We start from the raw sequence: 56,093 nt of genomic DNA, 5'->3' as shown, positions 1-56,093 counted from the left end.
TTGGCCTACGACGCCGATCGACAGGGGTTGTCCCATCGGCTGACCACTCGGGCCGTCCGGACGGCGCGGCTCGCCGGTGATCGCTCCGCCGAACACTTCGCGCTGTCCCAGCTCGCCATGCAGGCCATCCATCTGCACCGCCCGGACCGGGCGTTGCGCATCTGCGACACCGTCCTCGAAGACGACCTGCCGCCCGGCGTCCGGACCCTGTTCGTGCTGCGGCGGGCCCGCGCGCTCGATCAGTACGGCGAGCACGCGCGGGCCCGCAGGCTCATCGGCGAGACGTACGCGCGGCACCTCGACGGTGTCGGCCCCCGGGATCCCGCCTGGACCTGGTGGCTCGACACCGCCGAGATCACCTGGCACCACGCGATGCTGCACGCCGACAACGGGCGCTGGACCCGGGCGATCCCCCTGTTCGAACAGGCCGCCGCAGGGCGCATTCCCGGCAGCCGTACCGCGTACAACGACCATGCCCACCTGCTGCACGCCCTCGCCCGGACCCGCAGTTGGCGCGCCGCCGGCGACCTCCTGGAGTCGCATATCGTCCCGGCCCGGGCCACGATCGCCTCCGGGCGCATCACCCGGCTCCTGGCCGACACGGCCCACCCGCCGACCGGCCGGCCCGCCGCGAGCCGCGACCTGGCCCACGACCTGGGCACGGTCCTGCGCGGCGCCGGCTTCCCCGGCGGGCCCGCGAACCGCGATCGGCATCGGTAACCCGGAGGTTAACCACGCTTCCGGGATCGGCCGTTGTTCGAGGCGCGCGCAGACGAGAGTCTTGAGACATCGAGGAACGGGACGGCGAAATCGCGAAAAGCGCCCGCCGGTCCCGACCGACAACCTTCATTCTCAAGGGAGTTCATCATGGCTGCCATCGACCACACGCTCGCCGCCGGCACCGACGCGATCGGCACCACCCGCAGGACCGTCGGCCGCTGGCTCACCGCCGGCGCCGTGGCCAACACGCTGATGGCCGGCACCTACGTCGCCTTCTCCGCGGTCGTCATGCCGTGGCTGGGCACCAAGGGCGACGCCGACTTCGTGCACTCGATGCAGCAGATCAACACCGGCATCGAGAACCCGCTGTTCTTCACCGTCTTCACCGCCGCCATGGCCGCCCCCGCGATCGCCGCCTGGAAGCTGCGTGGGCACGCCGCCACCGCCACCGTCATGCGCTGGACCCTGGCCGCCCTCGCCCTCTACACCACCACCGTGCTGACCACCTCCGGCATCAACGTCCCCCTCAACCAGGCCCTCGCCCACGCCGGCGACGTCGACCCGGGCAAGTCCCGCGCCGACTTCGAGACCACCTGGAACATCTGGAACGGCATCCGCGCCGCCCTCTCCACCGCCGCCGCCGTCGCCATGCTCAAGGCCCTCCGCCTGCACCGCCGCAACCGCGCCTGACCGCCCGCGTGCCGTCCTCAGACGAAGCGGATCTCGTGGTCGTGGGTGGTCACGAAGGCCAGCAGCCGGGCGCCTTCGGCGGTCAGCTCCGCCCCGGCCGCCCGGTCGATCGGGCGGAAGGGTTGCAGTTCCAGGACCAGCGGTGGGCCGGACGTGCCGGCGGCGGCGGGCGAGCCCGCCGAGACCGGTTTCCCGGCTCGGGTGAGCCGCCACATGCCCGCGACCATGCCGTCCACCAGGAAGCTTGCCCGGATGATGCCGTTGACGGTGAACATGCGTTTGCGGTCCTCCTCGGAGATGATCCGGGCCCGGTCGGCGTGCGAGAGCAGGATGTTGTCGAATTCCGGAAGGAAGCGGACCGGAGCGGGCGCGTCCTCGGGCGGCAGCGGGGCATCGGGCACGTCGTAGAGTTCGCGGCCGGCCTCGTCCCGGTAGACGACCAGGCTCGAACGCAGCCGATCGACCGCCGCCCGCAGCCGGTTCAGGCCGGACCAGGCTTGCATGTCGGCGATCGTGGCCGGACCGAAGGCCGCCAGATAGCGCAACAACATCTCGTCCGGGGCGGTTTCGGCGGCCAGGGGCCGGCCGAGCCAGTGTTCGGCGGTGGTACACGCGGACTGACCGCTGCGACCCCACAGGGCCCGCGGCGGGACCTGGACCAGCGATGCCTGGCTGCGCAGCGCGTGGGCCAGGGCCTTCGGGTCCTCGTCCGGAAAACGCTCGGCCAGCGCCAGCCCGAGCGCCTTGGCGGTCAGTGCCTGCTTGGCCATCAACTCCCGGCCCACGGCCACCAGTTCGGTGACGTCGACGTTCGAGTCGCCGAGACCGTGTAGCTGGTTGCGATACAGGTCCGCGTCGTAGATCGGCTGCACGACGGGCCGGAGCGCGAGGCAGTCGGCGTCGGTCACCAGGTGCACCGTGCCGCGCATCAGGCCCAGGCGCACGGCCCGGCGGTCGGTCAGGAGATCGGCCAGCTCGCTCGGCGCGAAGTCGGCGAGGCGGGTCCACAGACCGACGTACGGCGGGTGGGGGGCCTGCGCCTGCATACCGACCAGGTGCGTGAGCGCGGCCTGGGCCGAGACGGCGTGCCGCCGGGTCAACAACTGGCGTTCGAGCAGCGCACGATTGAGTCGGCGGTTGCCGAGGGTGGTGATCTCCATGCACCGAAGACTAGGAGCGAATGCGGACGGAAACCTGCCGCATTCGACGCAACGCTGATCACATGGACACGCTGGAGAGTACGACCCGCCTGCTTCGTCTGTTGTCCCTCCTCCAATCCCCGCCCGAGCGCCGGCCCGGGCGCCGCGACCGCGCCGAGCGGTCCGGTTCCCTCGACCCGGCGGGCTGGACCGGCCCCCGCCTCGCCGCGCGCCTGGGGGTCAGCCCCCGTACCGTGCGGCGCGACGTGCAGCGACTGCGCGCGGCGGGCTACCCGGTGCGCACCGCGTCCGGCGCCGCCGGCGGCTATCGGCTCGACCCGACCGGCCCACTGCCGCCGCTGCTCCTGGACGACGACGAGGCGGTCGCGATCGTGACGGGGCTGCGCACGGCGGTCGGCGGTACGGTCACCGGGATCGAGCCGACCTCGGCCCGGGCGCTGGCCAAGCTCGAACGCATGTTGCCCGCCCGGTTGCGCGGCCGGGTCGACGCGCTCGACGCGGTCACCGTGTCGCTGCCCGGATGCGGCGAGACGGTGGCTCCCGCCGACCTGACCACGATCGCGGCGGCCTGCCGCTCGGCCGAGACGCTGCGCTTCGACTACCGCACCCACGACGGCCGCGAGGCCGTTCGCACGGTCGAGCCGCACCGGCTCGCCTGCACGGGACGCCGCTGGTACCTGCTGGCCTGGGACCTCGACCGCGCCGACTGGCGCACGTATCGCGTGGACCGGATCCGGCTGCGCCCGTCGACCGGCCCGCGTTTCACGCCGCGAACGCTGCCGGACCACGACGTCGCCGCATACCTCACCGCGGGCATCTCCGTCCGCGCCTACGCACACCACGCGACCGTGCTCCTGCACGTCTCGCCGGAACTCGCCTCGGCCCGGATCGGCGCGAGCGGCGGGGTCCTGGAGGCGATCGACGCGGACACCTGCCGGTTGACCACGGGGGCCTCCTCGATCGACGCGCTGGCGATCCATCTCGCCTTCCTCGACCTCGACTTCACCGTCGAGGGCCCACCCGAACTCGTGGACCGGGTGGCTCGGTTGGCCGGTCGCTGGACTCGGGCGGCGGGCTGACACCGGTCCGGCTCCGCGCACCCGGTCCGGTTCCGCAGGGCGGTCGATCTTTATTGACCGTACGTTCTCGAATGCCTTAGGGTCGTGTCCGTGGCCAGGACCAAGGAATTCGATCCCGACGCCGCCTTGCAGTCCGCGCTCGAACTCTTCTGGGAGCGCGGCTACGAGGCGACCTCGATGGCGGACCTCGTGGCTCGCCTCGGCATCGCCCGAGCGAGCATCTACGCGACGTTCGGCAACAAACACGACCTCTACCTGGCGGCGCTGGACCGCTACCGGGAGAGCCGCAACCCGGAGTTGTTCGAGGAGTTGTCCCAGCCGGGGCCGGTGTTGCCGGCCGTTCGGGCCCTGGTCGAGCGGTTCGCCCGGCAGGCGTCCGAGGAGCCGACCCGGCTGCGCGGCTGCTTCCTGACCAACACCGCCGCCGAGTTGGCCGCACACGACGCGGGCGCCGCCCGGATCGTCGAGTACGGCTGGAGTCAGATGGAGACCAATCTGACCGTCGCGCTCACCCGGGCCCGGGCGCAGGGCGAACTGGGCCCGGATCGGGACCCCCAGGCGCTGGCCCGCTTCCTGCTGGTCCTGCTCCAGGGCATGCGCGTGGTCGGCAAGGCCGGCCCGGACTCCGTCCGCCTGCGCGACGCGACCCGACAGGCACTCGTACTGCTCGACTGAAGGCACTCGCCGACAACCCGCGCGCGACCCGGCGACCCGCCGGGCACACGCCTGCCCTTATTCCAGAACGATCGATCTGTAAAAGCTATCGGCAACGGGGGTATCGCAATGACCGGCACGGTCACGGGCGGCACGGTCACGGGCGGCACGGTCACGGTCGGCACGGTCACGGTCGGCACGGTCACGACCACGCCGCATGCCGGCCTCGCCTTCGCCGTACTCGGCACCGTGCAGGCCACGTTGATCTTCACGATCACCGCGATCGGCGTGCCGCTGCCCGACATCGGCCGGGAGTTCGGCCTGGGTTCGGCCGATCTGGTGTTGCTCAGTGCCGCCTACGGACTGCCGTTCAGCGGTCTGCTGTTGTTCGGCGGTCGACTCGCCGATCGCTACGGCGGACGCCCGATGTTCACGGTGGGCCTGGTCGTCTTCGGGCTTGCCTCGGCGATCGCGGCGTTCGCGCCCGGCTTCGCGGTGCTGGTCGCGGTGCGGTTCGGGCAGGGGTTGGGGGCCGCGTTGACCGCGCCGGCCGCGATGGCGGTGTTGCGCGCGGTGTACCCCGAACCGGGCGCGTATCGGCGGGCGATGGCGACCTGGGGTGGGCTGTCCGTACTGGGCGCCGCGATCGGCAACCTCGCGTCGGGCGTGCTCACCACCTGGGTGTCCTGGCGCTGGATGTTCGCCATACCGGTCGCCGTTGCCGGTGCGGCGCTGCTCCTGACCCCACGTCGGCTGCCGGCGGGGCAGCCGGCCGACGGCGGGCCGGGCGGCCGTCCGGGTCTCGATCCGCTCGGCGCGGTCCTGGCCGCGGTCGGCATCACGCTCGCGGGATACGGCCTGACCGTCACCGGCGACCATGCCTGGACGTCGGCTGCCGTGTTCGTCCCGCTCGGTGTCGGCGTGCTCCTGCTCGCCACCTTCCTGGTCGTCGAACGACGGGTGGCCGATCCGCTCCTCCCGCCCGGCTTCGTCCGCGCTCCGCGCCGCGTCCTGGGCCTGGTCGGGGTGTTGCTCGCGGCCACCGGGACCGGCCTGATCAGCTTCCTGATCTCGCTCCACCTGCAACAGAACCGCGATTGGTCACCGCTCGCGACCGCCGGCGCGTTCGTCCCGTTCGCCCTCGCGCTGATCGTGGCCGGTCGAGCGGCCGGCCCGCTGATCGGTCGCTACGGTCCGGGCCGCATCACCGTGTCGGGCCTGCTGATCGGCGGCACGGGCCTGCTCCTGCTCGCCCGCCTGGACGAGGGCACCCGCTATGCCCGTGACCTGCTCCCGGGCCTGGTCCTGCTGCCCGTCGGCGCCGCCCTGATCTTCGCCGGCACCGCCGTCCTGACCACCGGGGACGTACCCGCCCACCAGGCGGGCCTGGCCGGCGGCGTGCTGAACACCGCGATGGAACTCGGGCCCACCGTCGGCCTGGCCGCGCTGATGTCGGTGGCCGCGACCCGCGCCGACGTGATCGTCGGCTACGCCTGGGCCTTCGGCACCGCCGGGGCGGTCTTCCTCCTGGCCGCCCTGTCCGCGACCGCCCTGCTCCGGGACCGGCACGGCGACCGGGTGCCCGAACCGAGCCGCGAGGCGGGACCACCGCGCACCGGCTGACCGGCCGGCACCGCATCCACCGACCGACCACACCCATCGATCCGCCACCACCTCCACACCGCAAGACTCGGGAGAACACCATGTCCGCACGTTTCACCGCCAAGACCGTCCTCGTCACCGGAGCCGGCTCGGGCGCCGGCCGGGAGATCGCGCTCGCCTTCGCTCGCGAGGGAGCCGCCGTCGTGGCCGCGGGCCGCACCGCCGCACCGCTGGCGGAGACCGTCCGGCTGATCGAGGCCGAGGGCGGACGAGGCGCGGCCGTCACCGCCGACGTCACCGATTCGGCGAGCCTGGCCGCGCTCGTCGCCCGCACGGTCGAGTTGTTCGGGGGTCTCGACGTCGCCGTCAACAACGCCGGTGTGATCCAGGGCGTGGGTCCGCTCGCCGACCTCGACGAGGCGGACTTCCGGGCCACCCTGGACATCAACGTGACCGGCACGTGGCTCTCGATGAAGCACGAGATCGGCTACATGCGGGCCAACGGCGGCGGTGCCATCGTGAACATCTCCTCCAACCTCGGCGCCCACGCCCGGCTGGCCAACCTCGGCGCGTACGTCACGTCCAAGGCCGCGGTGAGCACGCTCACCCGCAATGCCGCGCTCGACCACATCGGTGACGGCGTCCGAATCAACGCGGTCAGCCCCGGCCCGCTGGCCACCTCGATGTCGTTGCGTCCGGGCGAGACCGAGGCCGAGCGCGCGGACCGGATGAAGGGCGAGAACCCGTCCGGTCGGGTCGGCGCACTGGCCGAACTCGCGGCCGCCGTCCTGTACTTGGCCTCCGACGAGGCCGGCTTCGCGGTCGGCACCGACCTCGTCCTGGACGGTGGCGCCAGCGCCTGACCGACACCGCGCGCCACCGGCCCGGCCGCCGTCACCCGACGCGGCCGGGCCGCTTCGCGCCTGTCGCTCGACCGGGCCTAGGCCCGGTCGAGCACCTCGGCCAGGGCCACGGCGAACTCGTCGGGGCGCAACGCGTAGCCCACGTGATCGGTCGGGAACTCGAAGACCGGGATGTCCAGACGCTCGGCGAGCAGCGCCGTGGTGCGGTAGAGCAGCGTCTCCGGGCCCTCGTTCGACACGGCCAGCACCAGCGGTGCGTCCCGCAGCGCGGTCAGGTCCGGCTCGAAGCGGGCGAACGACGACAGTTCGTAGGACAGGTTGAAGTGCACGTTGGTCTGCACCCGTTCGAGCAACTCGCGCAACGGCGCGGGCAGATCCCCGGTGGGCTCCGGCGGGCCGGACAGGCCGAACAACGCGCTGAGTTCGACCATCGCGGCCTTCAGGCCGTCGGTCCGGTACAACTCGCCTACGTTGTCGAACTTCGCGTACCACTGCTTCGGTTCGGGCAACAGCCCCACCACGAGCGGCTCGTGGGCGACGAGCAGGCCGACCTGTTCCGGGTGTCGCACGAGCAGGTCGAGGCCGATCGCGGCACCGGAACTGGTGCCGAAGACGGCCGCGGGCTCCGAGGTGAGGGCCTGGAGCAGCCGGTGCGCGTCGTCGGCATGCTCCTCGATGCGCTGCTCGCCGGGCGGACCGGTGAGCCGGCTACGGGAGTTGCCGCGTCGGTCGTACGCGACGACGGTGTAGCGGTCGGCCAGGCGATCGCCCAGCGTCGCGAACAGATCGGTGTCTCCGTTGCTGCCGTTGATCGTTAACAGCACCGGACCGGAGCCGCGTACCTCGTAGTAGAGGTCGGCTCCGGGCACCGCCAGCGTGTGGGATTCCATCGGATCTGCCTTCCGTGTGGAGAAGCTCTGCGGGGAGTCTGTACGGGGTTCCGTGCGTTCCGTGCGTTCCGTGCGGGGAGCGCCGCAGCCCAACGCTACGGACGCGAACGATGCCCCGTCCGGTGAACCCGGTTTCCCGCTTCGGCGCCGCGGATGCCCGACCGGTCCGCACCTGCGGGCCGGGGCCGCCGAGCTGCTCCCGACATCAACGACTCTTGTACGCACCGCCGTTGACGTTGAGAACCTGCCCCGTGACGTGCCGGGCTGCGGGCGAGGCGAGGAACGCGACAGCGCCGACGACGTCCTCGGGCGAGCCGGCCCGGCGTAGCGACGTCGAGGCGACCAGGTGTCGGCGGCGGTCCTCGGTGAGGTTGTCCCGGAAGAACTCGGTGTCCGCGATGTAGCCCGGCGAGACCACGTTGGCGGTGATGTCGCGCGGGCCCAGGGCGTCCGCGAGGGCGACGTTCCAGGCGGCGAGTCCGGCCTTGGCCGCGCCGTACGATCCGGCTCCCTTGTCGGCGGCGAGCGAACCGATGCCGATCACCGCGCCGCCGGCGGCGAGCCGGTCCTCGACGGCCCGGGTGGTCAGCGCGGCGCCGACCAGGTTGGCGTCCAGATTGGCCCGGAACGCACGGGCGTAGCCCGCGAGGTCGATGGCGGGGCCGTGGTCGAAGTCGGTGTTGCCGCCGGCGTTGTTGACCAGTACGTCGATCCGCTCGGGCAGTTCGGCCAGCAGTCGGGTCAGCGCCTCGGGGTCGGTGTGGTCGCAGACCAGCGCTCGGGCTCCGGTCCGTTCGGCGGCGACGGCGAGCGGCTCGGCCCGCCGACCGGTGATCGTCACGGCGGCACCGAGCCCGGCGAAGTGCCGGGCGATCGCGAGTCCGATACCGGTGCCGCCGCCGGTGACCAGGATGTTGCGTGCCATAGGATGACCTCCACAACGGTCGTTTAGCTCTAAATTTAGATCTGAACATAACATCGGGAAGAGGTTCCATGGCAACCGACGAGCGCCGGCCCCGTGCCGCGGCCGAGACATCGCCGGGAAAGCCGACGACGGCCGGCGCGGACCGGCCCGGCGCCGGGGTCGGGACAGGAACGACCCCGGAGGCCGACGCGCGGGCCGACGTACGGACCGCCGAGCAGCCGCTCGACCCGGTCGGCGGCGGTGCCTCGGGACGCGTCGGTCACGCCGTCGAGGAGATCGCCGCCGCGTGGGAGCGGGAGCGGCCCGGGACGCCGGTGTCCTCGATCGGGATCGTCACGCCGATCTGGCGGCTGGCCAAGTTGCTCGGGGACGACCGGCGCCGCGTGCTGGCCGGGGCGGGCGTCGACGCGGCGACCTTGGACCTGCTGAGTGTGCTGCGGCGCAGTGGAGCGCCGTACGTCCTGGGTACGCGCGAACTGGGCCGGCGTTCGCTGGTCACGGCGGGCGCCGTCTCGCAGCGGGTCGCCCGGGCCGAGCGCGAGGGCCTGGTCGTCCGGCGGGCCGGATCCGGTCGGACCCGCTCGGTCGAGGTCGAACTGACCGAGGCGGGGCATGCCTTGGTGGAGGCGACGGTCGATCGGGTACTGGGTCGCGAAGCGCAGTTGATCGACGGCCTGACCCCCGAGCAGCAGACGCAGCTAGCGGGTCTGCTCGCGATCCTGTTCCGGGACGTGCAGGCCAGGCTGGGCGACGATCGACTCACCCACGTGGGGGACCCCGACACCTGACCCCCGGCCGCTCCCCGTCGCCTGCTCCCCCGCCGTCCGGTCCAGCACGTGGGCGGCCGTCGCCGCATCCGCGGGCGTCCACACCAGCACCGTGGTCTCGGGGCCCTCCGCCGGCAGCAGCAGGGACACCGCGAAGCGCAGCGGCACGGCCCACGTCGCGCCTTCCTCGGCCGCCCGATCCGCCTCGGCCTCCCGCACCGCAGCCCCGCACAGTCGCACCGTCCGGGCCGCGAACACGCCCACCGCGCGGCATTGCCACCACGCCGCCAGGTCCGGCCGCTCGACCAGCAGTCGTGCCGCGACCGTGCGCTGCCGCGCGTCGTCGGGACGGGTGCGCAGATGGCGGACCAGATCGAGGGCGAGCGGCTCGCGCTCGGGGAATGCCGGCTCGTGGGCCGGGTCGGTCAGCAGCATCAGCAGCAGGTTGCGGCGCTCGATCGGCACGCCCGCCGGGTCGGGCCGAATCGCCCGCCAGGCGTCGTTCCAGGCCAGTACGTCCAGGGCCCGATCGAGCACGAGCGCCGGGCTGGTCGGCCAACTCCCGACCATCGCCCGCAGACCGTCGGCCGACGCCGGCCCCGCCTCGGGCGGTACGTGGAAGCCGGCCAGTTCGAGCACGTGCCGGCGGGCGTCGACGTCCAGGCGCAGCGCCCGCGCCACCGATTCGAGCACCTGGCGCGACGTGTCCACCCGGCCCTGCTCCAACCACGTGTACCAGGCCACCCCGACCCCCGACAGCGCGGCGACCTCCTCGCGGCGCAGGCCGGGCGTGCGGCGACGCGGCGATCGGGGCAGCCCGACGTCCTCGGGCGTGAGCAGTTCGCGATGTGCGCGCAGGAACCCGCCCAGCCCGCGCCGACGATCCTGCCCGTCCTGGGTGGCCATCGGCCCAGCCTATGACCGGTACTCACGGTATGAACCGGAGCCTGCCCCGATCCGGGCGACGTCGCGAGGGTGGTGGACGTACCGATCACCCCGGCCGATCGCCCGGCCGGCACACCGACAGGGGACCCGACAACCATGACCGACCAGCCCACGCCCACCGCCGCCACCGAGTCCACCGCGTCCGCCATCGCGTCCGCCATCGCCGCCGCCGGCGCCGGCTCCGACGTGGTGTGGCGCCGCAGCAACGACTCGTCCACGCTCACCACACCGCGCGCGTTCCTTCGGGTCTTCGTCGAGCCCGGTGAGTTGGAAGCCGCGACCGCGTTCTACGAGGGTCTCCAGGGCGTCGAGCGCGATATGTGGTTCACCTTCCGCGAATTCGGCATCGCCCTGTCCGCCGTCGGCGGCTTCCTGCTGATCGAAGGTGCCGCCGCCACGGTGGAGCGCTTCCGGTCCACCACCGGCACCCTGCTGGTCCCGGAGTTGGCGCCCTGCCTCGAACGGCTGGCGGCGGCAGGCGCCGAGATCCTCGAACCGCCGCGCCGGGTGCCCACCGGTTCCGGAGTCACCGCCCGGCACGCCGACGGCACCGTCGTCGAATACGTCGAGCACCGCCCGACGCCGGACGGCCGCTGACGATCGCCCGGGCGCCGAGCTTCGCGCGGGCCGCGAAGCAGAAACAGAACCGGAAACAGCACCGGAAGCAGGACCCGAAGCGGGCCCGAAGTCAGCGGGTGCCCGCCCTGGCGTCGCCGAGCACCCGTTCGCACTCGGCCCACGCGCCGGCGCTGAGCAACGGACGGAACCCGGCCAGCATGTCCCGGAGCTCGGCGCCCCACCGGGCCGGAACCTCCGGCATGACGCGGACGATGTCGAGTTCGTTGGCCGCCGTGAGTTCGGCGAAGTCGCGCCGTTCGGCTTCGGTCGGCGTGTACGTGCGGCCGGTGAACCGGTCCCGGAACGGGCCGTCGACCAGCGTGGGGTGGCTCGCGGCCCGGTCGCAACTCCCGTAGAAGTACACGATGCGCTCGGCGTCCACGCCGATCCGGCCGGCGAGTTCGGCGCGGCGGTCCAGCGGGAGCAGTGTGGTCGCGAAGCCGTCCGTGCCGTAGAAGGCGTGGCACAGGCCGGCGGTGCGCAGTTCGGGGCGGGCGCCCCAGTCGCCGAGCAGTGCCTCGACTCGGCCCAGGTGGGCCAGCAGGGTCCCGCCGGGATGCTCGATGCGGTCCCCGCCGAGCATTCGGATGTAGTCGACGATCATGTGCCACCCCTTGCCACGTAATGGGTCGGCGCCGACTGTCCGGTGGCCGCCCGATGACTTCGGGTTCACGATAGCGCTGACGGACCGTCAGATCCCAGGGCCTCGGGCATACACATTGCCCGGAATCGACCCGCGTCGACGACTTCCGGGAATGACGACGACGCCGTCCGCTTTGTGGATAGCGTCGAGGTCGGCTGCGAACGAGTACGGAGATCAGCGTGGGACCGGATCAGTTCTGTCTGGTGTTGTTGCGACGCATGGGCGATTACCAACCCGATCTGGTCGCCGACGCCGTCCGCGAGTTGGAATTCACCCGCACCCGGATGCGCGAGGTCAACGCGCAGTGGCAACGCATGGTGCGCAGCCGCTCGGTCGGTGGCCCCGGCCGGGCCTACCGGGCCGCGCTGGGTGAGCCGTCCGGCCGGGCCGAGCGCCGGATCGGGGATCTCACCGCCGATGCGCAGTGGTGGGTGTTGCCGCTGTGGCCGCAGTTGCGCTTCGAGGTCTTGACCGGTCCCGACGGGCGGGTCTGGCAGGAATGGCTGGTGCGCGCCGATCCCGCCACGACGCCGCCCGTCGAAGGCGTGGCCGCGCTGCGACCCTGGGAGTTCGTGATCGGGGATGTCGCCGGGGCGTTCCCGGACCTGCGCCACGTGGAGGGTTCCGCGCCCAGCCGCTGGGCGAGCCTGGTCACCGAGGGCACGGACACCTACCGCGCGGAGTTCGTCTGGGGCCTGCTCCAGAACGTGACCCGCCTCGACGCCGAACTCCCGGCCGAGCAGGCGCGTTAGCCGCCACATCGGGACGGGGGTCGGAACCGCACCCGCAACGACTCCGGCCCGCGCAGCGCCGTACCGAGCAACCCGCGCACGCGCGTCGGCTCGGCCGATCGCATCTCCGGCAACCGTTGCAGCAGCACCTTGAGCGCGGCCCGGATCTCGGCCAGCGCCAGCCAGGTGCCCGGACACACGTGCGGCCCGTCGCCGAAGGCGAGCGTGGGTCGGACCCGGCGGCCGATGTCGAACACGTCCGGGTCCGGATAGTGCGCCGGGTCCCGGTTGGCCGCCGTGATCGCGAAGATCAGCGGTGTCTCCGCCGGGATGTCCAGCCCCAGCCCCTGCCAGTCGCGCACCGGCGCCGGGCACATCCGAGGCAACAGGCCCACCGGCGGCTCCCAGCGCAGCGACTCCTCGACCGCCCACTCCAGTTCCACGTCGGGGTTCGCCAGCACCCGGGCCAACTGCTCGGGATGGGTGAGCAGGGCGTACAGGGCGTTGCCCAGTCCCAGATAGGTCGTGTCGGCGCCGGCCGGGAAGAGCAGCCGCAGGAACGAGAGAATCTCCTCGTCGGTGAGCCGGCGCCCCTCGGCCTCGGTGTGGGCGAGCGTCGAGAGCAGGTCGTCGCCCGGGTCGATCCGGCGGCGCGCGACGATCGGCGTGACGTATTCGGTGAACTCGCGTGACGCGCGCTCGGCCGCCTCGGGCTCCATCGGGAAGTGGAACAGGTCGACCGCCCAGCGGCGGAACCGTTCCTCGTCGTCCATCGGCAGTCCGAGCAGCCGGGTGATCACCCGGACCGGGTAGCCGTGCGTGAACTCGGCGACCAGGTCGGCTTCGCCGCGCGCCTCGAAACGGTCCACGAGTTCGTGCGCGAGCGGTTCCAGGATCGCCTCGACCTGGTCGGTGACCACCTTGCGCCGAAACGCGGGCACCACGAGCTTGCGGTTGATCCGATGTTCGGCACCACGCATGCACTGGATGGTGTGCCCGAGCACGGGTTCGGTCGTCGCGGCGTAGATCGCGGACGCCGGAAACGACTCCTCGTCCTTGAACGCCGCGGTCACCAAGTCGTGGGTGAGAAACAGCACCGCCCGCGTCCCCAGGAACGGCACGATCGCGTACGGCTTCCGCGCCCGCGCCGCGGCGATCACCTCGTGCAGATCCGGAATGTCGTCGAACGCGAAGTCGTACCCCTCGATGTCGAACGGCGCCCGCGCGTCGAACGGGTCGACCACATCCGTCGTGTCCATCGCGTCCATCCGAATCCCCCGCCGGTCGGCAAGCCCTTGACCACTGACGAATATTCGTCGTCGAGATGACGTATATTCACCGGCACCCTAGACACAACCCCGCTCCCGAACAAGAGGTGCCCATGGCAGCTTCCCCGCCCACCGACCGGGTGGTGGCCGTCGTCGAGTTGCTCGCCGCGTCGCCGCACGGTGCGAGCGTCTCGGAGGTGGCCGCCCGCCTCGACCTGAACCGCTCCACCGCGACCGCCGTACTGGCCGCCCTCGAAGCACCAGGCTGGGTACAACGCGGCCCCGATCGCCGCTACACCCTCGGCCCGGGCCTGCTCACCGTCGCCGCCGCGGTCCGCACCCGGGTGGCGCTCCCGGACGACACGGCGCAGCTCCTCGCCGCCCTCGCGACCCGGGTCGACTGCGGCGTGGCCCTGTCCCTGGTCGGCCCGGACCACGTGGTCTTCCTCGCGGTGGAGCCGGGCCCGGGTCGGCTGCCGGCCGGGATCGACGTGGGCACCCGCCTCCCCCTGCGCCCACCCGCCGGCGCCTCGGTGATGCCCTGGCGGCCCGCCGCCGAACGCGCCGCCTGGCTCGCCCACGCACCCCACCTGGCCCCGGCCCTGGACACCATCCGCACCCACGGCGTCGCCGCCTGGCGCCCGCGCGGCGACTCGACCGAGTTGCTGACCGTCCTGCGCGACGTGGTGGCCCTCCTCGACGAGCACCCGACCCGCACCGCCCTCCGCGAACGAGCCCGCGAGCAACTCGCCTCGATCGGCGCCCACCCCTACACCGAGGCCGACTTCGCCTCGCCCCGGCCCCTCCCCCTCAGCTACCTGTCCGCCCCCGTCCCGACCCCGCACGGCCCCCCGACCCACGAGTTGCAAATCGGTCCCCTGCGCCCCGCCGTCAGCCGAGCCGAGCGCCGGCACTACACGACCGAACTGAAGTCCACCGCCGCCCGCCTGCGGCCCCCACCCGCCCCGCCACACTGACCCCATGAAACTGCGCATCGGCCTGGGTCTCACCCCGCCCGCCACCGCCACGCCTTCCCCGCCGTTCGACGAGTTGCTCGACCGCATCGAAGAGCTCGGCATCGACTCGCTCTGGTTTCCCGACCTGATCGGTGCCGATCTCCCCGATCCCCTCGTCGCCATCGGCTACGCCGCCGGTCGCACCCGGCGGCTCAAGCTCGGGAGTGGGGTCACCGTGTTGCCCGGCCGCAATCCGGTGGCCGTGGCCAAGGAACTCGCCACGCTGGCCGCGCTCGCGCCGGGCCGGATCCTGCCGGTGTTCGGGGTTCGGCACGCGACCGAGCGGGATCGGCCGCTGTTCCCGATCCCGGGCCCGCGCGGCGAGGTGATGGACGAGGCACTCACCCTCGTCCGTCTTCTGCTCGAAAACGACGACGTGTCCTTCGAGGGCAAGTACCACCGGTGTGCACACGCCCGGGTCGGCCCGCGCCCCACCCGTCCGCTCGACCTGTGGCTCGGGGGCGGCGGCCCGCAGTCGCTGCGCCGGGTGGGTCGGCTCGCCGACGGGTGGCTCGGCGCCGCGCTGACCCCCGACGAGGCCGGTGCGGCCCGCCGCACGATCAAGGCCGCCGCGACCGAGGCCGGGCGTACCGTCGACGACGACCACTACGGGATGAGCCTGGTCGTCGCGTTCGACGACCTGCCCGGCCGCGACCTCGGCGCGCTGCGCCGGCAACGACCGCACGTGGACATCGCCGAGTTGCTCCCCACCGGGTGGGCCGCCGCGCGCGAGCTGATCAACCGGTATGCCGATGCCGGGGTGAGCAAGTTCGTGGTCCGACCGGCCGGCACACCCCGCTCGTGGGCCACGTTCCTGGCCGAGTTCGCCGCCGAGCTGCTGCCACTGGAGACATGAACGATCTTGCGGTAAACGGCGATTGACGCTCCGTAGGCAAAATATTGCGCACACGCGCCGCTGCCGAAATCATGCGGCCCGTGCTGCCCGACCGGCCCGCGAAACACCGGCCGCACACCGGCGGTTGCCCCGCCGACCTGCATCGGCGTGCATGTCGACACGTGAACAGTCCCCGTATGCCCGGGAGTCGGTCATGCCCTCCGATTGGCCGGATTCCATCCGGCAAGGCCGATCGAATCCGGCCAGGGGTGGGGCACCGGCCGGCACCACGGAAGGTTGCGCCTGGTCTGACAGTGAGTCAGGATCGCCCCCGTTCCCCTCCGGACGGCGCGCGCCACCGAGCGCTGCCGCCGGCAACGAAGGACGGAAAACACGTGTCGACTTCCCCCGCGACTCCGCTCTGGCTCCAGGGACGGGACGCCGTCGTCGCCGCGGCGGCCCCCGCCGACTGGCGCGAAGAGGCCCCCGACTACCACCTCTCGCACACGGTGATGCCGGGACAGCGCAGCACGCAGCACGCACCCGACTCGCTGGAGGCGATCGTCGAGAGCCTCGTGCAGGTCTTCGAGATGGAGGTCTCGCACAAGGGGGACCCGAAGACCTGGGTCTCGATGGCCACCGAGCGATTCCGCACGAACGTCAACGGCGGCCCGTGGGCAAGCGCGCAGGACATCGTCGACCAGGGCAGCTACAACATCCTGATCGGCGACAGCATCTTCTATTCGCCGGGTGGGGAGAGCTTCGAGTCCTCACACCACATCTTCCACACCGCGTTCCCCGAGGGCTTCTACTGGGAGGTCCTCGAAGTCCTGTCCCCGCCGCCCGTGATCGCCTTCAAGTGGCGACACTGGGGCAGCTACACGGGCGAATACAAGGGCTTCCGACCGAACGGCGAGACCATCGAGATGTTCGGCATGAGCGTGGCCAAGGTCAGCGAAGACCTCAAGCTCGTCGAGGTCGAGCACTACTACGACCCCAACGCCTTCCTCTCCCGGCTGACCGGCGGCTGCCCGGTCGCCCACGCCACCTGACCGAGCCCACACCGAAGCGGGCCGCCCCCGTTCCCAGCCGTACCCCCGCCCCGCAGCCACTTCCCCGAAAGGTCGGCCACAGCTTGGCGCCGGGCCGGAACCGACCGGTGGCTGCCGCAGCCGGATCCGACCCGCCGACGGCACCGGAACGAGCCGAAGCACCGACGAGCACGACCCGACCAACTTCCGGGTGCCGCCGGACAACGCCTTCCGGGCCGACTCCGTCGGACTCGACGGGGCCGGGTTTCCGTTCGCCGCCGAGGTGTTCAGCGGGGCGGGGTGTACGGAATCAATGGCGCGGCCGGCACCTCACCGAACCCGACCCGGAAGCCGGGCCCGGTCCGCACTCGCCGACGCCCTCACAACCGCGGCGTCCGCATCCGACCGAGCCGCCCGCCCTCGCCGAGCGCGTCGCCTTCCGTGCGCACCGTCAAGGAGCGGTAGACGCCCGGGACGGCGGCCACCCAGAACCGCTCGGCGAAGATCGTCGCCGGTGCCTGCAACACGAACCGGCCGCGTCGGAACTCGACCTGCGGCGGCACGCCGTCGTCCGGCAACACGCCCCACGCGAGCGCCCACGCCGGTTCGCCGCGTGCGGAGCGCAGCGCGCCGCGCAGCAGCCTCGGCCCCAGCGCGGCGCCGGCCACGGCCACGTCGATCAGCCGGTAGCCGGTGTACACCTCGAGCGCCGGTCGCCCACGCGAACCCTTGCCCACCCGCATCGTGCAGTCGCTCAATCGCAGGTAGAGCTCGTTGGGCGTCTGCTGCAGGACATCGCTCATGGCGCGCTCCCCCGTTCGAAGCGCCCGACGGGACAATCCCTCGGGCCCCACCAGGATTCGCCGTAGGGGCCGTGCAGCGCATCGGCTGTACGAACCGTTTCCGCAAGCCCACGTACTCCCCCTGTAGGACGGAGAAATCTCGCGGACCTCACCCGAGCGAGCGAGTCGACGGCCCGCGCACCGCTCGCGCGGGGGTCAATTCAGGCCCGGGACGGCCAGGCCCGTCTCGTACGCGCAGATCACCGCGTGCACCCGATCGCGCAGCCCGAGCTTCCCCAAAATGCTGCTGACGTGCGTCTTCACCGTATGTTCGCTGACCACCAGCGCCTCGGCTATCTCCGCGTTGGACATCCCCAGCGCCAGGCAGCGCATCGTCTCACGCTCGCGCGTGGTCAACACGGCCAGCCGCTCGGACGGTTCGGCCGGGGCCTCCGTACGGGGTAGTCGGCGCGTGTAGTCGGCGATCAGCCGTCGGGTCACCGACGGCGCGAGCAGCGCCTCGCCGCTCGCCACCATCCGCACCGCGTGCACCAGATCGTCCCGGCGCACGTCCTTGAGCAGAAAGCCGGCCGCGCCCGCGTACAGCGCGTCGTAGACGTACTCGTCCACATCGAACGTGGTCAGCATGACGATCCGACATCCCGGCGCCTCGGCCGACAACACCCGGGCCGCCTCGATGCCGTCCATCCTGGGCATCCGGATGTCCAGGAGCAATACGTCGGGCCGGTACGCACGAACCGCCTCGACCGCCTCCAGGCCGTCGCCCGCCTCGGCCACCACCGAGATGTCCGGCTGCGCGTCCAGGATCATCGCGAAGCCGCTGCGCACCAGCCCTTGGTCGTCGGCCACCACCACGCTGATCGGCATCACGAGGCCCATACCGAATCGAGTGGGATCCGCAACGCAACCTCGAAGCCCGGCCCGGTCACCCGCGGCCCGGTCGTCACGCTGCCACCGCACGCCGTCGCCCGCTCACGGATGCCGATCAGCCCGTGTCCGCCGCCCGGTCGCGGTCGCCCGCCTCGGCCGTCGTCGGTGATGGTGATCCTCATCGTGTCCTCGCCCCATTCGAGCCGCACCACCACCGTGGTGGCGTGCGCGTGCCGGACCGTGTTGGTCAGCGCCTCCTGGACGACACGGTACGCGGCGATCTCCGCGTCCGAGCGCAGCGGTCGGCGCATGCCGACACTCTCGTAGACCACCCGCAGGTCGGTGCGGCCGACCTCGGCGACCAGGTCGGCGATGTTGGCGACGGTGGGCTGCGGCGCCCGGGCGCCGGCCTCGTCGTCCTCCTTGAGCGTGCCCAGGATCCGCCGGAGTTGCACCATCGCGTCGCGCCCGGCGTCGGCGATCGCGTCGAACGCGGCCTCCGCGCGGGCCGGATCGCTGCGCACCACCACCGGCCCGGCCTCGGCCTGCACGGTCATCAGGCTCACCGCGTGCGCCAGGATGTCGTGCATGTCCCGGGCGATCCTGGCCCGTTCGCGCGCGGCGGCCCGGGCCACCTCGGCGTCCGCGCGGCGGATCTCCAGGTCCCGTTCGTGCTCCAGTCGGCGGGTGCGCTCCTCGATCCCGGCGATGTAGGCGGTGCGGTGCCGAGTGGCAAGTCCGAACGCGGCGGCCGCGGTCAGGGCCAGGACGTCGAAAGTGGCCTGTTGTACCGGCTGATTCTTGAAGTTTTCCACGAACAGCGTGATCGGCAGCGCCAACACCGCCACGGTGATCCGCTCCCAGCGCCGACCGAGCGCGAACACCGTGTAGATGGCGATCGTCATGCCGAACTGGAAGGGCTGACCGGGTCGATGGTGCAGCGACACCGGCACCGTGAACAGCGCCACCACACACGCGACCGCGAACGGTTGCCGACGTCGCCAGATCAGCGGGATCGCGGTGCCGCTCAGCAGCAGGAATCCGATCCGGTAGGGCGAACGCAGCGCGACCAGGAACGGCAGCGACACCATGAACTGCACCATCAGCGCGATCATCAGGTCCAGGACCTGCGGGTCGGTCCGGCGCAGGATGCCCAGCGTGTGTTTGGCCCGGTCACGAACGTGCCGGTCGGCGCCGCGCTCGGCGAGGTGGTCGGACATGCGGCTTGCTCCCGGGTGGTGTGTACCGACAGTGTCGCGGCTGATCCCCCGCCGCCGCCTCGCTCGTGCGAGGGATCTGCGCGGCCCTCGCCGAACCGACCGCGATCCGACCGCCGGCCGACCGGGGGTCGCGACCGGGACGCGACCCGGAACCCGAACAGGTAGGCCCGCCCAAGTGCACTGCGGAGCCGATGAATCGGGCGAATCGCTCCGCCGGCGGCGAACGCGCCCCCCGATGGCAATTCGGGTACCGCCGCGTCTGGTACGACTGATGCCATGGCTACCGGCAACCGCTTCGTCCCCGACCCCGACCGTTCCACACGGACAACGCGCAATGGTCGGCCGGTCGTCGCCGTCTCGGGCCGGACAGGGGCGGAGCGATGCGGCCGCTGAGGCGTGGCCAGGTGTGGACGATCCCCACCGTCGGCCGCGAACGCACCTTCATGATCGTGCAGAACGACCACGTCGCCGCGCTGCACCCCGGCGCGGCGCTGTGCGCGCTGGTGGACACCGTCGGCGACCGCCGGGAGTCGCTGGTCACGGTCCGGATCACCACGCCCGTCAACGGCGTCGTGCTGGCCCCCGACCTGTACACGTCCCGACACGGCCGCTTCGAACAGGGCACCTATCTGGGCGATGTCACGCCCGACGAGATGGAACAGGTCGACGTGGCGCTGCGGGCCGTCCTGGGCCTGTGAGGCCGCCGCCCGGGCCGCCGCCGACGGCGCGGCCCGGGCGACACCGCGCGACGCGGCCCGGCGAGCACGCGCCCGCCGGGCCCACGCGCTATCTCGGCAGCGTGATCCGGAAGGTGGTGCGGCCGGGTTCGGAGTCGACCGTGACCGTGCCGTCGTGGCGTTCGACGATGATCCGGTACGAGATGTCCAGGCCCAGTCCGGTGCCCTCGCCCAGTGCCTTGGTGGTGAAGAACGGCTCGAAGATCCGGTCCTGGATGTCGCGTGGGATGCCGGGGCCGTCGTCCTCGACCTCGATCACCACCGACGCCGCGTCCGCGCGGGCCCGCAGGGTCAGCGTGCCGTGGCCGGCCATCGCGTCGGCGGCGTTGTCGATCAGGTTGGTCCACACCTGGTTGAGCTCGGCCGGATACGCCTGGATCTTCGGCAGGTCCTCGGCGTACTCGCGCTCGACCCGGATGTCGCGCAGCGGGCCGGCCAACATGGCCACCGTGCTGTCCAGGCCCTTGCGCAGGTCGGTCTCCTGGTAGGGGGCCCGGTCCATCTGGGTGTACTGCCCGGCGGCGGAGAGCAGTTCGGTGATCCGGCCGAGTGCGTCGGCGACCTCGTCGAGCAGCGCCTCGCCCTCCAGGTTGGCGGCGAGCCAGGTCAATCCGGGGCGCGCGGCCGGACCGAGCGCGGCGCCCGCGTCCCGGGCCCAGTCCTGGTACAGACCCACGTTCACGAACGACGGGGCCGTCTCGTACGCATCCTCGACGCCCAAGTCCTCGAAGATCTCGGCCACTTCGTCGGTCCGGTCGGCGAACTCCAGCGGTCGCAGCCGCGGCGCCTCGGCGCCGCGGTGGGCCAACACCTCGGCCTGCAAGCGATCCAGCGCCGCGAGCGCCTCGGCGGTCGCCCCGGCGCGGGCCAACTCGGCTCGGGCCGAGCGCAATTCGCCCAGCCGGATCCGCAGGTTCGCGGCGGCCCGTTCGGCTGCCGCCGCCGGGTTGCCCAACTCGTGGGTGAGCCCGGCGGTGAGCGTGCCCAGGGCCACCATGCGCTCGCGCTGCCCGACCGCCGAGCCGTTGCGGCGCGCGCCCAGGAACATGCCCGCGACCAGGTGCGCGGCCATCGGGAACCACTCGGTGAAGGCCTGCGCCAGTTCGGCCGCCGGCAGCACGAAGAAGGTCGAGTCGACGTGCGTGCGCGCGGTGTTGCCGTACGCGTGCACGGCCGGCGTGGCGCCGTCGTTGCCGCTGCCGTCCAGGGCGAGCGCGGCGCCGACGTAGGCGCCGCGCATCGACGAGCGGTGCACCTCCAGCTCGCCGCCGCGCACCATGCGGTTCATCGTGACCTCGCCGGAGAGCAACACGAAGAAGCACTCGCCGGGGTCGCCCTCGTGGTAGAGCGTGGTGTTCGCCGGGAACGCCTTGACCTTGCCGTGCGCACACAGCCAGTTCAGGTGTTCGTCCGGGAGTTTCTCGAACAGGAACAGCGTGCGCAGTTCCTCGGGCGGCAACACGTCGCACACACTCATCGCGAGCCCTCCGTCGCCGGGGTGCGGGAATCCGGGGAATTCGCGGAACCTGCGGAATCCGCGGAGTCCCTCCGGGCGCCCAACGTGTCCAGGTAGCGGTGCACCAACATCACCGTCATCGCACCTTCGCCGACCGCCGACGCGACCCGCTTGACCGAGGCCGCGCGCGAGTCGCCGGCGGCGAACACGCCCGGCACGGCGGTCTCCTGGACGAACGGCGGCCGACTCCAGCCGTCGAGTTCGCCGTCGCAGTCGTCGAGGAGTTCGCTGCCGGTGAGGATGTAGCCCTCCCGGTCGCGGCGCACGCCGCTGCCGTCCAGCCACGCGGTGCGCGGGCTGGCACCGATGAAGACGAACAACCAGGACGCGGGGACCGTCTCCTCCTTGCCGGAGTCGCGGTCGCGCAGGGTGAGTTCGCGCAGCCGACCGGTGCCGTGCGCGTGGGAGACCTCGGTGCGCACGCGCACCTCGATGTTGGGGATCTGCGCCAACTGCTCGATCAGGTAGTGCGACATGGACGCCTCCAGGCCCGCACCGCGCACCAGGATGATCACCCGGCGGGCATAGCGGGCGAAGAACACCGCGGCCTGACCGGCCGAGTTGGCCGCGCCGACAATGTAGACGTCCTGGTCGCGGGTGTCCGGGCCGGTGGTCAGCGCCGCACCGTAGTAAACGCCGCGGTCGGTGAGTTCGGCCAGGCCCGGCGCCTCCAGGGTGCGATAGGACACGCCGGTGGCGAGCACCACCGCATGGCCCCGGGCGACGATGTCGCCGTCGCACGAGATGGTGCGCACCTCGCCGTCCACGTGCAGTTCGGTCACGTCGCGCGTACTGACCATCTCGGCGCCGAACTTGAGCGCCTGGCGGCGGGCCCGGCCGATGAACTGCGAGCCGGAGATGCCGTCCGGGAAGCCGAGATAGTTCTCGATCCGCGAACTCTGCCCGGCCTGGCCACCGGTGGCCTGGCGCTCCACCAGCAGTGTGCGCAGCCCCTCGCTGGCCGCGTACACCGCCGCGCCGAGGCCGGCCGGGCCGCCGCCGACGATCACCACGTCGTACAGGTCGCCGGAGGCGGTCACGGACAGGCCGACGTACTCGGCCAGTTCGCCCTTGGACGGGGCCCGCAACACGGTCGAGTCCGGCGCGATCACCACCGGCACGTCGGCCTCGGTGGTGCCGGTCTCACGCATCAGCCGGCGCGCCTCGGCCTGGGTGACGTCGTACCAGCGATACGGCACCCCGTTGTTGGCGAGGAAGTCGCGCAACTCGAAGGAGGGCGCGGAGAATCGGGCGCCGATCACGGTGGCCCAGCTCTCGTCCGGCACCGGCGCGGTCTCCCACGCGGTGATCAGCGAGTCCAGTACCGGGTACAGCCGTTCCTCCGGTGGATCCCACGGCTTGAGCAGGTAGTGGTCGATGTCCACGTCGTTGATCGCCCGGATCGCCGCGCCGGTGTCCGCGTAGGCGGTCAGCAGCACCCGTTTCGCACGCGGGTACAGATGCGCGGCCTGTTCCAGGAAGGCGACCCCGTCCATCTGTGGCATGCGTTGGTCGGCGATCAGCACCGCGACCTGTTCGCCCCGCTCGTGCAGTTCGGCCAGCGCCTCCAGCGCCTGGGCGCCGGATTCGGCGCGCACGATGCGGTGCCGGTCGCCGTACTGCCGCCGCAGGTCGCGGGCGACCGCACGGGACACGGCCGGATCGTCGTCGACGGTCAGCAGGACGGGCTTGTCCACGAATTTCCTCACGGGCTGGGCGGAGCACAAAAGGGGACCGCTGCCCGGATCCGGCCTCGGCCATGCACCGGACGGCGCGTGCGCCACGTTATCTCCTCGCGGAAACCCGCAGGTGGGGAGCCATCGACCGGACGTATGCCGACACCTGCGGCGAAAGTCGTGCGCTTTCCCTGCCGACCCGCGTCCGACATGCCTAACGTGGCGCTATGTCCGAGAAACGACGCCCCCCGCATCGCGAGACCATCCAGGCGCTCGTCGGAGTGGCCGTGATCGTGATCGGCCTGGTGGTCACGTTGATCCTGCACTTCACCCACGACTCGGACGGACCGCGGCCCACCCCGGTCCCGGTGCCGATCAGCCCCACCGCGCCCGTGGCGCCTAACCCGCCGACTCCCGCGTCCCCCACGCCCCCCGCGTCCCCCGTGTCCCCTGCGGCCTTGGCCGACACGTCCTGAGATCGGCGCAGCAATTGCAGAGACTTCTCTGCCGAGAGTCCTTTGCAGAGAAGTCTCTGCCTATTAGAGTCGAGGCATGCCCAATCCCCTCCCGAGGATGGACGCCCGCAGCCTGCGTGGCCTGGCCCATCCGCTGCGCATGCGCCTGGTCGAACTCCTCAAGCTGGACGGCCCCGCCACCGCCACCCGACTCGCCGCGCGGCTCGGCGAGAGCACCGGCACGATCAGTTGGCACCTGCGCACCCTGGCCGAGCACGGCTTCATCGAGGACGACCCCGACCGCGGCACCAAGCGCGAGCGCTGGTGGCGGGCCGTCTACAACCCGCGCCAACTGAACACCAGCGACTTCCGTGACGACCCGGCCACGAGCGGCGCGCTGGCGGTGTACGAGGACGAGGCGCTGCGCCAACAGGCCGAGCGCATGGTGGCCACCTACGCCGACGCCCAGGAGATGGGTCCGGAATGGGTCCGGGCCCGGGCCGTCTCCGACTGGAGCGGCGCCCGCCTGACGGCCGATCAGCTCGCCGAACTCAACGATCGGGTGGTCGCGCTCGTGAGCGAGTACACCCAGGCACCGGAGCTGCCCGGCGCGATCACCGTCGTGCTCCAGTACCAGGCGCTGCCACGCCGATCCGCGGAACCGACGCCCGACGAACCGACCACCCAGGACCCGACGCCCGAGGCACCCACCGAGGAGCCGACGTGAGCGGACTGCTCCGCCGACACCGCGACTTCCGCCTGTTGTGGTTCGGCGAGACCACGGGCAGGTTCGGCGCCTCGGTCACCAGCGTCTCGATGCCGCTGATCGCGGTCTCCACACTGGACGCGAGCACGTTCCAGGTCGGCCTGCTCGGTGCCGCGGCCTGGTTGCCGTGGCTGCTGATCGGTCTGCCGGTGGGCGTATGGGTGGACCGAATAGCGCGCCGCCCGATCATGCTCGCTGCCGCCGCGGCGTCGTGCGCGCTCTTTCTGTCCGTACCCCTGGCGCACTTCGCGGGGTTGCTGAACATCGGCCTGCTGTTGGCGATCACCCTCGCCACGGGGGTGTCCGCGGTCTTCTTCCAGACCGCCTACACCGCCTACCTGCCGAGCCTGCTGAAGCCCGTCGACCAGGCCGAGGGCAACAGCAAGCTGCACGGCAGCGCGTCCGCCGCGCAGATCGCCGGGGTCGGCGCGGGCGGCCTGATCGCGCAGCTCGTGGGCGCGGTCAACGGGATGTACGTCAACGCGGGCACGTTCCTGACCTCGTTCGCATGTCTCCTGAACATCCGGCACCGCGAGCAGTCGGCCCACCCGGACCCGGCGGCCGCCCCGAGCGCCGAGCCCTCGCTGATCCGCGAGATCGGGGAGGGGTTGCGGCTGGTCGCCCACGACCGATGGTTGCGCACGTTCGCGCTGTTCGGCGGCGTGTCCAACCTCGCTCTGATCGGGCTGCAATCGGTCCAGGTGGTGTTCCTGGTCCGGACGATCGGGGTCAGCCCCGGAGCGGTCGGCGGCCTGATCGCGATCGGCTCGCTGGGCGGCGTGGCGGGGGCCTTCGTCGGCCGCCGGGTCGCGGCGCGGATCGGCACCGCGCGGGCCACGATCGTGTTCGAACTGGGTCTGCCGGTGATCGTCCTGCTCGTCCCGCTGGCCGCCGAGGGACCCAGGCTCGCCCTGTTCGTGGTGGGCAACTTCGCCATGGTGGCGGGGGTCGTGGCGGGCAACGTGATCAAGGCGGGGTTCCAACAGAGCTACTGCCCGCCGAGGTTGCTCGGTCGGATGGCCGCCAGCATGCAGTTCGTCAACTACGGCACCATCCCGGTGGGCGCGGTCCTGGCCGGCGCGTTGGGCTCGACGATCGGCGTACGCCCCACCGTCTGGGTGATGGCGGCGGCCATCCCGTCCGCCGCGCTGATCCTGCTGTTCTCACCGATGGCCCACCAACGCGACCTCCCGACGAGCAGGGAGGAGGACCTCGACACACCCGTCGCGCAGCGGGTCGCCTAGCGAATCCGGGCCGGGCGCCGGCTCGGCCGCGCGCTGAACCCGTCCGAAAACTTGACGGCGGGTGTCGAGTTATCGAGGGAGAGTGGCCGCACAAAACCAGGGGCGCCGCTCCGGGCGCCCTCGAGCGAAGGAGTCTGCGATGACCGCGAACAACGCCGCCGCACAACCGGGCGGCGACCCGGAATTCGCCGCCGCGATCGCCACGCTGACCGCGCGGGTCGAGGGTGTCGTGGTCGTGCCGGGCGACGCCGGGTACGACGACGAGCGGTCCGGATTCCAGACCGCGTTCCGACCCCGGCCGGACGTGATCGTGGGCGCGGCCGACGCCGAGGACGTGCGGCTCGCGGTCGAGTTCGCCCGGGCGCGCGGGCTGCCGGTGGCGGTCCGGGCCACCGGGCACGCTCCGGCGAGCGCGGCCCCGGGCGGCGTGCTGATCTCCACCCGACGGATGGCCGAGGTCCGGGTCGACCCGCGGGCGCGGACCGCGTGGGCCCAGGCCGGTGCGCGCTGGGAGCGGGTGGTGGCCGAGAGCACCCCGCACGGGCTGGCCCCGCTCAACGGCTCGGCCCCGCACGTCGGGGTCGTCGCCTACACGCTGGGCGGCGGACTGGGCCTGATGGCGCGCGAGTTCGGGTATGCCGCCGATCATGTCCTGGCCATCGAGGTGGTCACCGCCGACGCTATGGTGCGGCGGGTCACCGCCGAGAGCGACGGCGACCTGTTCTGGGCGCTGCGCGGCGGCCGGGACAACTTCGGCATCGTCACCTCGATCGAGTTCGAGCTGTTCCCGGTGGCCCGGGTGTACGGCGGTTCGCTGATCTTCGACGCCGACCACGTCGAGGCGGCCACCGCGGCCTGGCTCGCCTGGACCGAGACGGTGCCGGAGCAGGTCACCTCGTCGATCTCGTTCATCGGTCTGCCCGACATCGAGCAGGTCCCGCCGCCGTTGCGCGGCCGGCACACCGCGTCCATCAAGATCGTGCACACCGGCGAAGTCGCGGACGGGGAACGCCTGGTGGCTCCGCTGCGCGCGGTCGGGCCGCGTCTGGTCGACAACCTGGCCGAGCTTGCCTACGCCGACTCGCACACCATCCACAACGACCCGGCCCATCCGCACGCCTACCTCGGCGACAACGTCCTGGTCCGCGACCTGGATCCGGAGACGCTGCGGCAGGTGTACCGCATCGCCGGCCCCGACGCGCCGATGATGGTCATGCACGAGGTGCGCCACCTCGGCGGCGCGCTCTCCCGGCAGCCGGCCGTGCCCAACGCGGTCGGCCACCGCGACGCGCGCTACATCGTCCGGGTCGTGGCGATGATCGACGGGGCGGACCTCGATGTCGCGCGGGCGCTCCAGGCCGACGTCCGAGCCGTACTGAAACCGCTGTCCGTGGGCCGCAACCTCAACTTCGTCTACGGCGACGGCGTCCCGCCCACCCCGGATCAGGTCGCCGCGATGTACGACCCCGACACCCGGCTCCGCCTGGCCGAGCTCAAGGCGGCCCACGACCCGAACAACCTGTTCACCGGCAACCACAACCTGCTCGCCCCGACCACCAACGACGAGTCGGACCCCCGCTGAACCGCCGGCCCCGGCGATCGCGAGTCGTGACCGTCGGGGCCGCGACGGACGCACCACCCGCGGCATCGCATGACGTCACCCAAAGGCCGGATGACGCCATGCGATGCCTTTTGACGTCACGATCGCAGCCATTCTCGCTTGCGCATGACGCCATTCTGACGTCATGATGACGTCATGGACCTCGCGCCTTACGTCGACAAGCTCTGCCGGGAACTCGCGGTCGCCGCCGAGGCGGGCGGCACGGAGTCTCGGCTGCTCGCCGAGCGGCTGATCGTGCCGCTGGAGTCGGCGACCAGGCTGGCCCTGCTCGGCGCGCTGTCCGCCGCCGCGGACGAGATCAGCCGCGAACTCGCGCCGGGTTCGGTGGATGTGCGGCTGCGCGGGCTGGATCCGGACTTCCTGGTCACGCCCGCGCCGGCCACCCGGCCCTTCGAGCCCGCGGCCGAGGACGCCTTCGAGGCCGACCCGGGCGATCCCCCCGGCCCGCCGCCCGCCGCTCCCGCGCCGGAAGCGGACGAGGGCGGCACGTCGCGCATCACGCTGCGGCTGTCCGATCAGCTCAAGTCCAGGGTCGAACAGGCCGCGAGCGGCGAGGGCCTCTCGGTCAACGCGTGGCTCGTCCGGATGATCTCCGCCGCGCTCGAACCCGAGGACCGCGGCCGGGACAAACGTGCGACCTCGCGCGGCGCCCAGCGCTACACCGGCTGGGTGCGCTAACCGAATCCCCTCGGGACGGAACCCGGCCCGCCGGACGGCCGGTTCGACCACCCGCGCCCACCACCCACCCCGATCACCTTCGCCGAAACGGGATGCCATGCCTGTCTACGAAACGCCCGAACCCATCTTCGCCACCGTCGAGTTGGAGGCCGGCCTCCTCCGGATCAGCGCGAGCGACCGCACCGACACCGTCGTCGAGGTACGCCCCAGCGACCCGTCGCAGGCCGGCGACGTGCGCGCCGCCGAGCAGACCTCGATCCGCTACCGGTCGGGCCGCCTGACGGTGCGGACGCCCGAGAGTCGGACCCGTTCGTTCTTCGGGCGATCCCCCTCGGTCGAGGTGACGATCGAACTGCCCACCGATTCCCGGGTCGAGGGCAAGGCGGCCGCAGCGGACATCCACACCGAGGGCCGAATCGGCGAAGCCGGATTCAGCGTCGCCGCCGGCAACATCCGGCTGGACCGGACCGGCGCGCTGAAGCTCGACGCCACCTCGGGCGACGTCTCGGTGGCCCATTCGGTCGGACACACCGACGTCACCACGTCGGCCGGCGAGATCCGGATCGACCGGATCGACGGCACGGCGGTGGTGCGCAACACCTCCGGCGGCATCTCGCTCGGCGCGGTGAGCGGCGACCTGCGGCTGAACACCACGCTCGGCGACATCACCGTCGAGCGCGCCCTGACCACCGTCGGCGCCAAGACCGTGTCCGGCGACGTGCGCATCCGCGAGGTGGTGCACGGCGCGGTGCGCCTGGAGACCGCGTCCGGCGAACTGGAGGTCGGCATCCGCAAGGGCACCTCGGCCTGGCTGGACCTGAAATCCCCGGCCGGTCGGATCCACAACTCGCTGAACTCGGCGGACGGCCCGTCGGCCGGCGACGACACCGTCGAGGTCCGCGCCCGCACGTTGTCCGGCGACATCGTGATCCGCCGTTCCTGACCCGCCCCCGCCCACCCGAAGCGCGCCGACGCGCGTACCGGAGAGGAGCAGCCATGTGGGCCGCACCCGAAATGTCAGGTGGCATCTGGCCGTTGCCACATCCGGTACCGCTGCCGCTGCTGTGCGCGCTGTTGATCCTGGCCGCGCTCGCACCCCTGGAGCGCCGGCGCCGACATCGAGCGGTCGCCCTGCGACGCACGCCGGCACCACCGACACGCACAACGCGGCAAATGTCGCAATCCAGGACAATGCCGGCGGAACATGGGAGTCGAATGCGGACACCAGCCGCCTCGATCCCGCAGGGAGCACCCATGCCCGTGACCGCCGACCTCGACAAGCTGCTCGACAAGGCCTACGAGAACAAGACCCTGAGCGAAGTCCTCGCCGCGCCCGTCGCCGGGCTGGCCGGGATCACCGACGCCCACGCCGAGCACCTCGCGTCGCTGAAGATCACCACGATCGGCGACCTCGGCCGCAACAAGTACTTCCGCTGGGCCGCGTCGCTTGCCGACCTCCAGGACAGCGGTGCCAAGTAGCCGTCCGCAGGTGCACGATCGCGGGCCCGCGCCCGGCCGAACGGGGCCGCCGCGCGGACCCGCGCCGCCGTCCCGCCGGCCCGCTCCTCCCGCCCCCGCTCAACCGGCGTGCTCGGTCTCCAGTGCCAGCAGCAGATCCACCCGGTCCCGGGCGGAGAACAGATCCCGGCCCGTCAGGTCCCGGACCCGGCCCATGCGTTGATGCAACGCGCTGACGTGTACGCCCAGCGTCCCGGCGCAGCGCTGCCAGGCACCGTTCGCGGCCAAAAAGGCGGCGAGGGTGCCGATCAGGTCGGTGCCGTGTTCGGCGTCGTACGCCCGCAGGCCCCCCAGGACCCGATCCGCGAACGCGCTGCGAACCGGTGCGGGTACGGCCGCCAGCAGCGCCGGATAGGCGTCGATCTCCGGGCCGACGGCCACCGTGAGCCGGCCGGGGCGCGCCCACGCGAGGTCCCGCGCGCCCCTGGCCTGGGCCAGCGCCGTCGCCCACGTGGGCGACATCCCGGCAATCCCGATCGCCACCCGCTCGGTCCCCAGCAGCGGCTGCCACCAGTGCGCCGCCTGTTCGAGCGCCGCCGCGATCCGGGCCGCCGCACCGGCCCCGGTCCCGGCCGAGCCGAACACGACCGTCTCGGCCTTGCCGCAGGCCACCACCCAGCGTGCCGCCGGATCCGCCGCGAGCACCCTTTCGATCAGGTCCGACACGAGCCGCTCGGTCGCCGGGTCCGCGCCGTCGCCCGCCGCACAACACACGATCGGCGCCGCGTCCGGTCCGATGCCGGCCGCGCCCAACCGGGCCCGGACCGCGTCCGGGGCCGCGTCCGACTCGACCAGGTCGACCAGTTCCCAGGCGTGCGCCCGTTCCACGCCCAGCCGCTCGGCCCGCCGTGCACCGCCGAGCAGCAGCAGGTCGGCGGCCTGGGCGAGCGCGTCGTCGTCGGTGCGGTCGCCGGCACACACGAGGTAGCCGGCGAACGTCGAGCCCCGACCGAGCGCGAACACCGTCTCGCCGTCGATCACCGCCGGCAGCCGCGCCGCCGCGAGCGCGCCGCGCGCGAGCTCGACCGGATCGGCCGCGACGCACGCGGCCTCCGCCCCGGCCGCCGGTGCTGCGGCGAGCACCCGCCCGGCGGGGGTCAGCACCCGGCAGGCCGCGCCGAGTTCGCGGGCGAGCAGGTCCAGCAGGTCCTGGGTGTCCGCGCCTTCGGCCAGCGCGGTGATCAGGCGCCGCTGCCGACTCGGCAACCGCCCGGCGCCCGGCCCGTGTTCGAGGGCGAGCCGGTGCGCGACCACCTCGGCGATCCGCACCGCCGAGGCGGCGCGCGGCGCCAGGAGCAGCGGCAGGCCGGCCCGCGCGCACACCTGGACCAGCGCGTACGGCACCGCGTCGGGGGCCGGTTCGGTGCCGTCGGTCCCCTCGCGGGCCTCGGGCAGGGCCACGACCGCCGCGGCGCCGCCGGCCGCGAGCGCCCGCGCGAGGTCCCCGCGCCCGGGGTCGTACCCGTCCGCGGGCAGCACCACGAGTTCGCCGCCGAGCAGGCCCCCGCCGGGGTCGACCGGATCCGCGGCGCAGACCCGAAGCACCTCGCGCGCGAGCCCCTCCGTACCCGCCAGCAGGGCCAGTCGCAGCTCGGGCATGCCCAACAGATCCTCGACCCGCACCGCCGTGCCCCCAAGCCCTCGCCCATCATGTTCCGATGATCGTATGAACACGGAGCGATGCGGACACGATGGTTCCGCCGGTTCCCCCGTACCACCGCCGCCCGAAAAGCACCCGATCGCCGGAACTCGTGGCCCCGGATCCGCCCGCCCGCTGGGCACCGCGCGCACCACTCACCCGTACGCCCGGGCGATCGTCGTCGCCGTCTCGGCCACCGTCCGACGTGCCTCCGGCGGATCCAGCACCTCCACGTCGGTGCCGAACTGGAGCAGTTGGCGGACCGCGCCGAGTGCCGGGTAGCCCAATTCGACCGTGACCCACTCGGCATCGTGCTCCTGCGGCGGTCCGGTCAGCCAGGCCCCGATGATCCGCACGAACATGTCCAGCCGGGTCCGCCGCACCCGGGCCCGAATCCGCACCACGGCCGGCTGCTCGTCGATGCCCCGACGCAACGCATGCCACACCTCGGCCAGTTCGACCCCGGCCCGGCGCCGCACCGGCTCCTCGGTGACGGTCAATGCGGTGAGCCGATCGGTGTGGAACAACCGGGGCGACCCGTTGCGGTCCGCGACCAGGTACCAGGTGCCCGCCTTGGCCACCAGCCCGTACGGGTCGACCGTGTACGTCCGAGCCGTCCTGGCCCCGCTGCGCCGATAGCGAATCGACAACCGTCGCTCGGCGAACACCGCGTCCTGCAACGCGCCCACGTCCACCGCCGGTTGTGGTCCGACCATCCACCGCTGCGGGTCGATCAGCACCCGGCGGCTCATCTCCTCGGCTGCGGGCCGATGCGGCGCGGGCAGCGCGGCCATCACCTTGCGCAGTGCCGAGCCCAGCGCGCCGTCCAGGCCGAGCGCCGCGTGGGTGCCCTGCTCGGCGAGCACGAACAGGGCGCGGGCCTCGTCCGAGGTGAGGCCGGTGACATCGGTCCGGAATCCGGGCAGCAGCGAGATCCCGCCGTGCCGACCGCGCTCGGCGTAGACCGGCACGCCGGCCGTGGACAGTGCCTCGACGTCGCGGTAGATGGTCCGTGTCGAGACCTCCAACCGGTCGGCCAACTCGGCCGCCGGCACCCGACCACGGGTCTGGAGCAGCAACAGGATGGACAGCAGCCGATCGGACTTCACACTCTCCAGCATGCGCCCTCGCCGCGCGGTCGGTCGGCTCGGGCCACCGGCGGACACCTCGGGCGCACCCGAACCGGCCGTCCGCCCGCGCGCGCTCGCCCAACCGTGACCGAGTGCTCCGCCCCCGACCGCTCACCGTCCGCATCGGTGCGCGCCCCGTGCGCCGGCTGCCCCGGCCCGGTGGACGATGCGACCGTGGACGCCATGGAACGCCCGAACGTGCGCATCGTCATCGACGACAGCCCGCTGCGCCCGCACATCGACGCGGCCGTGTTGTCCAGGGTGGACGACGCGACCCGGGCGCACTACGAGCGGGCCGTCGAGCACGCGCTGGAGCAGGCCGCACTGGCCTGGCAGGCCCGCGACTTCGTCGCGTTCCGCCGCCAACTCGCCGTCCTGGCCGAGACGGTCACCGACATCCAGCGCCTGAGCGCGGTCGCGGCCCGCCGCGCCGACCACTGAGCACCGGCAGCCGAGACGGCAAAGCAGCGACCACGACGGGATCGAGGGCACGCCCTAGACTGCGGGCCGTGAGCGAGAACGAACTTGGTACGTACCTCCGCGACCGCCGCGCGGCGGTTCGGCCCGCCGACGTCGGGCTGCCCGACGGCGCCCGGCGACGCACCCCGGGCCTGCGCCGGTCCGAGTTGGCGACCCTGGCCGGGGTGAGCGTCGAGTACCTCGCCCGGCTGGAACAGGGCCGCGACCGCCACCCGTCCGGTGCGGTCCTGGCGGCGCTGGCGGACGCGCTCCGGCTGACCTCGGAGGAGCGCATGCACGTGCGCAAGCTGGCCAAGGCCGCCGCGGGCGAGATGTTCCCGTGCACGAACGGGCAACCGCCGGCCCGGGCCGTGCGACCCACCGTGCGCGCACTCCTGGAGCGGCTCGAACCGGCTCCGGCGTTGCTGGTCAACCGGCTCGGCGACGTGCTCGCCTTCACCAACGGCTACGAGCGCCTCGCCCGCCCGCTGGGCATCCTGGACGACGAGCAACCCAACCTCGCACGCTACGTGTTCACCGATCACCGGGCACGCGCGGCCTATCCCGACTGGGACCGGATAGCCGACGAACACGCCGCGATCCTGCGGACGGCGGCCGGGTTCGACGATCCGTACGTGCAGGACTTCCTCGACGGGCTGGCCATCACCGCCGGCACCGCGTTCATCGCCCGGATGGCCACACCCGCCACCGTGCCGCGCCGGGTCGGCATCGAGCGCCTGGCCCATCCGGAGGCGGGCGAACTCCGCCTGGAGCGCGAGATTCTCGACCTGGCCGACGTCGACCAGACCCTGCTCGTCTACCTCCCGGTCGACGAGCCCACCTCGGCCGCGTTGGATCACCTCACCGGCCGGCACCCGGGCGCGCTGCGCGCGGTCTGACCCGCGCGCCACCCGGGGCCGGCCGGGAGGAACGACCCGAACCCGCCCGTCACGTCCCGGGCTTGCGCCCGTACACGTACACCTCGTCGCCCGTGCGCAGCAGGCCCCAGTACGCCTGGGCGTCCCCCGGCCGCATGTTGACGCAGCCGTGCGAGCCCGGCGGCGAGGTGATCGAGCCGTCGATCGCGTGGAACGCGATGCCGCCGTCGAAGAATTGGCTGTACGGCATGGCCACGTCGTAGAGCGTCGACCAGTGGTTCTTCGCCCGGTAGTAGACCTTGTGCAGACCGGTGCGGGTCTCGAACCCGTCCCGTCCGGAGCGGATCGCGACCGGCCCGTAGACGCGCTTCGCGCCGTCCTGGATCCAGCTCACCTGCCGACCGAGGTCCACACACGCGATCCGACCGACGTCGGTCGGGCAGCCACCCTCGCCGCCCTGACGCTGGAGGGAGCGATAGGTGACGGGACCGGCGTAGCCGGCCGCCGGGCGAATGCCCTGCCGCTGTTGATAGCCGCGGATGGCCCGGCAGTCGGCGGTGGACTGTCGGCCGTCCACCTTGAGCCCCAACGCCTTCTCGACCTGGCGCTGATACGGCCCGGTCCGAGCCGTGCACGCGGCGGACGCGGCACTCGCGGGCGCGGCCAGGACGACGCCCAGCGGCACCAGCACGGCGGCCGCGGCCACCGCCGCACCCGCTCGACGCAACACACGCGCTAATCCACTCATCGGTCTCCCCTCGAGTCGTACGCGCGCGCTCGCCCGCTCGTGCGGCACGCCGTACGCCGGTCACGGCGGGTGCGTGGACCTCCGACCCTCCGTCAGTCTGACGCAGAGTCAGCAACAACGCAGCGCTGTCCGCGCACCGGTTGTTCACCATCCGACGCGATCGAACGAAAGAGGCCGATATGTACGCCCCTGCCGTCGAGTTCGCGGCCGGGACCACACGCACACGGATCGCGGCTCGCGGCTCGCGATCAGTCGCCGCTGCCGACCTTCGCCGGCACCAGCACCAGCGCGACCACCGCAGCGAGTACGAGCAGGCCGCCCGCCGCGCCCAGCGCGACCGCGTATCCGTGCGCGAGTTCGCGTTTCGAGGCGTCGCCACCGGGGCCGGTGACCGACGCGGCCAAGGTGACCAGGGCGGCCAGACCGATCGAACCACCGATCTGCCGCGAGCTGTTGATCAATCCGCCCGCCATCCCGGCCTCGTGGCCCGGCACACCGGCGGTCGCGGCGGTGCCCAGCGGCACGAAGCACAAGCCCGCGCCGATGCTCGCGACCAGCGACGGGCCCAGGATCGAGCGCAGGAACGTACCGTCGACGTCGAACGCGAGCCCGAACCAACCGAATCCGACCGCCACGAGCACCCCACCCAACCCCAGCAGCCGGCCGGCACCGAGTCGGGCCACCGTCCTGGTCGCCAGCACCGAGCCGATCACGATGCCGCCGGAGAACGGCACGAAGGCCGCGCCGGCGGCGGCCGGTCCGTAGTCGAGCACCTGCTGGAGGTAGAGCGAGGTGAAGTAGAACGCGGCGAACTGCCCGGAGAACAGCAGCATCATGAACAGGTTCGCGCCGAGCACGGGCCGATGGGCCAACAGCCCCATTCGCAACAGCGGCTCCGCGGACCGCAGTTCGACCAGCACGAAGGCCGCGAGCAGGACCGCCGCCGCCGCGAGCGTACCGAGCGTGGCGAGCGACCCCCAGCCCTGTCGCTCGGCCCGCACCACACCCAGGACCAAAGTGGTCGCCCCTGCGGTGACCAGCAGCGCGCCGGCCGGGTCGAGCCTGGACGCGCGTCCGGGCTCGGGTCGATCGGCGGGCAGTCGCAGTGCGGCGAGCAGCGCGAAGGCCACGATCGGCACGTTGATCAGCATGACCGCCTGCCAGCCCACCGACTCGGTGAGCAGCCCCCCGATCAGCACCCCGAACGCGCCGCCGGCCGCGGCCGTCGCACCCCACCACCCGAGCGCCCTGGACCGAGCGGGCCCGGCCGGGAACGTCACCGTGATCAGCGCGAACGCCACCGGCGCCAGCGCGGCGGCGCCGATCCCCTGCACCGCGCGGGCGGCGATCAACGCCCCGGGGGATGTGGCCAGGCCGCCCGCGAGACCGGCCAGGCCGAACACGGTCAGGCCCGCGAGGAGCGTGCGCCGGCGCCCGATCAGGTCCCCGATCCGGCCGCCGAGCATCAGCAGCCCACCGAAGCTCAGCGCATACGCGTTCACCACCCACGGCAGCCCGTCGGCGCCGAAGCCGAGGTCGTCCCGGATGTCCGGCAGGGCCACATTGACCACCGACAGGTCCAGCGCGACGGTGAACTGCACGGTCAGCACCACGACCAGCAATATCCGGGTGACCCGGGGCAACCGGCCCGACTCGGCCGGGGCTTCGATCGTCGCGCTCACGCCCGCCCCCACCCGGTCTCGGCGCGTCGTTCCAGGCGGGTTCCGGAGCGTCGGGCGATCGACATCAGGTCGGCGGGTGCCTCCGGTTCGAGCCGATGCCACCGCCCCCGCGGCACCACGAACGCGGCACCGGAGCGCAGCACGACCGGCGGCTCCTCGCCGACCCCGTCCGCAACACGCAGGATCATCCGCACCGCGCCCGTCCACACGCACACCACCTCGTCCGATTCCGGGTGCATCTCCCAGTGGTCGGCATGCAGGTCCGCGTCCGTCTCGGCGTGGAAGGCGGCCACCTGCCAACCGGGCGAGGCCCCGCCCATCCGGCGTTCACCGGCGTCGATCCGGCCGTCGTCGGCCAATCGCAGGGCATGTTCGAACAGGTCGACGTGGGTCATCGAAACTCCTTGCCGCAGGGGGAAATCGGGCGCCTCCGGGCGCGCCGGGCCGGGCCGGCGCGGGCCGCCGGGACCACGTTGACGTACTCTGTACGTGAACAGCGCCAGTCGAACACGTACGTTGTACGTACGTCAAGGAGGAGCATCGTGCCCGCGCCCCGAAAGTTCAGCCGCGAACAACTGCGCACGGCGGCCCTGACCCTGGTCGACGCCCACGGCCTGGCCGCGTTGACCATGCGCAGCCTCGCCGCCGCCCTGGGCACCGGGGCGATGACGATCTACAACTACGTGGACGGGCGCGAGGGCCTGGAGGGGCTGCTGGTCGAGGCCGTGCTGGCGGACGCGCTGCCGGCGGTCACCGAACACGCCGAGGACGCCGACTGGCGGATCGAGACCCGCCGGCTCGCCGAGGCGAACTGGCGTGCCGTACGCGCCCATCCGGACGTCATCCCGCTGATCCTGACCCGCCGGATCACCGACCCGGCGACCCTGGCGCACGGCGAGGCGCTGCTGCGCGCCCTCGCCCGCAGCGGCCGGCGCGGGGCCGACCTGCTGTACGCCTTCCGCGCCGTGACCGGCTTCGTCACCGGCTTCGCCCAGGCCGAACTGGCCGGGCCGCTGTCGATCGCCCCCGACGAAGACGTCCGGGCGATCACCGACCGGGCCCGGGAGCTGCCCGCCGAGCGCTTCCCGTACCTGATCGAGATCGCCGGCGCCGCCGCCGCGAGCACACCCGAGGTCGAGTTCCACGCCGGCCTGGACGTACTGATCGCCGGCCTGGAAAGCCTGGGCGGCGGCGGCCCGAAAGGCTCCGCCGGCCACAGCCGAGCGTGACCCCGTCCACCACCCGAAGCGGCGGCACCACGCTTCGACCCGATCCGCGCGCTATGCCGGGAATGCTCGGCCCGGGTCGCTCGTTGTACGGATCAGTCGGTGAACGGGTGTCCCCGGGCCCAACCTTTGCCGCTGCGAATTACCGTTCGGCTGGAGTCGCGGCGTGCCCCCGCCGAGAGGTGATCCCGCTCACCGACGCCAGAGCGACGGCGCCGCCCCCTCCCCCCGAGGGTGGCGCCGTCTTCACGTCGCTTCGTCGCGTCCCGGCGCGGCGCGGCGGATGCGACGGGACGCGTGACGCACGCCATATCCGGAGCGGTCCCGCGCGCTGCAACCATCGAGTGCGGCACACCGTCCGTTTCCCCGAGGCTGCCTCCCCAATGGTCCGCAGCCGGCACGTGTACGGTCCGTTGCGGCCGCCCGGTACGGTGTCGAGCCAATCCGTGGCAATGCGGCATCGGTTCGACGACAGCACTCTCGGGGGTCGTTTTGAGTTCCGCACCGGAGTCCGGTGGTCGCCGCCGCCGCGCGAACGCGTCGCAGCCGCAGGTGCCCGCCTCCAACGCGGGTTCGACCCCGACCGCAGCGGACACCGCGCCCGATTCCGCCGGCGCCGACGCTCCCGCCGTACCCCGCGCCCGTCGGGGCGAGGACGCGCCGGCCGGCCGGGCCGCGCGGCGCGGAAAGCGCACCGGGCACGGCAAACCGCGCCGGTTCCGCAAGCTCAAGATCACCGCGATGGTGATGTCGGTGGTGCTGGTCGCCCTCGGCGTCACCGGCTACGTGATCTGGGAGAAGCTCAACGGGAACATCAAGCACAGCAAGCTGAACACCAGCGACGTCGAGGTGCCCAAGGACGCGCCCGACGAGTTCGGCCGCACCCCGATGAACATTCTGATGATCGGCTCGGACGGCCGCGACGACCCGACCGACTGCAAGCTCGGCGGCGCCTGCGACGGCGGCGCGCCGCGGGCCGATGTACAGATGTTGCTGCATGTGTCGGCGGACCGCAGCAACGCGTCGGTGATCAGCATTCCGCGCGACACGCGCGTGCAGATCCCGGTCTGCACCGACCCCAAGACGAAGAAGCAGTTCGCGCCGATCAACACCACCATCAACGAGAGCCTGGGCCGCGGCGGGCCCGGATGTGTGGTCGGCACCTGGCAGTTGCTCACCAAGATTCACATCGATCACTTCATGATGGTGACCTTCTCCGGCGTGGTGTCGATGGCCGACGCGGTCGGCGGGGTCGACGTGTGCGTGCAGTCGAACATCCAGGACGAACAGGTCGAGTACATCAACGGCGAGCGGCACGTCGTGGGTTCGCACCTCAAGCTGACCGCCGGCAAGCACACCATCCAGGGCGAGGACGCGCTCAAGTGGCTGCGCACCCGGCACGCCTTCGAGAACGGCAGTGACGTCGGGCGCACCCACGCGCAGCACATGTACCTCAACTCGATGGTGCGCACGCTCAAGTCGAACAGCACGATCACCAACCCGGTCAAGCTGTTCAAGGTCGCCGACGCGGCGACCAAGTCGCTGACCGTCGACGACGGCCTCAACGGTCTGCAGAAGCTGACCTCGCTGGCGACCACGCTGAACAAGGTGAACACCAACCGGATCACCATGACCACGATGCCCAACGACGCGGATCCGCAGGCACCGGACCAACACCTGGTCCCGGCCGCGTCCGCCGAGACGTTGTTCAAGATGGTCCGCGCGGACGTCGCCTTCGACAAGAACGGACCGGCGGCGGGCACCCCGACCCCGCCACCCGCCGCGTCGCAGCCCCCGCCGGCCTCGAACGTGGACAAGGCCGCGATCCGGATCACCGTGGTCGGCGCGACCGGAAGCACCCAGGCGGGCGCGGTCACCGAGGGTCTGATCGCCCAGGGCTTCACCAAGGCCGCCAAGGGCCCGGCCGCGGCCAAGCGGCAGACCAGCACGGTGATCTTCCCGGCCAAGGACCAGGACCAGGCCAAGGCGGTCGCCGACGTGCTCGGTCTGCCCGCGACCGCGTTGTCCCCGCAGGCGAACGCGACCCACGTAACGGTGCAGATCGGCAGCGACTGGGGTTCCGGCCCGACCTTCAAGGGCGGCGGGAGCAGCTCGACGACGGCACCCCCGACCGCGCCGCCGCCTCCGCCGGCCGGCCAACTCCCCAGCGGCTCCTCGGCCCTGAACGCCTCGGATGAGGGCGCCTGCATGAAGGTCTACACCGACGCCAAGGACCGCACCGGCAAACCGATCTACACCTGGTAGGCCGTCCGCGGCAACCGCCGTGCGGCGCCTGGGGACAACCCGCCCGGCGACCCGCCGATCCGGGGCCCGCGAGGGCCCAACTCGGCGGCGAATAAGGCCGATTCCGACCCGATCGTCCCGACGTGTGTTCGGCGGTGTGTCGGAAAGACGGTAAGGTGTCCCCACCGAAGACACTTCGTACGTCGGCTTCCGAGTCGACGCCGTCCTCGGTGGGCGAGGACCGTCGGCCGTCCGGCCGGGTCCCCGGGACGGGTCGCCGGAGCATCCGGGACCGCCGTTCGCCCACCGACCGAGCGCACAGCGCCACTTGCGCCACCGCCCGCCGTGGGCCGCCATGCCCACGACGAACCCTCGGCCCACCGGCACACCGCCGGTCCGCTCACCGGCACCCGCCGAACGAGCTGCTTCGGCGCCGAACTCCCGCCGCCCCACCGGGGCGTGTCGTCCGCAGTCGGTGCGCGCACGGTCCCACCCGCAGCCGGTTTCCCGGCCGCGGCCCCATGCCCCGACACCGGCGACCGGCTCGACCCCCGGCTCCGGACGACTGGAAACCAGGTACCCCGATGACCGCCATCCCCCACCATCGCGCCACCGGCCAGGCAACCCCGGCCGGCCCGCCCACCGTCGCCCGGGCCATGCGCGCGGCCGAGCTGTGGATCGACACCGACACCATGGTCGACCAGGCCATCGACCTGATCCACGCGGCCGACGCCGACCACGTGATCCTGCACGCCGAGGACGGCCGCTGCCTCGGCGTCGTACGCCGCGCGCAGCTCGCGCCGTACCGAACCCGCTCGTGGTACACCGCGCGCACGCCGATCGGGAACATCGCGCACGACCGGGGCCCGTTCGCCCGCCCGGAGATGCCCGCCGCCGAGGCGCTGGCAGCCATGCGCGCCCGAGGCATGCGGGTGTGGGCGGTGACCGACGAGGCCGGCCGTGCCGTGGGCCTGCTGACCCCGGACGCGCTGCGCGCCGTCCTCACCGGCACGGCCGACCCCCTGGACGCGGCGGCCTGACCCCGAACGCCGGCAGCCCGGCGCGGAGTCGACCGCGGCGTCCTAACCGACCACCTCCACCGAGGCCGGCGGATAGTCCACGTAGCCGCGCGCGCCGCCGCCGTACACGTCCGCCACCGGCGGCCCGGCCAGCGGCAGTCCCGCCGCGATCCGCGCGGGCAGGTCCGGATTGGTGATGAACAACCGGCCGAAGGCGACCACATCGGCCAGTTCGGTGGCCAGCAGTCGCTCGGCCGTCGCCGGGTCGACCGGTGTCGGGCCGTTGTGGTTCGCGATCAGCGTGCCGGACCAGCGCGGGCGCAGATCGGCGAGCGCCGGGTAGTCACCACGTTCCAACACGTGCAGATAGGCCAGGCCCAGCGGATCGAGAGCGTCGACCAGGGCCCGGTAGGTCTCGCGCGCGTTCGACTCGCGGATCTGGTTCTCCGGGTTGTCCGGCGAGATCCGCAGGCCCACCCGGTCCGCGCCGATCTCGGCGGCGACCGCGTCCACCACCTCCAATACGAAGCGCAGCCGGTTCTCCGCCGAGCCGCCGTAGCGGTCGCTGCGCAGGTTGGTGTTCTCGGCCAGGAACTGCTGGAACAGGTAGCCGTTGGCGCCGTGGATCTCGACCCCGTCGAAGCCGGCCTCGATCGCCCGCCCCGCGGCACGGGCGAACGCGGCGACCAGGTCCCGGATCTCGGCGACGGTCAGCGCCCGCGGCGTGACGTGCGGCAGCAGTCCCTCGCGGGTGAAGATCGGCGCCTCGGTGATCGGCACCTCGGAGGGTGCGGTCGGCGTCGCACCGTCCAGGGTCACCGGGTGCGTCATCCGGCCCACGTGCCATAGCTGGGCGAAGATCCGGCCGCCCGCGTCGTGCACGGCGGCGGTGATCTCCCGCCAACCCGCGACCTGTTCGTCGGTGTGCAGCCCCGGGATGCCGGGGCCGGACTTGCCGAGCGGGTGGATGGAGATGCCCTCGGTGATCAGCAGACCGGCGCCGGCCCGCTGGGTGTAGTAGGCGGCGGCGTGTTCGCTGGGTACGCCGGTGGTGTCGTGCGCGCGGCCCCGGGTCATCGGGGCCATCGCGATCCGGTTGGGCAGGTCCAGTACGCCGTGCCGATGCGGGGTCAGCAGCGGGTTCGTGATGGTGGTCAACGCGGTTTCCGTTCGTTCGTCGCGGTGGTGGGTACGCCGGGCCTCGCGGATCCGGCGAATCCGGCTGTTTCGGCGGTTCTCGGTGGCTTCTCGGCGCCTTCTCGGCGGTCGTCAGCGGTCAAGGGCGGTGACCTCGACCTCGATCAGCCAATCCGGCTGGGCGAGCGAGGAGACCTCCAGCAGGGTGTCCGCCGGGTACGGCCGGGACAGGAATTCCTCGCGCAGCACGATCACGTCGTCCAGATTCGCGGCCATGTTCCGGACGAAGATGCCGACCTTGACCACATCGGCGAAGGTCGCCCCCGCCTCGGCGAGCACCCGTTCCACGTTCCGGAACGCCTGCCGGCCCTGTTCCAGGAAGCCGCCCTCGACGGTGCGCCCGTCCTCCTCGAAGCCGGCCTGGCCGGACACGAAGATCAGGCCGCCGGCCCGGATGGCCTGCGAGATCCGGTACGGCTCGTACCAGTCCGGCGTAGTGGCGACCCGCTGGATTGCGACGGCGGCGTCGGCGGCGGTGCTGGTGCTGGTGCTGGTGCTGGTCATGATTGCTCCCGAATCTCAAGTAAGTGCATGCACATACATTGTTTGCTTGTGCATGCATAATCTGGCACTGCATGTAATCTGTCAACAGCGGTCTTCCGCTCGACCGAACCGCGAAAGGGGACGGTGCCATGGACGCCAAGCTCTGGGAGCAGGTCGTCGTGCTGCACGCGCGCGTCGAGCACGACCTCGGCAGGACACTGCAACGGCGGCACGGCATAGGGCTGTCCGAGTACCGCGCGCTCTCCCGCCTCGCGGTCGCCCCCGACGGCGAACTGCGCATGCAGGAACTCGCCGACGCGATCGGCCTCAACCAGAGTTCGGTCAGCCGACTCGCGGTCCGCCTGGAAACCGACGGCCTCACCCGCCGCGACCTGTGTCCCAAGGACCGCCGAGGTGTGTACACCGTGATCACCGACGACGGACGCACCCGCCTGACCGAGGCCGGCGCCACCTACGCGGAGGCGCTGACCGCCGCGCTGGCCAGGGCCGCCGCCGATCCGCACCTGGCCGACGTGACGGCGGCCCTGGCGGCGATCCCGGTCGCGGTGTGACACGCGCCCGGCCGGGAGGCGAGAGCGCCCCACCCGCCGAGGAGGCCGACCCGCACTCCCCCGGAGGCCCGATGGAGCAGGCGAACGAGCCGAACGCGCCAAGCGGCGCGGATCTCCCGGGCCCGGGTGCGCTGCAGCTCCGACGCGGCCTGCCGCCCGATGCGCGCCGCCGGGCGGCCGAGCTGTACTGGGAGGCGTTCGGCCGCAAGCTCGGCGCCGCGCTGGGTCCGCCCGAGGCAGGCATCGCGTTCCTCGCCACGCACCTGAACGCGGACCGCGCGATCGCCGCGATCCGGGACGGCGTACTGGTGGGCGTGGCCGGCTACACCCACGCCGGCCGCAGCTTCACCGGCGGCTCCGCCCTCGACGTGCTGCGCGCGTACGGCCGCATCGGCGGCCTGCACCGGGTGGCCATCCTGGCCCTGCTCGAACGCCGCCCCAAGGAGCGCGAGTTGGTCATGGACGGCATCGCCGTCGACCCGAACCACCGCGGCCAGGGCATCGGCAGCCGCCTACTCGAAGAGATCGCCACCCTGGCCCCCGAACTCGGCTGCCGCCGAATCCGACTCGACGTGATCGACGTCAACCCCCGCGCCCGCGCCCTCTACGAACGCCACGACTTCACCGCGATCAAAACCGAACACACCCCCTACCTACGCGGCCTACTGGGCTTCGGCGCCGCAACCACCATGACCCGCAACTGCCAACCCACAGCCCAAAACCCCGGTCCCAACCCATCCGGCGCCTGAGCACACCCCACCACCCACCCGACCCAAAGCGGCACGCGACAAGTCCGGCCCGTCCCGCGTTCGAGGCCGCCCCACCGCAACCCAGCACCCACCGCGGCCCCTCGACCCGACCGCAACCACCCCGGCCCGTCCGGCACTTGAGGACAACAACCCCCACCGGCCGGCCGGCTAGAGCGTCTCGACGAAGTCGCGGACCGTGCCGCGATGGTCGTCCCCCCGCCAGGCCACCGCCAGTTCGCTCGGGCTCAACCCATTCACCGGGACCGCCACCGTGCCGGGCCGCTGGTAGATCGCCGCGTTCCCGGCGGCGATGAGCACGATCCCGCTGCCCTCCTCCACCGCCGCGAAGGTCTCGTCCGCGTTGCGCACCGTCGCCCCCACCCGCGCCGGCCGCCCGTCCCGGTGATCGATCGCCAACCAGTAGTCCCGCAGCGGCCCCGCGGCGGGAGGCAGCGCCAGGAACGGCTCGTCCAAGAGCTCCGCGAAGGCGATCTCCGAGCGCCCCGCGAGCGGATGATCCTCGCGCACCACCACGCACCTCGGCTCGGTCGCCACCACCCGCGTCGCGAACGCGTCCCGGTTCGGGATCGGCAACCACACCAGCGCGACGTCCACCCGCCCATCGGCCAGCCCCGCCGTCGCGTCGTCCCAGTCGATCTGCCGAATCTCCAGGCGTCCATTGGGCCGCCGCACGGCGTACCCCTCCCGCGCCCGCTGCAACAACCCACGACCCACACTCGTGGACAGCCCCACTCGCAACACCGCGGCCTCGGCCGCGACCGCGTCGCCCACCACCCGCTGCGCCTCGTCCCAGCAGCGGATCACCTCCCGCGCCGCCGGCAACAACGCCGCACCGGCCGCGGTCAGCGCGACGGTTCGCCGGTCCCGGTCGAACAGGCGGGCCCGGAGCCCGTCCTCCAACTGGCGTATCTGTTTGCTCAACGCGGGTTGTGACACGAACAGTCGCTCCGCGGCCCGGGTGAAGCTGAGTTCTTCGGCGATCGCCACGAAGTACCGAAGGTCTCGCAGGTGCGTGTCCATAACCTCTGGTTATCACAACCGGTCTTGGACCCGGTGTGCCCACCCACCCGACGATGGCCACGTCCCCGAACCGAACGAAGAGGAAGTACCCATGCGCTACCGCCTGTTCGGCAACACCGGCCTGCGCGTCTCCGAACTGTTCCTGGGCGCGATGACCTTCGGCGGCGAGGGCACCGTCGGCGCGGGGCCCGACGAGTGCCGCCGGATGCTCGACGTGTACGCGGACGCCGGCGGCAACGTCGTGGACACCGCGATCAACTACCGCGACGGCGAGAGCGAACGCATCGTCGGCGAACTCCTGGACGGCCGCCGGGACCGCTTCGTACTCGCCACCAAATACACCGTCACCCGGGACCGCACCGATCCGAACGCCGCCGGCAACCACCGCAAGAACCTGACCCGGTCGTTGGAGACCAGCCTGCGCCGACTGCGCACCGACCACCTCGACGTCTACTGGGTGCACCTGTGGGACCGGCATACGCCGATCGAGGAGACCATGCGCGCGCTCGACGACGCGGTGCGGGCCGGGAAGATCCTCTACATCGGCATCTCGGACACCCCGGCGTGGGTGGTCAGCCGGGCCAACACCCTTGCCGAGTGGCGCGGTTGGACACCCTTCGCCGGGCTCCAGGTCCCGTACAACCTGCTCGACCGCGACATCGAACGGGAACTGCTCCCGATGGCCGAGGACTTCGGTCTCACGGTGGCCGCGTGGGGGCCGCTGGCGAGCGGTGTGCTGTCCGGCAAGTTCACCCGCCCCGGCGGCGCCGAGGCCGGCACCCGGGTGGATCCCGAATCGCTCGGCGAGCGCGAACACGCCGCCGCCCGGGCGGTCCGGGAGGTGGCCGACGAACTCGGCGCGACTCCGTCGCAGGTGGCGATCGCCTGGACCCGGGCCCACTCGCGTACCGTGCACCCGATCATCGGCGCCCGCTCGGTCGAGCAACTGCGGGACAACCTCGGCGCGGTGGACGTGGTGTTGCCCGAGGAGGCGCTCCACCGACTGGCCGCCGCGACCGACCACACGGCCGGCTTCCCGACCGACTTCATCGCCTCGACCAGTCCGTGGGTGTTCGGCGACACCTTCGACCGCCTCGACGGACGGCGCTGACCCGATGACGCGCACCACCGAGCCGGCGACCGCCCGGCCGGCAACCGCCGACCCCGGCCGGTCCGCCCCGATCTCGCTGGTCACCGGCGCCAATCGCGGCATCGGGCGCGAGGTGGCCCGCCACTTGGGCCTGCTCGGGCACACCGTGCTGCTCGGCGCCCGGGCGGTCGAGTCCGCCGAGTCCGCCGCGCGCGAGCTGCGCGCGGCGGGTCTGGACGCCCATCCGGTGCACCTGGACGTGACCGACCCGGCCGGCGTCCGGCATGCCGCCGCCGAGGTGGAGCGACGCTTCGGCGGCCTGGATACGCTGGTCAACAACGCCGCGATCAGCTACGACAGCCGACAACGCGCGACCGACGCCGACCTCGCGGTGGTGGTCGAGGCAGGCGAGACCAACCTCTACGGACCGTGGCGCACGGTGCAGGCGTTCCTGCCGCTGCTGCGCCGCTCGGCCCACCCGCGCATCGTCAACGTGAGCAGCGAGGCCGCGTCGCTGACCAACATGGGCGGCGGTGCGCCCGCGTACACGGTCTCCAAGGTCGGCCTCAACGCGCTCACCCGGATGCTCGCGGCCGAGTTGCGCCCCGATCGCATCCTGGTCAACGCGATCTGCCCCGGCTGGGTGGCCACCGATCCGGGCCGCCCCGGCGGTCGCCCGGTCGAGGCGGGTGCCGCCGGCATCGTCTGGGCGGCCACCCTCCCCGACGCCGGCCCCACCGGCGGCTTCTTCCGCGACACCCGCCCGCTGCCCTGGTAACCCGCCGGCGGCCCCGACCCCGGCTACCCGTCCGGCGTTACGGACCCCACGATCCGCCCCCTGCCCCGCCCTCACCCGCGCTCCCCGCCCCCACGCATGACCGCCCCCGCCGCAGGCCGTGAAACCATCGTCGTCCCACACGTGTGCGTCGAGGGAGTGATCGTGGAGGTCGAGCAGTTCGCCGTGGTGGTCGGGGAGCGCATGGGGCGTCCCCGCCGCAACGAGCGTCGATCCCGCGGCGAGCGCCTGTTCGACGCCCTGCGCGAACTGGTCGAGGGCGGCGATCTGCTCGCCGAGACCAGGCTGCCCTCCGAGCGTGCCCTCGCCGAGGCGCTCGGGTTCAGCCGCGGCACGGTCGCCTCGGCCTACCTCTCGCTCAACCGCATCGGGCTGATCGAACGCCGGCACGGCAGCGGCTCCTACGTGCGTCCCGGTGGTCGGCCGACCTTCGCCCGCTGGCTGCGCGAGGGCGCCATCATGGTCGACCTGGCCAAGGCCGCCGTCCCCGACGCCTCGCTGTTGCCGAACACCGCGCTGCGCGTCGAGGACCTGCTCGACGCGCGTCCACAGGACGGGTACGCGCCGGCCGGCGACGCGCGGCTGCGTGCCCTGATCGCCGCCCACGAGCTGCCCACCGGATTCGCCGCCGACGACATCGTGGTGACCTCCGGCGCGCAGCAGGCGATCCACCTGGTCGCCGACGCGCTGCTGGCACCCGGCGACCGGGTCCTGGTCGAGCCGACCACCTATCCCGGGATGCTCGCGGCCGGATACCGCTTCGGCGCCGAGGCGATCCCGGTGCCGGCCGACCGCGACGGCCTCGACCCGGACGCACTGCGCGCGGCGATCCGTCGGCATCGCCCCGCGTACGTGTTCTCGCTGCCGGTGCACAACCCGACCGGCGCGGTGGTCTCGGCCCGGCGCGCGAAGGCGATCGCCGAGGTCGCCGCCGAGGAGGGCGCGCTGCTCGTGGAGGACCGCAGCCTCGCCGATCTGGCCGACGGTCCCGTGGCCTCGGCGGCCGAACATCTGCCCGAGGGCACGGTCTGCCTGGGCTCGCTGTCCAAGACCACGTGGGGCGGTCTGCGGCTGGGCTGGATCGCCGCGCCGCCCGCCGTACGGGCTCTGTTGATCGAGGCCAAACAGCGCACCGACCTGGCCTGTTCCACGCTCGACCAGCAGTTCGCCATCCACCTGCTCCGCGATCCGGACCGGGCCACGCGCGTCCGCGAGTGGTCCGCCACGCTCGCCGGCCGCCGCGACCACTTCGCCGCCGAACTCGCCGAGCACCTGCCCGAGTGGGAGTGGACCCTGCCGCGCGGCGGCCTGTCCCTCTGGGCCCGGCTGCCCGGCGCGGACGGCGAGGAATTCGTGGCGACCGCCCTGCGCCACGGCGTCGCGGTCTCCCCCGGCGCGGTCTTCGCCCCGCTCCCCGACACCGCCGCCGACCGCATCCGGCTCAGCTACGCCTGGCCCGAACCGATCCTGTCCCAGGCGGTCGAACTCCTCGTGAAGAGCTGGCGCGAGTCCCGCTAGGACCACTCCGGCCGACCCGCCCAACTCCCCCACCCCACAAGCCGACTCGACCGCTGCCCCGCACGACCCGGGAGCGGCATGTCGCCATGTCCGAATATCGGATCGGCACTAGTGGCTCAATACCGATAGGGCTAATGTGCCACTCACCAAGTGGCTCATCGAAGCATTTGTCAGCGATCCACTTGCCGAGTCGGACCCGGTCGACCCCGGTCGGACCGATCGACCCCGGGCCGACCCCGGCCACCGCCGCAGGCCGAGCACGGCCGGACGCACCACGCACGACCACGTACGAGCACACGAGGGCGGGAGCAGCGATGGCACTGACCGAAGCGGACCGGATCTGGATGAACGGCACGCTCGTGCCGTGGGCGGACGCCAAGGTGCACGTCCTCAGCCACGGACTGCACTACGGCACCGGCGTCCTGGAAGGCACCCGGGCCCACCTCACCCCGCGCGGCCCCGCGGTGTTCCGGCTCGACGACCACCTGCGCCGGTTCCGCGAAAGCGCGCACATCCTGGGCTTCGAGGTGCCCTACACACTGACCGAGCTGCGCGCCGCGACCGTGGAACTGATCGCCGCCAACGGGCACTCCGAGTGCTACCTGCGCCATCTCGCGCACATCGGCTACGGCGAGATGGGCCCGGCCTTCCGGCCCGAGATGGCCGTCGAGGTGAGCATCGCGGGCTGGGAGTGGCACGCCTACCTCGGCGGCGAGTCGGCCGAGCGCGGCATCCGCCTGGCGACCAGCTCGTGGCGACGCAACGACCCGAACGCGCTGCCGCCCGCGGCCAAGGCCACCGCCGGTTACCTCAACGCGGCGCTGGCCAAGACCGCGGCGCTGCGGGCCGGTTACGACGAGGCGCTGCTGCTCAACGCGGACGGCTACGTCAGCGAGTGCAGCGCGGCCAACGTCTTCACGGTGCGCGACGGCGTGGTGTACACGCCGCCCGCGAGTGCCGGCGCGCTGCGCGGGATCACCCAGGACACGGTGCTCACGCTGGCCGCCGACCTGGGCCTGCCGGTCCGCGTGGAGAACCTGCTCCGCTCGGACCTGTACACCGCCGACGAGATCCTGGTCTGCGGCACCGCGGCGGGCGTGGTCCCGGTGGCCTCGCTGGACGACCGCGAGGTGGGTGCCGGTCCGATCACCCGAAAGCTGCAGACCGCCTACACCGGGGCGATCACCGGTACGGACGACCGTTACGCGCACTGGCTCACCTTCGTGCACGAGTGACAACGGTCCGAACGGGTCGTAACGAGCGCACGACACGCCCCTAATGGGCGAAATTCCCCATATTGATGTGGTTTTCCGGATATCTGTATGACGTCCTGCATACCCACACTTCATGGGAGATGACAATGCGCATCCGCACCTCGTTGATCGCCATCGCCGGCGCCGCCCTCTTCGCCTTCGTCGGCGCCGGCACCGCGAGCGCGGGCGGGCACGGCGACGGCCTCGTGGCCGGTCACCGCTCCAGCTCCGGCGTTCACTTCTCGGACTGCGGCCACCACGGCGACGAGTTCGCGGTGTGGAACGTCAGCGAGTCGTTCGTCGCGATCCACTGACGCCCACCATCCGCGCCGGGCGACGGCCTGCCCACCCCTCGGGGTGGGCAGGCCGTCGCGCTGTGTACGGTGCCGAACGGGCGTCCGACGACCCGCGGGCATCGGCGCGCCCCGACCGTCGACCTTGACCTCAAGTCGACTTGAAGTTCTAGGGTTTCGGCATGCCGTCCGAAGAACGTCGACGGGCCGCGGTCGGCACCTTGAACCACACTCGGGGAGAACCGTCATGCACATCCCTTCGATCGCCGCCGGGTCACCTCGGCATCGGCCGGGCAATGGATGCAATCCCATCGACCACCTCGTCGAAGGGCACTACCGTCGAAGGGCGAACCCGCCTTTGCGACGCGTCCCAGGCCCGCGTTCCGGGCCGGCGCCCCGCACGAGGCCACTCCCGCGACCGTGTACGACCGGCGCCTCGGGTCGGCCGTCCACCCCCGACTCGAAGAGGACCTCGTGCTGATCAGACTGCTCCGCGCACATCTGCGCCCGTACGCCAAGCCGATCGGCCTGGTGGTGTTGCTGCAACTGGTGCAGACACTGGCCACCCTGTATCTGCCCACCCTGAACGCCGACCTGATCAACAACGGCGTGGTCGAGGGCGACACCGGCTACATCCTGCGGGTCGGCGCCGCGATGGTCGGCGTCACCCTGGTCCAGATCGTGTGCGCCGCGATCGCGGTGTACTTCGGCGCCCGGATCGCGATGGGCGTGGGTCGCGACATCCGCGCCGCCGTGTTCAACCGGGTGCAGACCTTCTCCGCACGCGAAGTCGGCGAGTTCGGTGCCCCGTCGTTGATCACCCGCACCACCAACGACGTGCAGCAGGTCCAGATGTTGGCCCTGCTCTCCCTCACGCTGATGGTGTCCGCGCCGATCATGTGCTTCGGCGGCATCCTGATGGCGGTCAACCAGGACGTCCCGATGTCCTTGTTGTTCCTGATCATCGTGCCCGTGCTGATCCTGGCCGTCGGCTGGATCGTGCGCGCGATGCCGCCGCTGTTCCGGGTGCTCCAGGACCGGATCGACAACGTGAACCGGATCATGCGCGAACAGATCACCGGGATCCGGGTGATCCGCGCGTTCGGCCGGGACGACCACGAGCAGGCCCGGTACGCGGACGCCAACGCCGAGATCCGCGACGTGTCGCTCTCGCTCGGTCGGCTGATGGCCTTCATGTACCCGTCGGTCCTGCTGGTGTGGGAGACCTCGGCGATCGTGATCGTGTGGGTCGGCGGCCACCGGATCGGCTCCGACGCGATGGACATCGGCGCGCTGGTCGCCTTCCTGAGCTACCTGATGCAGATCCTGACATCGGTGATGATGGCCACCTTCATGACCATGATGATCCCGCGCGCTTCGGTCTGCGCCGACCGGATCACCGAGGTACTGGACACCGAGACCAGCCTGACCGTGTCCAAGGCACCGGTGACCGCGCTGCACGCACACGGTCGACTCGAACTGCGCGACGTGAGCTTTTGCTACCCCGGCGCCGAGGAACCGGTGCTGCGCGGCATCGACCTGGTCGCCCGACCCGGCGAGACCACCGCGGTGATCGGCAGCACCGGCGCGGGCAAGACCACCCTGCTGAGCCTGGTCCCGCGCCTGCTGGACGTCACCGCCGGCGCGGTGCTGGTCGGCGGCGTGGACACCCGCGAACTCGAACCGGGGCTGCTGTCGCGCACGGTGGGCCTGGTCCCGCAGAAGCCCTACCTCTTCTCCGGCACCGTCGCCTCCAACCTGCGCTACGGCAACCCGGACGCCACAGACGAGGACCTGTGGCGGGCCCTGGAGACCGCGCAGGCCCGGTCGTTCGTCGAGGCACTGCCGGAGGGACTGGACGCGCCGATCGCCCAGGGCGGCGGCAACGTCTCCGGCGGCCAGCGGCAACGCCTGGCGATCGCAAGGCTGTTGGTGGTCAAGCCGGAGATCTACCTGTTCGACGACTCGTTCTCCGCACTCGACTACTCCACCGACGCGGCCCTGCGGGCGGCCCTGGCCGCCGAGACCGCGCAGGCCACCGTGGTGATCGTCGCGCAGCGCGTGGCCACCATCCGGCACGCGGACCGCATCGTGGTGCTGGACGAGGGCCGCGTGGTCGGCACCGGCACGCACGGCGAATTGATGGCCGGCAACGCCACGTACCGCGAGATCGTGCTGTCCCAGCTCACCGAGGAGGAGGCGGCGTGACCACGACCGAGGAGACCACCGCATCCGACGACCGGGTCGAGGAGGCCACCCCGAAACGCCGTCCCGGCCCGCCCGTCGGCGGTTCGCCCATGGCACGCATGATGGGCGGCGCGCCGACCGAGAAGTCGATGCACTTCAAGGCGTCCAGCCGCCGCCTGCTGGGCATGATGGCGCCCGAGCGGGCCCGGCTGTACGCGCTGCTCGTCTGCGGGATCGCGGGAGTCGGCCTCGGGGTGCTCACCCCCCGCCTGCTCGGCAAGGCCACCGACGCGATCTACACCGGCGTCGCCGGCGGCAAGGGCATCGACTTCGACCACGTACGCACCCTGTTGCTGGTCACCTTCGCCGTCGTGGCCGGCTCGGTGGTGTTCGCCTTCGCCCAGGGCCGACTGACCGCGACCATCGTCCAGCGCACCACCTACCGGCTGCGCGAGGACGCCGAGACCAAGCTGTCCCGGCTGCCGCTGAACTACTTCGACAAGCAGCCGCGTGGCGAGGTGCTCTCGCGCACCACCAACGACATCGACAACATCGCGCAGACCCTGCAACAGGCGATGGGCCAGATCGTGCGCTCGGTGCTGACGATCGTCGGCGTACTGGTGATGATGTTCTGGATCTCGCCGCTGCTCGCGCTCGTCGCACTGGTCAGCGTGCCGACGTCGATCCTGGTCACCATGGCGATCGGCAAGCGCGCCCAGCCGCAGTTCGTCAAGCAGTGGTCGAGCACCGGCAAGCTCAACGCGCACATCGAGGAGATGTACACCGGGCACGCGCTGGTCAAGGTGTTCGGTCGGCAGCGGGAATCCGCCGAGGTGTTCGACAAGCACAACGAGCAGTTGTACACGGCCGGCTTCAAGGCCCAGTTCATCTCCGGCCTGATCCAGCCCGCGATGGCCTTCGTCGGCAACCTCAACTACGTGCTCGTCGCGGTGATCGGCGGACTGCGGGTGTCCTCGGGCGCGATGACGCTGGGCGACATCCAGGCGTTCGTCCAGTACTCGTACGAGTTCAACGGGCCGGTCACCCAGGTCGCCTCGATGTCCAACCTGCTCCAGTCCGGCGTCGCCTCGGCCGAGCGGGTCTTCGCCCTGCTCGACGCCGAGGAGCAGTCCCCCGACCCGGAGCCCGCCGCCCGGATCGAGAAGGTGAGCGGGCATGTCGCGTTCGAGAAGGTCTCCTTCCGGTACGACCCGGCCAAGCCGCTGATCGAGGACCTGGACCTGGAGGTGCACCCGGGCCAGACGGTCGCCATCGTCGGACCCACCGGCGCGGGCAAGACCACGCTGGTCAACCTGCTGATGCGGTTCTACGAGGTGACCGGCGGCCGGATCACCGTGGACGGCGTGGACATCGCCGGGATGACCCGCGAGGACCTGCGCGCACCGATCGGCATGGTGCTCCAGGACACGTGGCTGATCGGCGGCACGATCGCGGAGAACATCGCGTACGGGGTCGGCGAGGTCTCGCGCGAGCGGGTGGTCGCGGCGGCCCGGGCCACCCACGCGGACCGCTTCGTGCGCACGCTGCCGGACGGCTACGACACGGTGCTCGCCGACGAGGCGGGCAATCTCAGCGCGGGCGAGAAGCAACTGCTCACCATCGCCCGGGCGTTCCTGACCGAGCCGCAGATCCTGGTGCTGGACGAGGCGACCAGTTCGGTGGACACCCGCACCGAGGTGCTGATCCAAAAGGCGATGAACTCGCTGCGCCGCGGCCGGACCAGCTTCGTGATCGCCCACCGGTTGTCCACCATCCGGGACGCGGACGTAATCCTGGTGATGGAGTCCGGCTCGATCGTCGAACAGGGCACGCACGACACGCTGTTGGCGGCCGAGGGTGCGTATGCCCGGCTGTATGCCTCGCAGTTCGCCCAACCGGCGGCCGAGGTCGTGTAGTTCGACCGCGCCGCCGCGCGCGGGTGCTCCTCGTCGAGGGCACCCGCGCGCGGCGCGCACTCACTTGGCGGACGGCTGCTCGGGCCCGGTGCCCCGGTTGCCGGACAGGACCAGGCCGACCAGGAGTTGGCCGACGGCGGTGACCACGAGCGCGGCCATCGGCACCGTCCAGCCGCCGGTGGCGCCGTGCATCAGGCCGAGCGCGAAGGGACCGATCGCGGCCACCGCGTAGCCCAACGACTGGGCCAGGGTGGACAGCGCGGTCGTCTCCGCGGCGCCGCTGCCGCTGCCGCCGATCACCGACAACACCAGCGGGAACGAACAGAAGCCCAGGCCCACCGCGGCGGCCCACAACACCGGCAGCGCGACCGGCGCGACCAACAGGCCGACGAAGCCGATCAGCATGCTCACCGAGACCACCACGAACGCGGGCCGCAGCCGCCCCGTGGCCCGCACGAAGGCCAGCAGCGCGAACGTCGCCGGAATGCCCGCGCCCTGGGTGACGGCCAACATCGCACCCGCCCCGCCGCGGCTCATGCCCTGGTCGGAGAGCAGCGTCGGCAACCACCCCACCAGCGCGTAGCAGTTCAGCGCCTGGAGGGCGAAGTAGGCGGTGACCAGCCTGCCCAACCGGGTGCGCGCCATCGTCCACGGCGATACGTGCGCGGCCGGACCGCCGCCGGCGGTGAGCGCGTGCGGCGCCCGCACCAGGGACCACACCAGCAGCGCGATCACGGCCGGCAGCGCCCACACGGCCAGCCCCAGCGACGGCGAGTCGAGCCCGTTCGCGACCGGCACGGCCACCGCCGCGGCCAGCGTCGCGCCCAGAGCCATCACCGTGGTGTAGACGCCGGTCAGCACCGACACCCGATGCGGGAAGTGGGCGCGCAGCAGCGCCGGCAGCAGCACGTTGCCCACGGCCAGGCCGGACATGCCCAGGACGGTGCCGGTCAGCAGCGCCCACGTGCTCGGCACGACCCGGATGCCCAGGCCCGCGGCGAGCGCGAACAGCGCGACCAGCACGGCCCGTTCGGTACCGAACCGACGCGCCAGCGGCGACGCCGTCAGCCCGGCGGCGGCGAAGCAGAGCGTCGGCAGGGTCGGCAACAACGACGCGGTCACCGGGCCGAAGCCCAGCGCGTCGCGCAGCGCCTCCAGGAGCGCGGCGGCGCTGCTGATGCCCAGCCGCAGGTTGAACGCGATCAGCACGATGCCCACGCCGGCCAGCCACCCGGCCCGGGCGCGACCGGTCGCATCGCTGGTCGACGCCGGGAGCGTGGCGGTGACGGGGGCTGCGGAAGTCATGACGCAAAGGTAAGACGTCTGATGAATTCTGTCCAGATCGAGTCGACCGACGACAGCGTGTGACGTCGAATCATCAGATGTACTGTGGACAACCCCTTCCGGATCCCCTCCTCCATTCGACGTCCCAGGTCAGGAGCCCGAGCGCATGAGCAGCCTCGAATCCGTGCGCCGGCCGGCACTGTCCGCCGAGGTGATCGCCCGGCTGCGCGAGCGCATCACCTCCGGCGACTGGCCGGTGGGCAGCCGCATCCCGCCCGAGCCGGAACTGATGAGCCGGCTCCAGGTGGCCCGGGGCACGGTCCGCGAGGCGGTCCGCGCGCTCGCCCACGCGGGCCTGTTGGACGTCCGCCAGGGCGACGGCACGTACGTCCGCGCGGTGAGCGAACTCTCCGGCGCCGTCGAGCGGTTGTACGGCGGCAGCGATATCGGCCAGGTCCTGGAGGTCCGCCAGGCGCTCGACCTCCAGGCCGCTCGGCTCGCGGCGATCCGCGCCGAGGAGGCCGACCTGACCGGCCTGGACGACGCGCTGCGCCGGCGCCGGGCCGCGTGGGACGCGCGCGACTACGAGGCGTGGATCGCCGCGGACTGGGAGTTCCACCTGGGCATCGCCGACGCGGCGCACAATCCCCTGCTGGCCGAGCTGTACCGCAACCTGGCCGGGCCGGTGCGCGCGTCGGTGGCCGGCTCCTGGGACGATCCCGACTACCAGGGCGCGAACCCGGCCGGCCACGAGGACCTGTTGCGCGCGCTGCGCGACCGCGACCCGATCCGGGCCGCCCGCCAGGCGGGCGCCAACCTGACCGACACCCACGACTGGCACGCGGCACGCGCACCGGAGTAGAGCCGCGGTCGGGACGGCGGGACATCGGGGTGTGCGGATCGGCTCAGTCGTGGCCGCGGGAGGGCCGCCCGGTCAGGTTCGCCGGGGAGCCTTCCCGAGTGGGCCGGGCCGTTGCAACGCGCGATGCGTCTTGGTCGGGTCGGGCGCGGGTGGCCTTGTGCTAAACGGTCGGCGTGGACCGGCGGAGATCGGCCCGGTCCCACCGTCACCGGCGGCCGGGAACCCTGGGTCCCCCGGCGAGACGCGGGCGTTGCTCGGCGGGAAAGGCGCCGGCAACGGCGGAGCG

General features: G+C 72.2%; 55 protein-coding genes (1 of these 55 running past the window's edge). 35 read left to right on the top strand and 20 right to left on the bottom strand.

Going from position 1 to position 56,093, the window contains the following annotated elements:
- Nucleotides 1–720: the 3' portion of a hypothetical protein gene (locus ABZ374_RS33655; RefSeq protein ID WP_360318439.1), read on the top strand. Its footprint begins 255 nt before the window's first position; only the last 720 of its 975 coding nucleotides appear in the window; the start codon falls outside the window, past its left edge; the stop codon is at nt 718–720.
- Between the two features lie 147 nt (nt 721–867).
- Nucleotides 868–1,410 carry an anthrone oxygenase family protein gene (locus ABZ374_RS33650; protein ID WP_360318437.1) on the top strand — a complete coding sequence of 181 codons (543 nt, stop codon included), beginning with the start codon at nt 868–870 and terminating at the stop codon, nt 1,408–1,410.
- A gap of 17 nt (nt 1,411–1,427) precedes the next feature.
- On the opposite strand, the gene ABZ374_RS33645 is transcribed toward ABZ374_RS33650, so the two are convergent.
- Entirely contained in the window at nt 1,428–2,570 is a 1,143-nt protein-coding gene (locus ABZ374_RS33645) for a winged helix DNA-binding domain-containing protein (protein WP_360318436.1), read from the bottom strand.
- 62 nt (nt 2,571–2,632) lie between these two features.
- Between ABZ374_RS33645 and ABZ374_RS33640 the strand changes: the two genes are divergently transcribed.
- The 4 genes from ABZ374_RS33640 to ABZ374_RS33625 all read left to right on the top strand — a co-directional run bounded on the left by ABZ374_RS33640 (nt 2,633) and on the right by ABZ374_RS33625 (nt 6,768).
- Complete coding sequence (locus tag ABZ374_RS33640) at nt 2,633–3,649, top strand: WYL domain-containing protein (protein ID WP_360318434.1); 1,017 nt, start codon at nt 2,633–2,635, stop codon at nt 3,647–3,649.
- A 90-nt stretch (nt 3,650–3,739) separates the two neighbouring features.
- The gene (locus ABZ374_RS33635; protein ID WP_360318432.1) at nt 3,740–4,324 is read left to right on the top strand and encodes a TetR family transcriptional regulator; all 585 of its coding nucleotides are present in this window, start codon (nt 3,740–3,742) and stop codon (nt 4,322–4,324) included.
- Nucleotides 4,325–4,432: 108 nt separating this feature from the next.
- On the top strand, nt 4,433–5,926 hold the full coding sequence (locus ABZ374_RS33630) for an MFS transporter (RefSeq protein ID WP_360318430.1): 1,494 nt from the start codon (nt 4,433–4,435) through the stop codon (nt 5,924–5,926).
- A gap of 80 nt (nt 5,927–6,006) precedes the next feature.
- Nucleotides 6,007–6,768 carry an SDR family oxidoreductase gene (locus tag ABZ374_RS33625; RefSeq protein WP_360318428.1) on the top strand — a complete coding sequence of 254 codons (762 nt, stop codon included), beginning with the start codon at nt 6,007–6,009 and terminating at the stop codon, nt 6,766–6,768.
- A 77-nt stretch (nt 6,769–6,845) separates the two neighbouring features.
- Here ABZ374_RS33625 and ABZ374_RS33620 read toward each other — a convergent pair whose 3' ends face one another.
- Nucleotides 6,846–7,658, bottom strand: a complete 813-nt coding sequence (locus tag ABZ374_RS33620; RefSeq protein WP_360318426.1) for an alpha/beta hydrolase — start codon at nt 7,656–7,658, stop codon at nt 6,846–6,848.
- A 205-nt stretch (nt 7,659–7,863) separates the two neighbouring features.
- Nucleotides 7,864–8,583, bottom strand: coding sequence for an SDR family oxidoreductase (locus ABZ374_RS33615; protein ID WP_360318423.1), 720 nt, complete (start codon nt 8,581–8,583; stop codon nt 7,864–7,866).
- A gap of 275 nt (nt 8,584–8,858) precedes the next feature.
- Here ABZ374_RS33615 and ABZ374_RS33610 point away from each other — a divergent pair, with 275 nt between their 5' ends.
- Nucleotides 8,859–9,371 carry a MarR family transcriptional regulator gene (locus ABZ374_RS33610; protein WP_360318484.1) on the top strand — a complete coding sequence of 171 codons (513 nt, stop codon included), beginning with the start codon at nt 8,859–8,861 and terminating at the stop codon, nt 9,369–9,371.
- Here the strand turns inward: ABZ374_RS33610 and ABZ374_RS33605 are convergent.
- Nucleotides 9,282–10,256, bottom strand: coding sequence for a helix-turn-helix domain-containing protein (locus tag ABZ374_RS33605; protein ID WP_360318421.1), 975 nt, complete (start codon nt 10,254–10,256; stop codon nt 9,282–9,284). The two genes, ABZ374_RS33610 and ABZ374_RS33605, sit on opposite strands and share 90 nt — an antisense overlap.
- A 135-nt stretch (nt 10,257–10,391) precedes the next feature.
- Between ABZ374_RS33605 and ABZ374_RS33600 the strand changes: the two genes are divergently transcribed.
- Nucleotides 10,392–10,892, top strand: a complete 501-nt coding sequence (locus ABZ374_RS33600; RefSeq protein WP_360318419.1) for a hypothetical protein — start codon at nt 10,392–10,394, stop codon at nt 10,890–10,892.
- A 91-nt stretch (nt 10,893–10,983) separates the two neighbouring features.
- Here ABZ374_RS33600 and ABZ374_RS33595 read toward each other — a convergent pair whose 3' ends face one another.
- A complete protein-coding gene (locus ABZ374_RS33595; RefSeq protein WP_360318417.1) occupies nt 10,984–11,517 on the bottom strand; it encodes a DUF6817 domain-containing protein in 534 nt (177 codons plus the stop codon).
- A 218-nt stretch (nt 11,518–11,735) separates the two neighbouring features.
- Here ABZ374_RS33595 and ABZ374_RS33590 point away from each other — a divergent pair, with 218 nt between their 5' ends.
- Nucleotides 11,736–12,308, top strand: a complete 573-nt coding sequence (locus ABZ374_RS33590) for a hypothetical protein (protein ID WP_360318415.1) — start codon at nt 11,736–11,738, stop codon at nt 12,306–12,308.
- Here the strand turns inward: ABZ374_RS33590 and ABZ374_RS33585 are convergent.
- Nucleotides 12,305–13,546, bottom strand: coding sequence for a cytochrome P450 (locus tag ABZ374_RS33585; RefSeq protein ID WP_360318413.1), 1,242 nt, complete (start codon nt 13,544–13,546; stop codon nt 12,305–12,307). The genes ABZ374_RS33590 and ABZ374_RS33585 overlap by 4 nt on opposite strands.
- A 122-nt stretch (nt 13,547–13,668) precedes the next feature.
- Between ABZ374_RS33585 and ABZ374_RS33580 the strand changes: the two genes are divergently transcribed.
- The 3 genes from ABZ374_RS33580 to ABZ374_RS33570 all read left to right on the top strand — a co-directional run bounded on the left by ABZ374_RS33580 (nt 13,669) and on the right by ABZ374_RS33570 (nt 16,458).
- Nucleotides 13,669–14,532: a helix-turn-helix domain-containing protein gene (locus ABZ374_RS33580; RefSeq protein WP_360318410.1), complete on the top strand. Its 864-nt coding sequence runs from the start codon at nt 13,669–13,671 to the stop codon at nt 14,530–14,532.
- A gap of 4 nt (nt 14,533–14,536) precedes the next feature.
- The gene (locus tag ABZ374_RS33575; protein WP_360318408.1) at nt 14,537–15,427 is read left to right on the top strand and encodes a TIGR03854 family LLM class F420-dependent oxidoreductase; all 891 of its coding nucleotides are present in this window, start codon (nt 14,537–14,539) and stop codon (nt 15,425–15,427) included.
- Between the two features lie 374 nt (nt 15,428–15,801).
- Complete coding sequence (locus ABZ374_RS33570; protein WP_360318406.1) at nt 15,802–16,458, top strand: SnoaL-like polyketide cyclase; 657 nt, start codon at nt 15,802–15,804, stop codon at nt 16,456–16,458.
- A 359-nt stretch (nt 16,459–16,817) separates the two neighbouring features.
- On the opposite strand, the gene ABZ374_RS33565 is transcribed toward ABZ374_RS33570, so the two are convergent.
- The 3 genes from ABZ374_RS33565 to ABZ374_RS33555 form a co-directional block, all read right to left on the bottom strand.
- Entirely contained in the window at nt 16,818–17,240 is a 423-nt protein-coding gene (locus tag ABZ374_RS33565) for a hypothetical protein (protein ID WP_360318404.1), read from the bottom strand.
- Between the two features lie 195 nt (nt 17,241–17,435).
- Nucleotides 17,436–18,107, bottom strand: coding sequence for a response regulator transcription factor (locus ABZ374_RS33560; RefSeq protein WP_360318402.1), 672 nt, complete (start codon nt 18,105–18,107; stop codon nt 17,436–17,438).
- On the bottom strand, nt 18,107–19,330 hold the full coding sequence (locus ABZ374_RS33555; protein ID WP_360318400.1) for a histidine kinase: 1,224 nt from the start codon (nt 19,328–19,330) through the stop codon (nt 18,107–18,109). The genes ABZ374_RS33560 and ABZ374_RS33555 overlap by 1 nt, the downstream gene beginning before the upstream one ends.
- A gap of 380 nt (nt 19,331–19,710) precedes the next feature.
- Between ABZ374_RS33555 and ABZ374_RS33550 the strand changes: the two genes are divergently transcribed.
- The gene (locus tag ABZ374_RS33550; protein ID WP_360318398.1) at nt 19,711–20,028 is read left to right on the top strand and encodes a type II toxin-antitoxin system PemK/MazF family toxin; all 318 of its coding nucleotides are present in this window, start codon (nt 19,711–19,713) and stop codon (nt 20,026–20,028) included.
- 88 nt (nt 20,029–20,116) lie between these two features.
- On the opposite strand, the gene ABZ374_RS33545 is transcribed toward ABZ374_RS33550, so the two are convergent.
- Both ABZ374_RS33545 and ABZ374_RS33540 read right to left on the bottom strand, forming a co-directional pair.
- Nucleotides 20,117–21,544, bottom strand: coding sequence for an ATP-binding protein (locus ABZ374_RS33545; RefSeq protein WP_360318396.1), 1,428 nt, complete (start codon nt 21,542–21,544; stop codon nt 20,117–20,119).
- Nucleotides 21,541–23,280, bottom strand: coding sequence for an FAD-dependent oxidoreductase (locus tag ABZ374_RS33540; RefSeq protein WP_360318394.1), 1,740 nt, complete (start codon nt 23,278–23,280; stop codon nt 21,541–21,543). Before ABZ374_RS33540 ends, ABZ374_RS33545 begins: the two co-directional genes overlap by 4 nt.
- Nucleotides 23,281–23,486: 206 nt before the next feature.
- On the opposite strand from ABZ374_RS33540, the gene ABZ374_RS33535 reads away from it, so the two are divergent.
- The 7 genes from ABZ374_RS33535 (at nt 23,487) to ABZ374_RS33505 (ending at nt 29,502) form a co-directional block, all read left to right on the top strand.
- Nucleotides 23,487–23,735 carry a hypothetical protein gene (locus ABZ374_RS33535; RefSeq protein WP_360318392.1) on the top strand — a complete coding sequence of 83 codons (249 nt, stop codon included), beginning with the start codon at nt 23,487–23,489 and terminating at the stop codon, nt 23,733–23,735.
- Nucleotides 23,736–23,811: 76 nt separating this feature from the next.
- A complete protein-coding gene (locus tag ABZ374_RS33530) occupies nt 23,812–24,441 on the top strand; it encodes a helix-turn-helix domain-containing protein (RefSeq protein ID WP_360318390.1) in 630 nt (209 codons plus the stop codon).
- A complete protein-coding gene (locus ABZ374_RS33525; protein WP_360318388.1) occupies nt 24,438–25,724 on the top strand; it encodes an MFS transporter in 1,287 nt (428 codons plus the stop codon). Before ABZ374_RS33530 ends, ABZ374_RS33525 begins: the two co-directional genes overlap by 4 nt.
- Nucleotides 25,725–25,863: 139 nt before the next feature.
- Nucleotides 25,864–27,306 carry an FAD-binding oxidoreductase gene (locus tag ABZ374_RS33520; protein ID WP_360318386.1) on the top strand — a complete coding sequence of 481 codons (1,443 nt, stop codon included), beginning with the start codon at nt 25,864–25,866 and terminating at the stop codon, nt 27,304–27,306.
- A gap of 174 nt (nt 27,307–27,480) precedes the next feature.
- Entirely contained in the window at nt 27,481–28,023 is a 543-nt protein-coding gene (locus ABZ374_RS33515) for a hypothetical protein (protein ID WP_360318384.1), read from the top strand.
- A gap of 97 nt (nt 28,024–28,120) precedes the next feature.
- Nucleotides 28,121–28,966, top strand: coding sequence for a DUF4097 family beta strand repeat-containing protein (locus ABZ374_RS33510; protein ID WP_360318382.1), 846 nt, complete (start codon nt 28,121–28,123; stop codon nt 28,964–28,966).
- Between the two features lie 311 nt (nt 28,967–29,277).
- The gene (locus ABZ374_RS33505; RefSeq protein ID WP_078974137.1) at nt 29,278–29,502 is read left to right on the top strand and encodes a hypothetical protein; all 225 of its coding nucleotides are present in this window, start codon (nt 29,278–29,280) and stop codon (nt 29,500–29,502) included.
- Between the two features lie 99 nt (nt 29,503–29,601).
- Here ABZ374_RS33505 and ABZ374_RS33500 read toward each other — a convergent pair whose 3' ends face one another.
- The gene (locus tag ABZ374_RS33500) at nt 29,602–31,140 is read right to left on the bottom strand and encodes a helix-turn-helix domain-containing protein (RefSeq protein ID WP_360318380.1); all 1,539 of its coding nucleotides are present in this window, start codon (nt 31,138–31,140) and stop codon (nt 29,602–29,604) included.
- Nucleotides 31,141–31,335: 195 nt separating this feature from the next.
- On the bottom strand, nt 31,336–32,289 hold the full coding sequence (locus tag ABZ374_RS33495; RefSeq protein ID WP_360318481.1) for a YafY family protein: 954 nt from the start codon (nt 32,287–32,289) through the stop codon (nt 31,336–31,338).
- A 204-nt stretch (nt 32,290–32,493) separates the two neighbouring features.
- Here ABZ374_RS33495 and ABZ374_RS33490 point away from each other — a divergent pair, with 204 nt between their 5' ends.
- Entirely contained in the window at nt 32,494–32,751 is a 258-nt protein-coding gene (locus ABZ374_RS33490; RefSeq protein WP_360318378.1) for a hypothetical protein, read from the top strand.
- Nucleotides 32,752–32,819: 68 nt separating this feature from the next.
- Nucleotides 32,820–33,668 carry a helix-turn-helix transcriptional regulator gene (locus ABZ374_RS33485; RefSeq protein ID WP_360318376.1) on the top strand — a complete coding sequence of 283 codons (849 nt, stop codon included), beginning with the start codon at nt 32,820–32,822 and terminating at the stop codon, nt 33,666–33,668.
- Nucleotides 33,669–33,717: 49 nt separating this feature from the next.
- Here ABZ374_RS33485 and ABZ374_RS33480 read toward each other — a convergent pair whose 3' ends face one another.
- The 3 genes from ABZ374_RS33480 to ABZ374_RS33470 all read right to left on the bottom strand — a co-directional run bounded on the left by ABZ374_RS33480 (nt 33,718) and on the right by ABZ374_RS33470 (nt 36,472).
- Nucleotides 33,718–34,395: a L,D-transpeptidase gene (locus ABZ374_RS33480; RefSeq protein ID WP_360318374.1), complete on the bottom strand. Its 678-nt coding sequence runs from the start codon at nt 34,393–34,395 to the stop codon at nt 33,718–33,720.
- A 248-nt stretch (nt 34,396–34,643) separates the two neighbouring features.
- Nucleotides 34,644–36,077, bottom strand: a complete 1,434-nt coding sequence (locus tag ABZ374_RS33475) for an MFS transporter (RefSeq protein WP_360318372.1) — start codon at nt 36,075–36,077, stop codon at nt 34,644–34,646.
- Complete coding sequence (locus tag ABZ374_RS33470; RefSeq protein WP_360318370.1) at nt 36,074–36,472, bottom strand: cupin; 399 nt, start codon at nt 36,470–36,472, stop codon at nt 36,074–36,076. The genes ABZ374_RS33475 and ABZ374_RS33470 overlap by 4 nt, the downstream gene beginning before the upstream one ends.
- Before the next feature lie 147 nt (nt 36,473–36,619).
- Here ABZ374_RS33470 and ABZ374_RS33465 point away from each other — a divergent pair, with 147 nt between their 5' ends.
- The 3 genes from ABZ374_RS33465 (at nt 36,620) to ABZ374_RS33455 (ending at nt 40,587) form a co-directional block, all read left to right on the top strand.
- Entirely contained in the window at nt 36,620–37,306 is a 687-nt protein-coding gene (locus ABZ374_RS33465) for a TetR/AcrR family transcriptional regulator C-terminal domain-containing protein (protein ID WP_360318368.1), read from the top strand.
- A gap of 489 nt (nt 37,307–37,795) precedes the next feature.
- Nucleotides 37,796–39,568, top strand: coding sequence for an LCP family protein (locus tag ABZ374_RS33460; protein WP_360318366.1), 1,773 nt, complete (start codon nt 37,796–37,798; stop codon nt 39,566–39,568).
- 563 nt (nt 39,569–40,131) lie between these two features.
- Nucleotides 40,132–40,587, top strand: a complete 456-nt coding sequence (locus ABZ374_RS33455) for a CBS domain-containing protein (RefSeq protein ID WP_360318364.1) — start codon at nt 40,132–40,134, stop codon at nt 40,585–40,587.
- Between the two features lie 42 nt (nt 40,588–40,629).
- Here the strand turns inward: ABZ374_RS33455 and ABZ374_RS33450 are convergent, their stop codons facing one another.
- Nucleotides 40,630–41,724 (bottom strand): alkene reductase, encoded by a 1,095-nt coding sequence (locus ABZ374_RS33450; protein ID WP_360318362.1) that lies wholly within the window; start codon nt 41,722–41,724, stop codon nt 40,630–40,632.
- A gap of 111 nt (nt 41,725–41,835) precedes the next feature.
- Entirely contained in the window at nt 41,836–42,267 is a 432-nt protein-coding gene (locus ABZ374_RS33445) for a RidA family protein (RefSeq protein ID WP_360318360.1), read from the bottom strand.
- Nucleotides 42,268–42,395: 128 nt separating this feature from the next.
- On the opposite strand from ABZ374_RS33445, the gene ABZ374_RS33440 reads away from it, so the two are divergent.
- Both ABZ374_RS33440 and ABZ374_RS33435 read left to right on the top strand, forming a co-directional pair.
- A complete protein-coding gene (locus tag ABZ374_RS33440; RefSeq protein WP_360318358.1) occupies nt 42,396–42,818 on the top strand; it encodes a MarR family transcriptional regulator in 423 nt (140 codons plus the stop codon).
- A gap of 71 nt (nt 42,819–42,889) precedes the next feature.
- A complete protein-coding gene (locus ABZ374_RS33435; protein WP_360318355.1) occupies nt 42,890–43,567 on the top strand; it encodes a GNAT family N-acetyltransferase in 678 nt (225 codons plus the stop codon).
- 168 nt (nt 43,568–43,735) lie between these two features.
- On the opposite strand, the gene ABZ374_RS33430 is transcribed toward ABZ374_RS33435, so the two are convergent.
- On the bottom strand, nt 43,736–44,608 hold the full coding sequence (locus tag ABZ374_RS33430) for a LysR family transcriptional regulator (protein ID WP_360318353.1): 873 nt from the start codon (nt 44,606–44,608) through the stop codon (nt 43,736–43,738).
- Nucleotides 44,609–44,699: 91 nt separating this feature from the next.
- Between ABZ374_RS33430 and ABZ374_RS33425 the strand changes: the two genes are divergently transcribed.
- The 7 genes from ABZ374_RS33425 to ABZ374_RS33395 all read left to right on the top strand — a co-directional run bounded on the left by ABZ374_RS33425 (nt 44,700) and on the right by ABZ374_RS33395 (nt 53,661).
- Entirely contained in the window at nt 44,700–45,719 is a 1,020-nt protein-coding gene (locus tag ABZ374_RS33425) for an aldo/keto reductase (protein WP_360318351.1), read from the top strand.
- A gap of 4 nt (nt 45,720–45,723) precedes the next feature.
- Nucleotides 45,724–46,476, top strand: coding sequence for an SDR family oxidoreductase (locus ABZ374_RS33420; RefSeq protein WP_360318349.1), 753 nt, complete (start codon nt 45,724–45,726; stop codon nt 46,474–46,476).
- Between the two features lie 162 nt (nt 46,477–46,638).
- Nucleotides 46,639–48,012: a PLP-dependent aminotransferase family protein gene (locus tag ABZ374_RS33415; protein ID WP_360318347.1), complete on the top strand. Its 1,374-nt coding sequence runs from the start codon at nt 46,639–46,641 to the stop codon at nt 48,010–48,012.
- Between the two features lie 314 nt (nt 48,013–48,326).
- A complete protein-coding gene (locus ABZ374_RS33410; RefSeq protein ID WP_360318345.1) occupies nt 48,327–49,247 on the top strand; it encodes a branched-chain amino acid transaminase in 921 nt (306 codons plus the stop codon).
- Nucleotides 49,248–49,366: 119 nt separating this feature from the next.
- Complete coding sequence (locus ABZ374_RS33405; protein WP_360318343.1) at nt 49,367–49,579, top strand: hypothetical protein; 213 nt, start codon at nt 49,367–49,369, stop codon at nt 49,577–49,579.
- Between the two features lie 453 nt (nt 49,580–50,032).
- Nucleotides 50,033–51,766, top strand: coding sequence for an ABC transporter ATP-binding protein (locus ABZ374_RS33400; protein ID WP_360318478.1), 1,734 nt, complete (start codon nt 50,033–50,035; stop codon nt 51,764–51,766).
- An 89-nt stretch (nt 51,767–51,855) separates the two neighbouring features.
- Nucleotides 51,856–53,661 carry an ABC transporter ATP-binding protein gene (locus ABZ374_RS33395; protein WP_360318475.1) on the top strand — a complete coding sequence of 602 codons (1,806 nt, stop codon included), beginning with the start codon at nt 51,856–51,858 and terminating at the stop codon, nt 53,659–53,661.
- A gap of 60 nt (nt 53,662–53,721) precedes the next feature.
- On the opposite strand, the gene ABZ374_RS33390 is transcribed toward ABZ374_RS33395, so the two are convergent.
- Entirely contained in the window at nt 53,722–54,966 is a 1,245-nt protein-coding gene (locus ABZ374_RS33390) for an MFS transporter (RefSeq protein WP_360318341.1), read from the bottom strand.
- A gap of 145 nt (nt 54,967–55,111) precedes the next feature.
- Between ABZ374_RS33390 and ABZ374_RS33385 the strand changes: the two genes are divergently transcribed.
- Nucleotides 55,112–55,807, top strand: a complete 696-nt coding sequence (locus tag ABZ374_RS33385; protein ID WP_360318339.1) for an FCD domain-containing protein — start codon at nt 55,112–55,114, stop codon at nt 55,805–55,807.
- Nucleotides 55,808–56,093: the final 286 nt, after the last annotated feature.

The organism is Embleya sp. NPDC005971 (assembly GCF_040629175.1).
Classification (GTDB): Bacteria; Actinomycetota; Actinomycetes; order Streptomycetales; family Streptomycetaceae; genus Embleya.
Note: the sequence above shows the minus strand (reverse complement) of the source record. Positions and strands in the feature narration are given on the sequence as shown.

Bases quoted from the DNA above. Each gene is read 5' to 3' on its own strand.
- ABZ374_RS33650 (WP_360318437.1), top strand. From the start codon at position 868: ATGGCTGCCATCGACCACACGCTCGCCGCCGGCACCGACGCGATCGGC.
- ABZ374_RS33645 (WP_360318436.1), bottom strand. From the start codon at position 2,570: ATGGAGATCACCACCCTCGGCAACCGCCGACTCAATCGTGCGCTGCTC.
- ABZ374_RS33640 (WP_360318434.1), top strand. From the start codon at position 2,633: ATGGACACGCTGGAGAGTACGACCCGCCTGCTTCGTCTGTTGTCCCTC.
- ABZ374_RS33630 (WP_360318430.1), top strand. From the start codon at position 4,433: ATGACCGGCACGGTCACGGGCGGCACGGTCACGGGCGGCACGGTCACG.
- ABZ374_RS33625 (WP_360318428.1), top strand. From the start codon at position 6,007: ATGTCCGCACGTTTCACCGCCAAGACCGTCCTCGTCACCGGAGCCGGC.
- ABZ374_RS33620 (WP_360318426.1), bottom strand. From the start codon at position 7,658: ATGGAATCCCACACGCTGGCGGTGCCCGGAGCCGACCTCTACTACGAG.
- ABZ374_RS33615 (WP_360318423.1), bottom strand. From the start codon at position 8,583: ATGGCACGCAACATCCTGGTCACCGGCGGCGGCACCGGTATCGGACTC.
- ABZ374_RS33605 (WP_360318421.1), bottom strand. From the start codon at position 10,256: ATGGCCACCCAGGACGGGCAGGATCGTCGGCGCGGGCTGGGCGGGTTC.
- ABZ374_RS33600 (WP_360318419.1), top strand. From the start codon at position 10,392: ATGACCGACCAGCCCACGCCCACCGCCGCCACCGAGTCCACCGCGTCC.
- ABZ374_RS33595 (WP_360318417.1), bottom strand. From the start codon at position 11,517: ATGATCGTCGACTACATCCGAATGCTCGGCGGGGACCGCATCGAGCAT.
- ABZ374_RS33585 (WP_360318413.1), bottom strand. From the start codon at position 13,546: ATGGACACGACGGATGTGGTCGACCCGTTCGACGCGCGGGCGCCGTTC.
- ABZ374_RS33580 (WP_360318410.1), top strand. From the start codon at position 13,669: ATGGCAGCTTCCCCGCCCACCGACCGGGTGGTGGCCGTCGTCGAGTTG.
- ABZ374_RS33575 (WP_360318408.1), top strand. From the start codon at position 14,537: ATGAAACTGCGCATCGGCCTGGGTCTCACCCCGCCCGCCACCGCCACG.
- ABZ374_RS33565 (WP_360318404.1), bottom strand. From the start codon at position 17,240: ATGAGCGATGTCCTGCAGCAGACGCCCAACGAGCTCTACCTGCGATTG.
- ABZ374_RS33560 (WP_360318402.1), bottom strand. From the start codon at position 18,107: ATGCCGATCAGCGTGGTGGTGGCCGACGACCAAGGGCTGGTGCGCAGC.
- ABZ374_RS33555 (WP_360318400.1), bottom strand. From the start codon at position 19,330: ATGTCCGACCACCTCGCCGAGCGCGGCGCCGACCGGCACGTTCGTGAC.
- ABZ374_RS33550 (WP_360318398.1), top strand. From the start codon at position 19,711: ATGCGGCCGCTGAGGCGTGGCCAGGTGTGGACGATCCCCACCGTCGGC.
- ABZ374_RS33545 (WP_360318396.1), bottom strand. From the start codon at position 21,544: ATGAGTGTGTGCGACGTGTTGCCGCCCGAGGAACTGCGCACGCTGTTC.
- ABZ374_RS33535 (WP_360318392.1), top strand. From the start codon at position 23,487: ATGTCCGAGAAACGACGCCCCCCGCATCGCGAGACCATCCAGGCGCTC.
- ABZ374_RS33530 (WP_360318390.1), top strand. From the start codon at position 23,812: ATGCCCAATCCCCTCCCGAGGATGGACGCCCGCAGCCTGCGTGGCCTG.
- ABZ374_RS33520 (WP_360318386.1), top strand. From the start codon at position 25,864: ATGACCGCGAACAACGCCGCCGCACAACCGGGCGGCGACCCGGAATTC.
- ABZ374_RS33515 (WP_360318384.1), top strand. From the start codon at position 27,481: ATGGACCTCGCGCCTTACGTCGACAAGCTCTGCCGGGAACTCGCGGTC.
- ABZ374_RS33510 (WP_360318382.1), top strand. From the start codon at position 28,121: ATGCCTGTCTACGAAACGCCCGAACCCATCTTCGCCACCGTCGAGTTG.
- ABZ374_RS33505 (WP_078974137.1), top strand. From the start codon at position 29,278: ATGCCCGTGACCGCCGACCTCGACAAGCTGCTCGACAAGGCCTACGAG.
- ABZ374_RS33500 (WP_360318380.1), bottom strand. From the start codon at position 31,140: ATGCCCGAGCTGCGACTGGCCCTGCTGGCGGGTACGGAGGGGCTCGCG.
- ABZ374_RS33490 (WP_360318378.1), top strand. From the start codon at position 32,494: ATGGAACGCCCGAACGTGCGCATCGTCATCGACGACAGCCCGCTGCGC.
- ABZ374_RS33480 (WP_360318374.1), bottom strand. From the start codon at position 34,395: ATGAGTGGATTAGCGCGTGTGTTGCGTCGAGCGGGTGCGGCGGTGGCC.
- ABZ374_RS33470 (WP_360318370.1), bottom strand. From the start codon at position 36,472: ATGACCCACGTCGACCTGTTCGAACATGCCCTGCGATTGGCCGACGAC.
- ABZ374_RS33455 (WP_360318364.1), top strand. From the start codon at position 40,132: ATGACCGCCATCCCCCACCATCGCGCCACCGGCCAGGCAACCCCGGCC.
- ABZ374_RS33445 (WP_360318360.1), bottom strand. From the start codon at position 42,267: ATGACCAGCACCAGCACCAGCACCAGCACCGCCGCCGACGCCGCCGTC.
- ABZ374_RS33440 (WP_360318358.1), top strand. From the start codon at position 42,396: ATGGACGCCAAGCTCTGGGAGCAGGTCGTCGTGCTGCACGCGCGCGTC.
- ABZ374_RS33435 (WP_360318355.1), top strand. From the start codon at position 42,890: ATGGAGCAGGCGAACGAGCCGAACGCGCCAAGCGGCGCGGATCTCCCG.
- ABZ374_RS33430 (WP_360318353.1), bottom strand. From the start codon at position 44,608: ATGGACACGCACCTGCGAGACCTTCGGTACTTCGTGGCGATCGCCGAA.
- ABZ374_RS33425 (WP_360318351.1), top strand. From the start codon at position 44,700: ATGCGCTACCGCCTGTTCGGCAACACCGGCCTGCGCGTCTCCGAACTG.
- ABZ374_RS33420 (WP_360318349.1), top strand. From the start codon at position 45,724: ATGACGCGCACCACCGAGCCGGCGACCGCCCGGCCGGCAACCGCCGAC.
- ABZ374_RS33410 (WP_360318345.1), top strand. From the start codon at position 48,327: ATGGCACTGACCGAAGCGGACCGGATCTGGATGAACGGCACGCTCGTG.
- ABZ374_RS33405 (WP_360318343.1), top strand. From the start codon at position 49,367: ATGACAATGCGCATCCGCACCTCGTTGATCGCCATCGCCGGCGCCGCC.
- ABZ374_RS33395 (WP_360318475.1), top strand. From the start codon at position 51,856: ATGGCACGCATGATGGGCGGCGCGCCGACCGAGAAGTCGATGCACTTC.
- ABZ374_RS33390 (WP_360318341.1), bottom strand. From the start codon at position 54,966: ATGACTTCCGCAGCCCCCGTCACCGCCACGCTCCCGGCGTCGACCAGC.
- ABZ374_RS33385 (WP_360318339.1), top strand. From the start codon at position 55,112: ATGAGCAGCCTCGAATCCGTGCGCCGGCCGGCACTGTCCGCCGAGGTG.